Origin of the sequence: Streptomyces sp. NPDC048257, assembly GCF_043201855.1 — a bacterium.
GTDB lineage: Bacteria > Actinomycetota > Actinomycetes > Streptomycetales > Streptomycetaceae > Streptomyces.
On the sequence record NZ_JBICZI010000031.1, the window covers coordinates 1 to 55,712 of the forward strand.

A 55,712-nucleotide genomic window follows, 5' to 3' on the forward strand; every position below is an offset into this window, starting at 1 on the left:
GCGGGGGGGGGGTGGGGGTGGCGGGGGGGGGGGGGGCGCCCCTGGGGGGGGGGGGGGGGGGGGGGCGCGCCGGCGCCCCCCCCCCCCCCGGCGCGCCCCCCCCCCCGGCGGGGGCCCCCCGCCGCTCAGATCTGGCCGCGGGCCGCTCTAGGCCTTGGCCTCGGCCAGGAGCTTCTGGATGCGGGACACGCCCTCCACCAGGTCCTCGTCGCCCAGGGCGTAGGACAGGCGCAGGTAGCCGGGGGTGCCGAAGGCCTCGCCCGGGACGACCGCGACCTCGACCTCGTCCAGGATCAGGGCGGCGAGCTCGACCGAGCTCTGCGGCCGCTTGCCGCGGATCTCCTTGCCGAGGAGCCCCTTGACCGAGGGGTACACGTAGAACGCGCCCTCGGGGGTGGGGCAGACGACGCCGTCGATCTCGTTCAGCATCCGCACGATCGTCTGGCGGCGGCGGTCGAAGGCGACGCGCATCTCGTGGACGGCGTCCAGGTTGCCGGAGACGGCGGCGATCGCCGCGACCTGGGCCACGTTGGAGACGTTGGAGGTGGCGTGCGACTGCAGGTTGGTCGCGGCCTTGACCACGTCCTTCGGGCCGACGATCCAGCCCACGCGCCAGCCGGTCATCGCGTACGTCTTGGCGACACCGTTGACGACGATGCACTTGTCGGCCAGCTCGGGGACGATCGCCGGCAGGGAGACGAACTTCGCGTCGCCGTAGACCAGGTGCTCGTAGATCTCGTCGGTCAGGACCCACAGGCCCTTGTCGGCGGCCCAGCGGCCGATCGCCTCGGCGTCGGCCTCGCTGTAGACCGCGCCGGTCGGGTTGGACGGGGAGACGAACAGGACGACCTTGGTGCGCTCGGTGCGCGCGGCCTCCAGCTGCTCGACGGAGACCCGGTAGCCGGTGGTCTCGTCGGCGACGACCTCGACCGGGACGCCGCCGGCGAGACGGATGGACTCCGGGTAGGTGGTCCAGTAGGGAGCCGGGACGATGACCTCGTCACCCGGGTCCAGGATGGCCGCGAAGGCCTCGTAGATCGCCTGCTTGCCACCGTTGGTCACCAGGATCTGCGAGGCGTCGACCTCGTAGCCGGAGTCGCGCAGCGTCTTGGCGACGATCGCGGCCTTCAGCTCGGGCAGGCCGCCGGCCGGCGTGTAGCGGTGGTACTTGGGGTTGCGGCAGGCCTCGATCGCGGCCTCGACGATGTAGTCCGGGGTCGGAAAGTCGGGCTCGCCGGCGCCGAAGCCGATCACCGGGCGCCCGGCGGCCTTGAGGGCCTTGGCCTTGGCGTCGACGGCGAGGGTGGCGGACTCGGAAATGGCGCCGATACGGGCGGACACCCGGCGCTCGGAGGAAGGCGTTGCAGAGGTCATGCGAGCAATCGTCCCAGACGGCAAAGAAGCGCCGCACACCGTTTCAACCAACGGACCGACGCATGTCAGGTCGGGTGCTGTTCGACGTCACGGTCCGGTTCACGTACACTCACCTGTCGTTGGCCCTCGCCAGTCGCTGCAGAGCGTGAGCACTCCGTGCACTCGCCCGGATGCGGTAGGTTGGGGGACGCAAAGGGTCGTAGCTCAATTGGTAGAGCACTGGTCTCCAAAACCAGCGGTTGGGGGTTCGAGTCCCTCCGGCCCTGCTCCACACTCCATCTCGGACGTGTGTGCGCAGGTACGTACTTAGATGCAACGCCGTGCGGCGCAACCGGGCGCGGTACGGCCACGACCCGGATTCAGGTGAGAGACGTGACGGACGCCCTGGGCTCCATCGACATGCCTGACGCCGAGGACGAGACGCGCGAGAAGAAGGCCCGCAAGGGCGGCAAGCGCGGCAAGAAGGGTCCTCTGGGCCGGCTCGCGCTTTTCTACCGCCAGATCGTCGCGGAACTCCGCAAGGTTGTCTGGCCCACTCGCAACCAGCTCACGACGTACACCACCGTGGTGATTGTCTTCGTCGTCATCATGATCGGTCTGGTGACCGTGATTGACTTTGGGTTCGAAAAAGCCATCAAGTTCGTCTTCGGCTGATCCCCGCGGGGGGCGGCGCCTTGATGGTGTCGCCCGTTTTCGCATGTTCCACCACCTTTTGTATCCAGGAAGAAGCAGCCACCGTGTCTGACCCGAACCTGAACGCGAGCCACGACTCCGTCGAGTCCGTCGAGGACGAGCTCGACATCGTCGAGGCGGCAGACGCTGTGGACCCCGACGAAGCCGAGCTCGCCGACGCCGAGGCGGGTGTCGCCGCCGAAGAGGCCGCGCTGCACGTCGAGTCCGACGAGGCTGACGCCGAGGCCGAGGACGACGCCGAGGTCGAAGAGGCTGCCGACGACGCCGAGGCCGGCGTCGAGGCCGAGGCCGACGAGGAAGAGGCCGAAGAGGCCGCTCCGGTCGAGCCCGCCGAGCCCGTCGACCCCATCCAGGCCCTGCGCGAGGAGCTGCGCCTGCTCCCCGGCGAGTGGTACGTGATCCACACCTACGCCGGCTACGAGAAGCGCGTGAAGGCCAACCTGGAGCAGCGCGCCGTCTCGCTGAACGTCGAGGAGTTCATCTACCAGGCCGAGGTGCCCGAGGAAGAGATCGTCCAGATCAAGAACGGCGAGCGCAAGAACGTCCGGCAGAACAAGCTGCCCGGTTACGTTCTCGTCCGCATGGATCTGACGAACGAGTCCTGGGGTGTCGTCCGCAACACGCCTGGCGTCACCGGCTTCGTCGGCAACGCGTACGACCCGTACCCGCTGACGCTGGACGAGATCGTCAAGATGCTCGCCCCGGAGGCGCAGGAGAAGGCCGCCAAGGCCGCCGCGGAAGAGGCCGGTCTGCCCGCGCCCGCCGTCAAGCGCACCATCGAGGTCCTGGACTTCGAGGTCGGCGACTCGGTCACCGTCACCGACGGCCCGTTCGCCACGCTGCAGGCGACCATCAACGAGATCAACCCCGACTCGAAGAAGGTCAAGGGCCTCGTCGAGATCTTCGGCCGCGAGACCCCGGTCGAGCTCAGCTTCGACCAGATCCAGAAGAACTGATCTTCTGAGCGACAGCTTCCGGACAGGTCAGATCGCCCCGTGAAGGGCGGTCTGACCTGCTCGGTTTTTAGCCCCGCACCGATACCCGTTATCGTGGTGCGGTATGCCTCCATCCGGATGACCGGATGGGCGGCTGAAAACTCTCACTAGGACCCGGAGAGAGCAATGCCTCCCAAGAAGAAGAAGGTCACGGGGCTTATCAAGCTCCAGATCAAGGCCGGTGCGGCCAACCCGGCTCCGCCGGTCGGCCCCGCGCTCGGTCAGCACGGCGTCAACATCATGGAGTTCTGCAAGGCCTACAACGCCGCGACCGAGTCGCAGCGTGGCATGGTCGTGCCGGTGGAGATCACGGTCTACGACGACCGCTCCTTCACCTTCATCACCAAGACTCCGCCGGCCGCGCGCCTCATCCTGAAGCACGCGGGCATCGAGAAGGGCTCCGGCGAGCCCCACAAGACCAAGGTCGCCAAGCTCACGGCTGCCCAGGTCAAGGAGATCGCCGAGCTGAAGATGCCCGACCTGAACGCCAACGACATCGACGCCGCCGTCAAGATCATTGCCGGCACCGCGCGTTCGATGGGCGTCACCGTCGAAGGCTGATCCAGCCACCCCCAGCACCATCAGTGGTAGGACCAAGCGCTGGTCCGCACCACGACTCCATGCCTGAAGCCAAAACACAGGAGCAGAAGTGAAGCGCAGCAAGACTCTCCGCGCTGCGGACGCCAAGGTCGACCGGGAGAAGCTGTACGCCCCGCTCGAGGCCGTCCGTCTCGCCAAGGAGACCTCCACGACCAAGTTCGACAGCACCGTCGAGATCGCCTTCCGCCTGGGTGTCGACCCGCGCAAGGCCGACCAGATGGTCCGCGGCACCGTGAACCTCCCGCACGGCACCGGCAAGACCGCCCGGGTCCTGGTCTTCGCGACCGGTGACCGTGCAGCGGCCGCGGAAGCCGCCGGCGCCGACATCGTCGGCGATGACGAGCTGATCAACGAGATCGCCAAGGGCAACCGCCTCAACGAGTTCGACGCCGTTGTGGCCACCCCGGACCTCATGGGCAAGGTCGGCCGCCTCGGCCGCGTGCTCGGTCCCCGTGGCCTCATGCCGAACCCGAAGACCGGCACCGTCACGATGGACGTCGCGAAGGCTGTCACCGAGATCAAGGGTGGCAAGATCGAGTTCCGCGTCGACAAGCACTCGAACCTGCACTTCATCATCGGCAAGGTCTCCTTCTCCGATGAGCAGCTGGTCGAGAACTACGGCGCGGCCCTGGACGAGATCCTTCGTCTGAAGCCGTCCGCCGCCAAGGGCCGCTACATCAAGAAGGCCGCCCTCAGCACCACGATGGGCCCCGGCATCCAGCTGGACTCCAACCGCACCCGGAACCTCCTCGTCGAGGAAGACCCGGCTGCTGTCTGAGCCTGACGGCTCACCGAGTGGCTGACGGGCCCCTCGCCCCCTTCACAGGGCGGCGAGGGGCCCGTTCCCGTGTTGAGGGCCACATATCCCTGGATGCGGGGCCTAATAGGGAAGCGATCCGGCCACGGGGAACGTAAGGTCGGCTCGAACTAGTGATTGATCAAGGGGTGGGGGATGCGCGTGTCCGCGTACCGGAGGAAGACCGTCGGCGCCGCTCTGGCAGCCGTACTGCTCGTGGGTGGGGCCACGGCGTGTGAGAACGGCAAGAAGGAAGACGCCGGCAAGGCTTCCGCGACCTCCGGGGCGTCCGCGCAGCCGGGCAAGCCCGCGGCGGGAGGCTCCGCCACCGAGGCGCTCACGGCCGCGTACAAGAAGACCTCCGCCGCCAAGTCGGCCAAGGTCCGCATGACCATGTCGATGCCCGCGTCGCTGGGCGCTGGCGGCACCGTGGAGATGACCGGTACCCAGGGCTGGGACCCGCAGGTCATGGACATCACCATGAAGGGCGCGCTGACCCCGGGCTCGGGCACCGACTCCATGCGCATGATCATGTCGAACAACGTCATGTTCATGGAGGTGCCGAAGGACTCCCCGATGTCCGACGGCCTGGACGGCAAGCGCTGGATGAAGCTGGACATCAACGCGGCCGCGCAGGCTTCCGGCGACGCCGAGGCGATCAAGAAGCTCAGCGGCATGAGCAGCATGGACCAGAACCAGGACCCGGCCAAGCAGCTCGCCCTGCTGATCGGCTCGCCGAACGTGAAGCACCTCGGATCCGAGAAGGTCGAGGGCGCGGACGCGGAGCACTACAAGGGCACCCTGTCCTTCGAGGAGATGCTCGCGGCGAACGAGTCCGCCAAGGTGCTCTCGGAGGCCGAGCGCACGAAGCTCGTCGAGGCCACGAAGAAGGCCGGCATCAAGGGCTACGACATGGACGTCTGGGTCAACAAGGACGGCTACCCGGTCCACATGAAGGTCGGCATCGGGATGCCCCAGGGGACCATGAACATGGACGCCTACTACTCGGACTACGGCTCCGCGGCCACCGTGCAGACCCCGCCGGACAACGAGACCTTCGACCTCTTCGCGATGCTCGGCGAGCTGGGCCGGAGCGGCGCGGGGGCCTGACCGCCCCGCGCGCCTCACGCAGTACGCATTTCAGCACCAGAGATCCACACATGGGGGAGAACCAGATGAACAAGGCTGTCCGGACCCGAGCCGGTATCGCAATGGCGGGCACCGCACTGCTCGTGGGCGGCCTCACGGCCTGTGGCGGCGACAAGGCCGACGCGGGCACCGGCAAGGCCGACGGGGGCAAGGCGGCGGCCGAGAAGGCGGCGGCCGAGAAGGCGCATTCCCCCGTCGAGGCGGTGAAGGCGTCCTACCTGAAGACGGTGGCCGCCAAGTTCGCCAAGGCGGAGCTGTCGACCGTCGGGAGCGACGGCAAGACCAGCGGCCAGTCCGGCACCAAGGGCTGGTACCCGTCCAGCCACGACGTGGTCCTGAAGAGCGACAAGCCCGACACCCGCTCGATCATGATCGGCGACATGGTCTACACCCACCTGGGCGAGCCCCTCGAGGGCAAGTCCTGGATGAGCATGAACCTCGCCAAGGACGGCAAGCCGGGGGTCCGGCTCAACGACGACCCGGCCGAGTACCTCGCCATGCTGCTGGGCCAGGAGAAGCTCACGCACGTCGGCGCCGAGAAGACGGCCGAGGGCATCGACGCCGAGCACTACAAGGGCAGCTTCGCCAACGCGGACCTGCTCAAGGCGGACGAGTCCACCAAGGTGATGGAGGAGGCGAACCGCCAGTACCTCCACGAGTCCGTGAAGCACATCACCACCTTCGAGGTGGACCTGTGGATCGGCAAGGACGGTTACCCGGTCCGCGCAGACGTCGTGAGCTCGGACGGCAAGGGCACGACGAAGACCACGGCGAAGTTCTCCGACTTCGGCAAGGTCACCCCGATCCAGGCCCCGCCGGCCGACCAGGTCGTCGCCTTCGACGACGTGATGAAGGAGACCGACCGCAAGCTCAAGGAGGCCGACAAGACGCTGCGGGACGCGGGAATGGGTGGTCTGGACCTCGACTCCTGAGGCGATTTGCCTCGGCTGCACCCCTTCACGTAGTCTTCTCCAGAAGCCAAAGACCGCTGGTCGTTGCCGTGCCCGCAAGGGTTCGGTGGCCGAAGGATCCGTTGAATGCGGACGACCCGCGTAGGTGACTGTGGAAGGTTCCCGGAATTCGTTCCGGTTGAGCCACGCCCTGGCGCCTGCGCCGGGGCGTTTCTTATTTCAGCCCCTTCTGAGCGGTCCTCATCACCCGGAAGGAGGCGAACGCACCATGCCGACGCCCAACAAGGCTGCATCGGTAGCCGAGCTCAAGGACGCGTTCCAGAGCTCGAACGCCGCCGTGCTGACCGAGTACCGGGGTCTCACCGTCGCGCAGCTCAAGACGCTGCGTCGCTCCCTTGGTGAGAACGCCCAGTACGCCGTGGTGAAGAACACGCTGACCAAGATTGCGGCCAACCAGGCCGGGATCACCGCGCTGGACGAGCACTTTGCTGGTCCGACCGCGGTCGCCTTCATCACCGGTGACCCGGTGGAGTCGGCGAAGAGCCTGCGTGACTTCGCCAAGGACAACCCGAACCTCATCATCAAGGCGGGTGTCCTTGATGGTAAGGCGCTCACCGCCGATGAGATCAAGAAGCTTGCGGACCTCGAGTCCCGCGAGGTTCTGCTCAGCAAGCTGGCCGGCGCGTTCAAGGGCAAGCAGTCTCAGGCTGCCTCGCTCTTCCAGGCGCTGCCGTCGAAGTTCGTCCGCACCGCGGAAGCGCTTCGCGTCAAGCTCGCCGAGCAGGGCGGTGCCGAGTAATTCGGCTCGCGCACTGATCCACGCCGCCTAGTGCGTGGGTCGTAGCGGGCCGTTACGCCCGCCTCTATATACATCCGGCACCTGCCGATTTAGTGGAAGGATCGCCCATCATGGCGAAGCTCTCTCAGGACGACCTCCTCGCCCAGTTCGAGGAGATGACCCTCATCGAGCTCTCCGAGTTCGTGAAGGCCTTCGAGGAGAAGTTCGACGTCACCGCCGCCGCGGCCGTCGCCGTTGCCGGTCCCGCCGCTGGTGGCCCGGCCGCCGAGGCCGCTGAGGAGCAGGACGAGTTCGACGTCATCCTCACCGGTGCCGGCGACAAGAAGATCCAGGTCATCAAGGTCGTGCGTGAGCTGACCTCCCTGGGCCTCAAGGAGGCCAAGGACCTCGTGGACGGCGCTCCGAAGCCGGTCCTCGAGAAGGTCGCCAAGGAGGCCGCTGACAAGGCCGCCGAGTCCCTCAAGGCTGCCGGCGCGGCTGTCGAGGTCAAGTAACACCTCTGGGGCCTCCCCGAGGCCTCAACCAAGGGCGATCACCCGTAAGGGTGGTCGCCCTTTGGCGTACCCGCAGTGCCTGATTTGCCCTGCTCTCGTTGGGGAGTAGGGTGATCATCGTTGCTCCGACGCAGGGTCCGAAGATGATCCGCTCGGAGCAGGGGGCCTTGACGAACGGCACGCGGCGCAGCATTCTCAGACCCGTCGAGAGGTCGACCGCCTCGATCCGAGATCCGAGGCATGGATCGACTACGAAGAGGGCAGTACTGATACGCGCTCTGTGTGCGGGAGCCGCAGCGTTGGACGCAGTGTGAACGACATGGGGAAGGCCTGTTGCCGGTTTCCGGAGACCTGGTCTGGACATCAGTGAGCCGAGTGGCTACACTGACCCTTTGCGCTGCCTGTTAGCTGTCCCCTGCCCGTCGCCAGGGACATGCCCACGCTTGAGCACACTTGATTGATCCACCCTGACCTGGCCTTCCGGCTGGATTTGGGGGGCTTGTCTTCTGTGTCTGCTGGGACCGGTACGCGCGTAGTGAGTCCGAGCCCTCGGAAGGACCCCCTCTTGGCCGCCTCGCGCAACGCCTCGACCAATACGAACAACGGTGCCAGCACCGCCCCGCTGCGCATCTCCTTTGCAAAGATCAAGGAGCCCCTCGAGGTTCCGAACCTCCTGGCGCTGCAGACCGAGAGCTTTGACTGGCTTCTCGGCAATGCCGCCTGGAAGTCTCGCGTCGAGTCGGCGCTTGAGAGTGGACAGGACGTCCCCACCAAGTCCGGTCTGGAAGAGATCTTCGAGGAGATCTCGCCGATCGAGGACTTCTCCGGGTCGATGTCGCTGACCTTCCGCGACCACCGTTTCGAGCCGGCGAAGAACTCTGTCGACGAGTGCAAGGAGCGCGACTTCACGTACGCGGCTCCGCTGTTTGTCACGGCCGAGTTCACGAACAACGAGACCGGAGAGATCAAGTCTCAGACGGTCTTCATGGGCGATTTCCCGCTCATGACCAACAAGGGCACCTTCGTCATCAACGGCACCGAGCGTGTCGTCGTGTCGCAGCTTGTCCGTTCCCCTGGTGTCTACTTCGACTCCTCCATCGACAAGACGTCCGACAAGGACATCTTCTCCGCCAAGATCATCCCGTCCCGGGGTGCCTGGCTGGAGATGGAGATCGACAAGCGCGACATGGTCGGTGTCCGCATCGACCGCAAGCGCAAGCAGTCCGTCACCGTCCTCCTCAAGGCTCTCGGCTGGACCACCGAGCAGATCCTCGAGGAGTTCGGCGAGTACGAGTCCATGCGCGCCACCCTGGAGAAGGACCACACCCAGGGTCAGGACGACGCGCTGCTCGACATCTACCGCAAGCTGCGTCCGGGCGAGCCGCCGACCCGCGAGGCTGCTCAGACGCTGCTCGAGAACCTCTACTTCAACCCGAAGCGCTACGACCTCGCCAAGGTCGGCCGCTACAAGGTGAACAAGAAGCTCGGCGCCGACGAGCCGCTCGACGCCGGTGTGCTCACCACCGACGACGTCATCGCAACGATCAAGTACCTGGTCAAGCTGCACGCCGGCGAGACCGAGACGACCGGCGAGTCCGGCCGTTCGATCGTGGTCGAGACCGATGACATCGACCACTTCGGCAACCGTCGTCTGCGCAACGTCGGCGAGCTCATCCAGAACCAGGTCCGCACGGGTCTGGCTCGTATGGAGCGCGTCGTCCGCGAGCGCATGACGACTCAGGACGTCGAGGCCATCACGCCGCAGACCCTGATCAACATCCGGCCGGTCGTCGCCTCCATCAAGGAGTTCTTCGGCACCAGCCAGCTGTCCCAGTTCATGGACCAGAACAACCCGCTCTCGGGTCTGACCCACAAGCGCCGCCTGTCGGCGCTGGGCCCCGGCGGTCTGTCCCGTGAGCGGGCCGGCTTCGAGGTCCGTGACGTTCACCCGTCGCACTACGGCCGCATGTGCCCGATCGAGACCCCTGAAGGCCCGAACATCGGTCTGATCGGCTCGCTCGCGTCCTACGGTCGCGTCAACGCGTTCGGTTTCGTCGAGACCCCGTACCGCAAGGTCATCGACGGTGTCGTCACCGACGAGGTCGACTACCTCACGGCCGACGAGGAAGACCGCTTCGTCATCGCCCAGGCCAACGCCGGCCTGTCCGAGGACATGCGCTTCACCGAGAACCGCGTGCTGGTTCGCCGTCGTGGTGGCGAGATCGACTACATCGCCGGCGACGACGTCGACTACATGGACGTCTCCCCGCGCCAGATGGTGTCCGTCGCGACCGCGATGATCCCCTTCCTGGAGCACGACGACGCCAACCGTGCCCTCATGGGCGCGAACATGATGCGCCAGGCCGTTCCGCTGATCAAGGCGGAGGCGCCGCTCGTCGGCACCGGCATGGAGTACCGCTGTGCGGTCGACGCCGGTGACTCGATCCGTGCGGAGAAGGACGGTGTCGTCCAGGAGGTCTCGGCCGACTACATCACCGTCGCCAACGACGACGGCACGTACACCACGTACCGCGTCGCCAAGTTCTCCCGCTCGAACCAGGGCACCTCGGTCAACCAGAAGGTCATCGTCAACGAGGGTGACCGGATCATCGAGTCCCAGGTCCTCGCCGACGGTCCCGCGACCGAAGAGGGCGAAATGGCCCTCGGCAAGAACCTGCTCGTCGCGTTCATGCCCTGGGAAGGTCACAACTACGAGGACGCGATCATCCTGTCGCAGCGCCTCGTGCAGGACGACGTCCTCTCCTCGATCCACATCGAGGAGCACGAGGTCGACGCCCGTGACACCAAGCTGGGCCCCGAGGAGATCACCCGGGACATCCCGAACGTCTCCGAAGAGGTCCTCGCCGACCTCGACGAGCGCGGCATCATCCGCATCGGTGCGGACGTCGTCGCCGGCGACATCCTGGTCGGCAAGGTCACGCCCAAGGGTGAGACCGAGCTGACCCCGGAGGAGCGCCTGCTCCGCGCGATCTTCGGTGAGAAGGCCCGCGAGGTGCGTGACACCTCGCTCAAGGTCCCTCACGGTGAGATCGGCAAGGTCATCGGTGTCCGCGTCTTCGACCGCGAGGAGGGCGACGAGCTTCCTCCGGGCGTGAACCAGCTGGTCCGCGTCTACGTCGCCCAGAAGCGCAAGATCACCGACGGTGACAAGCTCGCCGGCCGCCACGGCAACAAGGGTGTCATCTCCAAGATCCTTCCGATCGAGGACATGCCCTTCCTGGAAGACGGCACGCCGGTCGACATCATCCTCAACCCGCTGGGTGTCCCGTCCCGAATGAACCCGGGACAGGTCCTGGAGATCCACCTCGGCTGGCTCGCCAGCCGCGGCTGGGACGTCTCCGGCCTGGCCGAGGACTGGGCCGAGCGTCTGAAGGTCATCGGTGCCGACAAGGTCGAGCCCGGTACCAACGTCGCCACCCCCGTGTTCGACGGTGCCCGCGAGGACGAGCTCGCCGGCCTCTTCGAGCACACCATCCCGAACCGCGACGGGGACCGCCTGGTCCTCCCGTCCGGCAAGGCGCGTCTGTTCGACGGCCGCTCCGGCGAGCCGTTCCCGGACCCGATCTCGATCGGGTACATGTACATCCTCAAGCTCCACCACCTGGTCGACGACAAGCTCCACGCTCGGTCGACCGGTCCGTACTCGATGATCACGCAGCAGCCGCTGGGTGGTAAGGCGCAGTTCGGTGGCCAGCGCTTCGGTGAGATGGAGGTGTGGGCGCTCGAGGCTTATGGCGCCGCTTACGCCCTCCAGGAGCTGCTGACCATCAAGTCCGACGACGTCACCGGCCGCGTGAAGGTCTACGAGGCCATCGTCAAGGGCGAGAACATCCCCGAGCCGGGCATTCCCGAGTCCTTCAAGGTGCTCATCAAGGAAATGCAGTCGCTCTGCCTCAACGTGGAGGTGCTGTCCTCGGACGGCATGTCCATCGAGATGCGCGACACCGACGAGGACGTCTTCCGCGCGGCGGAGGAGCTCGGTATCGACCTGTCCCGGCGCGAGCCGAGCAGCGTCGAAGAGGTCTGACGGGCCTGACGGGGGGCTCGCTCAAGAGCCCCCCGTCATCCCCGGGACCGTTCAGACCATGATTGAGACTCGACCCCGAAAGAGGGATTGACGCACAGTGCTCGACGTCAACTTCTTCGACGAGCTGCGGATCGGCCTTGCCACCGCGGACGACATCCGAACCTGGTCGCACGGCGAGGTCAAGAAGCCGGAGACCATCAACTACCGCACCCTCAAGCCCGAGAAGGACGGACTCTTCTGCGAGAAGATCTTCGGTCCTACCCGGGACTGGGAGTGCTACTGCGGCAAGTACAAGCGTGTCCGCTTCAAGGGCATCATCTGTGAGCGTTGTGGCGTCGAGGTCACGCGCGCCAAGGTGCGCCGTGAGCGGATGGGCCACATCGAGCTTGCCGCTCCCGTCACCCACATCTGGTACTTCAAGGGCGTCCCGTCGCGCCTCGGATACCTGCTGGACCTCGCGCCGAAGGACCTCGAGAAGGTCATCTACTTCGCCGCGTACATGATCACGTTCGTCGACGACGAGCGTCGCACCCGCGACCTCCCGTCGCTGGAGGCGCACGTCTCCGTCGAGCGCCAGCAGATCGAGAACCGCCGTGACGCGGACCTCGAAGGCCGTGCCAAGAAGCTCGAGACCGACCTGGGCGAGCTCGAGGCCGAGGGCGCGAAGGCCGACGTACGCCGCAAGGTGCGCGAAGGTGCCGAGCGCGAGATGAAGCAGCTCCGTGACCGCGCCCAGCGCGAGATCGACCGCCTTGACGAGGTGTGGGCCCGCTTCAAGAACCTCAAGGTCCAGGACCTCGAGGGCGACGAGCTGCTCTACCGCGAGCTGCGCGACCGCTTCGGTACGTACTTCGACGGTTGCATGGGCGCCGCCGCGCTGCAGAAGCGCCTGGAGTCCTTCGACCTCGAGGAGGAGGCCGAGCGCCTCCGCGAGATCATCCGTACCGGCAAGGGCCAGAAGAAGACCCGTGCGCTCAAGCGCCTCAAGGTCGTCTCCGCGTTCCTGCAGACCAGCAACAAGCCCAAGGGCATGGTGCTCGACTGCGTGCCGGTCATCCCGCCGGACCTGCGTCCGATGGTGCAGCTGGACGGTGGCCGCTTCGCGACCTCCGACCTGAACGACCTGTACCGCCGCGTGATCAACCGCAACAACCGTCTGAAGCGTCTTCTCGACCTCGGTGCCCCCGAGATCATCGTGAACAACGAGAAGCGCATGCTTCAGGAGGCCGTGGACGCCCTCTTCGACAACGGTCGTCGTGGTCGTCCGGTCACCGGTCCCGGTAACCGTCCCCTGAAGTCCCTCAGCGACATGCTGAAGGGCAAGCAGGGTCGATTCCGTCAGAACCTTCTCGGCAAGCGTGTGGACTACTCCGCGCGTTCCGTGATCGTCGTCGGTCCGCAGCTGAAGCTGCACCAGTGTGGTCTGCCCAAGGCCATGGCGCTGGAGCTCTTCAAGCCGTTCGTGATGAAGCGCCTGGTCGACCTGAACCACGCGCAGAACATCAAGAGCGCCAAGCGGATGGTCGAGCGCGGCCGCACGGTCGTCTACGACGTCCTCGAAGAGGTCATCGCCGAGCACCCGGTTCTGCTGAACCGTGCGCCCACGCTGCACCGCCTCGGCATCCAGGCCTTCGAGCCCCAGCTGGTCGAAGGCAAGGCCATCCAGATCCACCCGCTCGTCTGCACCGCGTTCAACGCGGACTTCGACGGTGACCAGATGGCCGTGCACCTGCCGCTCTCCGCGGAGGCGCAGGCCGAGGCCCGCATCCTGATGCTGTCCTCGAACAACATCCTGAAGCCGGCCGACGGCCGTCCGGTCACGATGCCGACCCAGGACATGGTCCTCGGTCTGTTCTTCCTGACCACCGACGGTGAGCTCCGTGACACCAAGGGCGAGGGCCGCGCGTTCGGCTCCACGGCCGAGGCGACCATGGCGTTCGACAACGGCGAGCTCGCGCTCCAGTCGTCCGTCGACATCCGCTTCCCGGTGGGCACCATCCCGCCGCGTGGCTGGGTGCCGCCGGTCGCCGAAGAGGGCGAGCAGGAGTTCCAGCCGGGCGACAGCTTCCGTCTGAAGACGACCCTGGGTCGCGCGCTCTTCAACGAGCTGCTTCCCGAGGACTACCCGTTCGTCGACTACTCGGTGGGCAAGAAGCAGCTCTCCGAGATCGTCAACGACCTGGCGGAGCGCTACCCCAAGGTCATCGTGGCGGCGACGCTCGACAACCTGAAGGCGGCCGGCTTCCACTGGGCGACCCGTTCGGGCGTCACCGTGGCCATCTCCGACGTCGTCGTGCCCGAGGCCAAGAAGGCCATCGTCGCGGGCTACGAGGCGATGGACGAGAAGGTCCAGAAGCAGTACGAGCGCGGTCTGATCACCAAGGACGAGCGCACGCAGGAGCTCATCGCGATCTGGACCAAGGCGACCAACGAGGTTGCCGAGGCGATGAACGCGAACTTCCCCAAGACGAACCCCATCTTCATGATGGTTGACTCGGGTGCCCGAGGAAACATGATGCAGATGCGACAGATCGCCGGTATGCGTGGTCTGGTGTCGAACGCGAAGAACGAGACCATCCCGCGTCCGATCAAGGCGTCCTTCCGTGAGGGCCTCACCGTTCTGGAGTACTTCATCTCCACGCACGGTGCCCGTAAGGGTCTGGCGGACACCGCCCTGCGTACCGCCGACTCGGGTTACCTGACCCGTCGTCTGGTGGACGTCTCGCAGGACGTGATCATCCGCGAGGAGGACTGTGGCACCGAGCGCGGTCTGAAGCTGAAGATCGCCGTTCGCGGCGAGGACGGCGTGCTGCGCAAGGCCGACGACGTCGAGACCTCGATCTACGCCCGCATGCTGGCCGAGGACGTCGTCATCGACGGCAAGGTCATCGCGCCGGCCAACGTCGACCTCGGTGACGTGCTCATCGACGCCCTGGTCGCCAACGGCGTCGAGGAGGTCAAGACCCGCTCGGTCCTGACCTGTGAGTCCGCGGTCGGCACCTGTGCCTTCTGCTACGGACGCTCGCTCGCCACCGGCAAGCTGGTCGACATCGGTGAGGCGGTCGGCATCATCGCCGCCCAGTCCATCGGTGAGCCCGGTACCCAGCTGACGATGCGTACCTTCCACACCGGTGGTGTGGCCGGTGACGACATCACGCAGGGTCTGCCGCGTGTCGTCGAGCTCTTCGAGGCCCGTACCCCGAAGGGTGTCGCCCCGATCTCCGAGGCCGCCGGCCGCGTGCGGATCGAGGAGACCGAGAAGACGAAGAAGATCGTCATCACGCCCGACGACGGCAGCGACGAGACGGCGTTCCCGATCTCGAAGCGCGCCAAGGTCATCGTGCACGAGGGCGACCACGTCGAGGTGGGCCAGAAGCTCACCATGGGTGCCACCAACCCGCACGACGTGCTGCGCATCCTCGGTCAGCGTGCCGTCCAGGTCCACCTGGTCGGCGAAGTCCAGAAGGTCTACAACTCGCAGGGCGTGTCGATCCACGACAAGCACATCGAGATCATCATCCGGCAGATGCTGCGCCGCGTGACGATCATCGAGTCCGGCGACGCGGAGCTCCTGCCGGGCGAGCTGGTCGAGCGGTCGAAGTTCGAGACCGAGAACCGTCGTGTGGTCACCGAGGGCGGTCACCCCGCCTCCGGCCGTCCGCAGCTGATGGGTATCACCAAGGCCTCGCTGGCGACGGAATCCTGGCTGTCGGCCGCCTCCTTCCAGGAGACGACCCGAGTCCTGACGGATGCGGCGATCAACGCCAAGTCCGACAGCCTCATCGGCCTCAAGGAGAACGTCATCATCGGTAAGCTCATCCCGGCCGGTACGGGCCTCGCCCGCTACCGCAACATCCGGGTGGAGCCCACCGAGGAAGCCAAGGCAGCGATGTACTCGGCCGTCGGTTACGACGACATCGACTACTCGCCCTTCGGCTCCGGCTCCGGCCAGGCCGTCCCGCTGGAGGACTACGACTACGGCCCGTACAACGGCTGAGTCGGACACAAGCAGTAACCGCAGGGCGGTCACCCGAGAGGGTGGCCGCCCTGCGGCCGTTCCGGGACCCTCACAGATGCTTCTGCAGATGATGCAACCGGGTCCGGTGATCGGGGTGGTGGGACAGCAGCCGGGCCGCGCGCCCGGGCCGCTCCCAGGCTCTGGGTGCGGAGGACTCCGCGAGCCGTTCCTGCAAGGTCAGTGCAAGGGTCTCCCCGAATCCGAGGCGGGCTGCGTGAGCGTCGGCCCGTAGCTCCGCCCGCCTGCCGACGGCCGCCACCAGATAGGGCAGGGAGAGCAACAGCAGGGGAAGGCCGTAGGTCGCCTTCAGCGTGAGCAGTGTGACGTGGCCGGCGAGGACGACCAAGACGGCGAGGGCCGTGCCCGACGCCCTTCCTGCGATTCGGACCAGTCGTGGTTTCACACGGGCCAGCCCCCGCCAGACCAAGCGCCCGGGTATCGCGTACCACCAACCGAGCATTCCCGACCAGGAGTGACCGCTCGTGTGGTGTCCCAGCTCATGGGCGAGCACGGCAGCGAGCCTGGAAGTGGGCAGGTCCCGCAGAGCTCGGCTGGTGACGGCGACGATGTGGCCGGCGGCAGCCAGGGCGTTCACGTCGTCGCTGTCCTCGACCCACAGCTCGTACAGCCTCCCGTCCACGCCCGCCCGAGCCGTGACCTCGTGCCACACCGGGGCGAGCGTGGTCAGCTCGGCGGGGAGGGGCCGGTGCAAGTGCAGCACGTAGCGGGCGAGGAGCCCTTCGGTCGGTCGGTGGAAGGCGAGGATCCCGGAAGCGGCCCACAGAGAGGTGGGCAGCCATACCGGGACGCCCAACCAGGCGTCGAACCCCAGGGCCGCCGCCAGGACCAGCGCGGAGCTGAAGAGGAAAGCGGGCAGGTGCAGGGCGAGCGAGAGCCAGACTGTGTGGTCGGTCCGGCGCTGCCGTGCCCGAAAGGTGAGACGGGTACCGGGGACATTGCGGTACTCCAGATCGTCAGGCGGGGCGGGTGTGTCGTCCATAGGTGGCCTCCAGGTGCGGGATGGGATCAGCCGAGGAACAGGGCCGTGGGCAGCAGCAGTGCGCCGAAGCCGTAGGCCGCGAGGCCCACGCGGATCCACTGGTGTTTGCGGACCGCGATCCGGCCGGTCGCGGCCAGCGCAGCGCGCACCGCGGTGCCCGGGTCGTGACCGGTGTCGTCGAGAGCCTCGGCCAGCCGGCCCTGGCGGTCCGCGCGGTGGATGTCGCCGAAGTAGGCGAGCGGATGTCCCGCCTGCCAGTCGGAGTGCAGGGACCGCGGCAGTACGGCGAGCAGCAGGGCGAGCAGAGCCAGAGCGAGTGAGGCCGCTGCTGCCCACCAGAGCGCCAGAGGGAAGACGGACGGGGAATCGGGGTACCGGATCGGTCCGGACAGCGGACCGCCGGCCACCCCGGCGGTCACCCCGAGCGCACCGACAAGCAGGGCCGCTTTGCTGTCGGCGCGGGCGATTTCGACACGCAGGTCGGCAAGGAGCCTGGCTGCTGCCTCGTCGGAGGCGCTCACCGGAGCTCACCGGGCGCGGTGGGCGGGTCCGGCGGCACCACCGGTTGCCAGGCGGGCAGGTCCACGACGGTCGGCTGTGCGGGTACGGACGGGCGGTCGTGCTCTACGGTGGCCGCTTCCGTCACCTCGGCGCCGGCCTCCGGGTCCCCGGAGCCCTGCTCCCCTGGCACGTGCTGGCCGAACACGGCGTTGAACGCGTCGATCGCGAGCCGGCGTGGCCCTTCCAGTTCGAAGGGCTCGGTGCCCGACTTGGTCAGCATCTCCTTGATGAGATTCATCTGCGCCTGGAGGCGCTCCCGCTGATCCTGGCGAAGGCTGCTCATGGCCTTTGCAGAGTCCTGCGGGTGCTGGGCCAGGTGCATGGCCCAGGCATCGATCCCGCCCCGGGTCAGGTACTCGCGGTAGAAGTCGATCCGCTGCGCCTCGTACGCCTGGAGCTCCAGCCGGTGCTGGTGCTGGGCATGGGTGCGTCGGGCCTTCTCCAGGTCTGCCCGGATCCCTCCCTGCTGGGTCATGACCTCCTCGGCCGTGGTGTGCTCGATCGCCTGGAGGCGACGAGCGTGGGCGATGTTGTCCCCGTCCCGGCGCAGTCGGACGGTCCACAGGACCCGCAGCCCTGCCTCCTCGCCCAGCGGCTTGCCCTCGCGGACCACGGCCAGCACCTCCGCCTCGGCGCCCGCGCTGTCGCCGATGGGGAACCGGCGGGTGACCGGACGGGCGCTCTCTTCGATGGCGCCCAACAGGAGGCGGGGGACGTCGCGGTGTCCGCTGCGGACGAACCGGGCCGGGTCCGTGACCTGCCATTCGAGTTCGACACTCGCGTCGAATTCGTGCGCGTCATCGGTGCTGGGCAGGAGAACACCGGCTCGTACGGGATGTACGCCCATGTCCACCTCGTAGACCGCGGTGTAGCGCCGGGGGATCCGACGGGGCCGGTGCGGGGGGAGGAAGACTTCGAAGTCGCCCCGCCTGGTCGTGTAGACGAGGGCGTGATCGATACGGGTCGGTGGGCCGCCGGGCAGGCCCAGGCGACCCATCTGGCGGACGGTGACGATCGGATCCTTCAGCAGGGTGTGCCGGTCGGCGCGCTGGTCCCAGTCGGTGGAGCGGTAGAGGGAACTGCTCATGTCAGGCCTCCTGCAGTACCTGGGCGCGGGGGACAGAACGGTTGAGTGCGGCGCGTAGGCGCTTCGCGACGGCAGGCCGTGACTGACCGTCCAGGCCCTGCACGGTGTCGAGCAGATGGTCGAGCCGTGCTGCGTCGCGGGGGCCAGCGATGACCGTGGGAAGCAGATCGGCGAGGGCCAGTGCCGTGCGCAGGTCCCCGTCCGCGGCCCGCACCCAGCTCCGCAGCACGTTCTCGGCCCGGTCGTTGGTCGTACGGTCGTTGAGCGCGGCCCGGAGCAGCCGGGCGGTGGCGGCCGAGGCGGAGGGGGATCCGACGGTCCGGTTCAGCATCGGCGGACAAGCGGCCCCGTCAGACCGTTCGCAGGCGGTGAGGACGCCTTCCAGCGCGAGTGCACGGGCGGAGGGATGGCTGTCCAGGGCCGGAAGCAGGGCGGCGAGGGCCGGCTCGGCTGCCGGGGAGAGCAGCAGTAGGGCGACGGACTGTGGGAGTTCTGCGGTGACCTGTTGGTCGCCTGCCCCGATACGTGACTGCTCGGCCTGCTTGCCGTACTGGTGCCGGGCTTGCGCCTGGAGGGCTGTGAGGGCCTCCACGGGGCGTTCGGGCCCGATCAGCCCCAGGGCGCGGACTGCCACCCAGCAGCGCTTCGGGTCCTGGTGGTCGGTACTCCAGACGTCGACGATCCGCGGGATGTTCGGGGCGCCGATCCGGTGGGCCAGGGTGAGGGCACTGACCGCCGTCAGCTGGCGCCGGGATTCCCTGGCCCCCGCCCAGCGCTCCACGATGAGTGCCATGGCGGACGGCAGGTCGGTGTAGGCCAGAACGGCGACAGCGGCCGCGGCCCGTGTCCGGACGAAGGGGCGCCCGTCGACGGAGAGGGCGTCGAGCCATTTGATCAGTGCCGGGCGGGCTGCGGGATGGCCGGTCCAGACTTCCCGCAGGACGACCGGTGCCACCCGCGCGTCGTGAAAGGCCGCTTTGACCTGGGTGACCGAACCCCACTCGGTCATCTCGTCGGCGGTGTAGCTCCGAGCGCGTGCGTTCTGCAGGCGTTTGCCGATGTGGGTGCCGAAGACCGGAATCGGCTCCTGGTACTGGTCGTCCCCCGTGCTGCGCAGGGCGGCGTAGAGGGTGTCGCTCAGTTCCGCGGTCAGTGCGTACGGCCCGTGGTCGAAGGCGGCCAGGGCGATGAGGAAGGCCTTCTCCCGTAACTGCACGGGTGTCTCGGCCTCCTCGAACCACTCCTGTACCTGCTGTTCCAGCGTGATCAGCGAGTACTGCCGGATCCGCTCCTCGTCTGCCTCGGCGAGGACCGCCACGTACCGCACCACCTCACGGATCTGGCGCTCGTGAGAGAGGAACTCGGAGACGGCCGGCAGGGCCAGCAGCCGCTGGGCGTGCGCGGCGTCCGTCCTCTTGGGCAGCAGGGTTTGGAGGACGGCGGCCGGCTGGGGCGGGCGCCAGGCGGCGAGCCCGACGGTGTCCTCGACGTACGGACTGCGGCCCGTCGTGATCACGAGGTATGCGTTCCGTTCCCGCATCAGGTCCCGCAGCGCCAGCAGATGGGCCTCGCGCAGCGGCTGTTCGCGGGAGATGTCCAGATCGCACAGCACCTGCCCGAGTGCCCCGTCGCCCGATGTCAGCCGCACGCTCAGCTCGCCCGGGGTCACGTTCCGGTCGAGGGCGCGGACAGGGGTGGCGCCCAGATGATGCAGCAGCATGAGGGCCGCGGTGCGGCGACCGGTGAAGGGGGCACCTGTCAGGACGATCACTCGTTCCTCGCGCAGCCTCTCCAGCAGCTGCGGGAACACGGTGCCTTCCGAGACGAAGTCCTCTGCGAGCCGTTCCAAGGACTGCGCCGGGATCTCGCCGGATACTTGGCCACTGCCGAATCCGCCGAAGTTGTAGTGGTGCTCGGTTTTTCCGCCCGTGATGATGTCGCCGATAATCCGCTGCGCCGCGACGCCCTGGTTGGTCCCCCGGAAGCCGAACCCCATTGAGCTGGGGGCGTGTTCGTCCAGGTCCCGACGGGCCGCCCAGGGCTCCTGGGCAGGCTGCTCGGCTACGGCAGCCGCTTCGTCCTGCGCGGGTGCGGCGGTGGCTGCCTCTGGATCCGCGGACGACGCCTGTTCGCTCACCGGCGCTCACCCGGGCCGCCGAAGGTGATGGCGCCCTCGACGTGCTGCGCGACCACTCCGTGGTTCGTACCCCGGAAGTCGAGGCCGGCTGTGCTCGATGCAGAGCGGGCGACCGGGGCCCGGTGCGGTGTCGGGGCCGAGCCGGGGAGCGGGCCGTGCAGCCAGGCGCCCATGGGGCCGTTCTTGGTGGGGACGGTGATCGCGTGGAACTCCTCCTTCGGGATGCCGCGGTGGTCGTGGGCGACGATGCCCGCGTGCACGGCCTCGGACACGCACAGGGCGTAGTCGTCCGGGCGCTCCCGCAGTGCGGCCCGCAACGGACCGCCGTCGAGGAGACGGCAGGCGTTGTTCAGGTCCGTGCCCACCCAGCCGCCGAACTCGTCGATGTCAACGAAGCCCGTAGCCAGGACGGCGCGCAGCCGGATCTGCGCCGAGCTGGCCGCCAGCCGGTTCACGGCGTGCAGTTCGCCGGGCGCGTCCTTCAGCAGGCTCCGCAGCAGGTCGGTCAGTGGCACCGAGGGATCGATCAGCTCCATCACTGCATCACCGCGGTCGGCGCGTCGGCGCAGGCTCTGGTCGGCACCGGCGGCCAGCAGGACGCGGTCGACGATTCCGAAGAGCATGCGCCGGAGGTAGCCCTGCTGGACGTCGTCGCGGTCGCTGTACCGCTCCGTGTCGATGAGGAGGAGGGTCCGGAAGAGGGGCTGTGGCTGTGTCATGCATGCAGCGTCGGGCAGTGGGCCCGGGCGCCGTGAGGGAGGATGACGCATCCGAATGTGACGGTGTGCACTGAGGGAGCGGAGGGTCTTTGCTCAGGTGGTCGGCGGCTGGGCGCAGGCGATGCGACGCAGCACGTCCGGCCGTACGATCACCAGCGTGCGCCGACCGGTGCTGATGACGCCCCGGTCGCGCAGGCTCTTCAGCTCACGCTGGACCATCTCGCGGGAGGCGCTGACGGCGCCCGCCAGTTCCTGTTTGGTGAGCGGGACGGCCACTTCCACCCCCTCCGCGGTGCGCCTGCCGTGAATGTGTGCGAGGTCCAGGAGGAGCACTGCGAGCCGCTCGCGGACGGGCATGGAGGCGAACTGAAGATTGCGTCGGTCCGCGGCCCGGGTCCGGTCGGAGGTCAGGGCCAGCAGCTGGAGTGCGACGCCGGGGAAGCGGCTGAGGAAGACACGGAAGCGTTCGTGCTCGACGACGACCGCGCGGACCCGTTCCAGCGCCGTCACGGTCGCGGAGCGGGGGCGCTGGGTGAGAGCCGCGGACTCTCCGATGATGTCGCCCGGCCCCCGCAGGGCGAGGAGGGCCTGGTAGCCGTTGGGGTGCGCGACGGTGACCTTGGTCCATCCGTCCAGGATCAGGAGGACGTGCGTGGTGGGCTCGTCCTGGTGGAGCAGGGTGCTCCGGGGCTGGTAGACCACCTCGCGCCCGAGCGCCCGTAATGCCGCGCCGTCGCACTCCTCCAGGCGGGCGAGGAAGGGCACCCGGTCGTCCAGCCCGCCTTCGCCGCCGCCCACGATCAGGTCCGCATCTTCGATCATCTGCCGTCGCCCCCGCCCGGTGATCAGGCCGGTCAATTTACTCAACGTTGGCTTCGGCGCGCTCCGGAACTGCGGGATTACCCTGCCTTGCGCCGGCGGCGGCGGAGGGTGGTGACCTGGACGGCGATGAGGGTCAGGAGGGCGAGGGTGGCGCCCGCGAGGCCCGGGGTGAGGCCCTTCGGGGTGAAGGTGCAGGAGAGCCGGTCCGTGCCCGCGGGGAGGTCCACCGCCAGGAGGCCGTGGAAGGGCTTCACGGGGGCCGAGCACTGCCAGCCCGGGACCGCGGTCGTGGCGATGACCGCCGTGCCGCCCGCGCGGGTGGGAAGGGTCGCCTCCAGGGTGTGGCCGCCCGGGCGGACCGCGGTGGCCCCCGTCGTCGTGAGGTGGCGGACGACCGTGTCGAGGGCCGCGCGGTCCAGGCAGCCGAGCGGGTGCCCGCCCGCGTGCGCGCCCTGCGTACGGGTCTGCACGGCGACGTCGACCGTGCCGGAGGCGGGGACGGTGCCCAGCGGGGTCACGCCGGTCATCAGGTCCTCCAGGGGCTTCTGGGTGCCGCCGGCCCGGACCGTGCCGTAGAGGGCGGGGGAGGACCAGTAGGCCTCGGAGCCGGGGGTGCACTGGGCGGTGTACGTCTGCTCGGTGTCGGTGCCGCCGCGGGTGACCTGGGGGACCTGGTAAACGGTGGCGCCCAGGACGTTCTCCTGGCGGGCGTAGACGCTGTCCGCCGGGTTGGGGGAGGTGTACGGGCCGGTGCGGACGGTGACCAGCGGGGGCGCCGGGAAGGTCGAGGCCGTCCAGGTGCCCGGGGCGGTCCCCGGGCGCACCCGCGCGCCGATCGAGAAGATCGCGTCGAGGACCGGGTTGTCGGCGCCGAAGAAGGTCCGGCCGTCGTTCTTGAAGCCGTACCCGAGGGGCTCCAGCGCCCGGTAGGTGGCCTCGGGGAGGTAGCTGCTGTAGTACTGCGGGCCTTCCGCCCGCAGGGCCAGGGCGTCGTTGTACGCGCTCTGGGGCGCGCCCGAGTCGGTCCGGTACGCGGGCCAGCCCGTCACGCCGCGGACGGCGTCGAAGTGGTTGCCGATCGACCGGCTCGAGGTGGTGACGGGCTTGGCCCAGCGCTCGCGGGACCGGCGGGCGTCCGCGTTCGCGGCGGCGACCGTGGACTCGGCGAAGACGACGCCGATCATCAGGGCCGCGGCCACGGGGATCAGGAACCGGCGCTTCTCGCCGAGCCGCAGCAGGACCAGGGCCAGCAGGGAGACCGCCCCGCCGCCGAGCACGGCCGGCCAGGTCCAGCCGCCGAAGTCGTCGGTGCGCCGCAGGACGTAGGTGGCGACGACGAGGAGGGCCGTCACCAGGGCCAGGTGCAGCGGGCGCGGCCGGTTGGCCAGCGCCAGCCAGGCCAGGATCACGACCATCGCGCTGAAGACGAAGGCCTCGCGGTACGGATTGCCGTTCGGCACCGCCAGCCCGTGCCACACGAACTGCGTGGGCGGGAACTGGAAGGAGGCGGCCACCAGTACGGTCGCGGCCGCCCACACCAGGCGGGTCCGCTTCGCGACGCCGGTGTTGAGGACGAAGGAGCCGGCCAGGATCAGCCCGAGCGAGGCGACGTAGAGCCGCGGGCGGCCGCCCCACAGGTGGGTGGCCGGGAGCATGCCCGAGAGGAAGAGCTCGATGCGTACGGGGTCGAAGGCGGCGGCCTTGGTGGGCTGCGCCGCCCCGCTGGACAGGAAGGACGGCAGGAGCAGGGGGAGCGTGAGCAGGATCCCGGTCCCGGCGGCCGTCGCGGCCCGCCACAGGGCGCGCAGCCGCTCCCGGGCCGTCATGTCGCGGGTGGCCATGCGGATGGCCAGCAGGATGCAGGCGGCCATCGTGGCCATCATCGCGGTGTAGAAGTTCCCGAACCAGGCGAGCGCCACCAGCAGGGCCACACCCGGCCAGCGCCGCCCCTCCAGGCACCACTCGACGGCGATGCCGAGCATCGGGAGCGCGACCAGGCCCCACAACCACATCGGGATGTACGAGGCGTCGCTGAGCGCCCAGCCGCACAGGCCGTACGTCGCTCCGAGCACGCCCCGCTGCCACCACGGGCCGGGGTGCAGCTTGCCGAGGTACACCGTCATAACGGCGGCGGCGGTGCCCATGGTGAGCGGGGTGACCGCGAAGACGGCGAGGTCCACGTGGGCGCGCGGGACGAGGACGGCCAGCCAGGAGAAGGGGTTGCCGAGGTAGGTGTGGTAGTCGGACAGGAACTGCTGTCCGAAGCCGCCGCGCCAGGTGAACAGCACGTCGCCGGCGGCCTGTCCGTGGACCAGGTCCCACAGCGCCCGGTGGAAGGGCACGTACTGGTTGGCCTGGTCGTTCAGGGCGCGGCCGGTGTTCCCGAAGGGGAAGGTGCCGCGTGCCACCCAGGCGGCGCAGAAGGCGCCCGCGGTGATCAGGAAGGCCAGCAGCGGACCGCGCAGGCGCCTGGTCCGGCGGGTGGCCGGCCGGCGCGGGGCCGGTGGGCCCGCGGCCGGGGGACGGGCGTCGACTGTGGTCGGCTCGGGTGCCACGGTCCCCAATGTCCTGCTCCCTGCTGATCGACTCACGGGCGTCCCGCGCCCGGGCGAGGTGTCAGTTTAGGGCGCCGGGGCGGGGCGCAGGGCCGATCGGGCCGCCCACCACTTGCGCGCGGCGGGTTTTCGTGCTGGGCATTTGTTTTGACCTACCTCTGTGAGGTAGGTACGCTCTGACCTTGTGCCTGGGGTGTGCCCTGGGCTCCCGCGTGTGCTTAAGACCCCGCGGAGAGCCGAGAAGACCACACCGCAATCTGCGCCCGACTCACTTCGGTGAAAGCGTGCAGTGTTCGACACACCCGACCGCGTGGGTCGGGGATGTTCCAGGTTAGTTTCACTACACGGCACACAGAAACCGGAGAAGTAGTGCCTACGATCCAGCAGCTGGTCCGTAAGGGCCGGCAGGACAAGGTCGAGAAGACAAAGACCCCCGCGCTCGAGGCCTCGCCCCAGCGTCGCGGCGTCTGCACGCGTGTGTTCACGACCACCCCGAAGAAGCCGAACTCGGCGCTCCGTAAGGTCGCGCGTGTGCGTCTGACCTCCGGCATCGAGGTCACCGCTTACATTCCGGGTGAGGGACACAACCTGCAGGAGCACTCGATCGTGCTCGTGCGTGGTGGCCGTGTGAAGGACCTGCCGGGTGTTCGTTACAAGATCATCCGCGGTGCGCTTGACACCCAGGCTGTCAAGAACCGCAAGCAGGCCCGCAGCCGCTACGGCGCCAAGAAGGAGAAGTAAGAATGCCTCGTAAGGGCCCCGCCCCGAAGCGCCCGGTCATCATCGACCCGGTCTACGCATCTCCTCTGGTGACGTCGCTCATCAACAAGATCCTCCTGAACGGCAAGCGCTCCACCGCCGAGCGCATCGTTTACGGCGCCATGGAAGGCCTCCGCGAGAAGACCGGCAACGACCCGGTCATCACGCTGAAGCGCGCGCTGGAGAACGTCAAGCCGTCCCTCGAGGTCAAGTCCCGCCGTGTCGGTGGCGCGACCTACCAGGTCCCCGTCGAGGTCAAGCCGGGTCGCCAGTCGACCCTGGCCCTCCGCTGGCTCGTGGGTTACTCCCGCGCCCGTCGTGAGAAGACCATGACCGAGCGCCTCATGAACGAGCTGCTCGACGCCTCCAACGGTCTTGGCGCTGCCGTCAAGAAGCGCGAGGACACGCACAAGATGGCCGAGTCCAACAAGGCCTTCGCGCACTACCGCTGGTAGTCCCACCCCACATCGAGACCGAGAGAAGACCGAAGCCTTATGGCTACCACTTCGCTTGACCTGGCCAAGGTCCGCAACATCGGGATCATGGCCCACATCGACGCGGGCAAGACGACCACCACCGAGCGCATCCTGTTCTACACCGGTGTGTCGTACAAGATCGGTGAGGTCCACGACGGCGCCGCCACGATGGACTGGATGGAGCAGGAGCAGGAGCGTGGTATCACCATCACGTCTGCCGCGACGACCTGCCACTGGCCCCTCGAAGACGTTGACCACACCATCAACATCATCGACACCCCGGGCCACGTCGACTTCACCGTCGAGGTGGAGCGTTCGCTCCGCGTCCTCGACGGCGCCGTCACCGTCTTCGACGGTGTCGCCGGTGTGGAGCCGCAGTCCGAGACGGTCTGGCGTCAGGCCGACCGTTACGGCGTGCCCCGCATCTGCTTCGTCAACAAGCTGGACCGCACCGGCGCCGAGTTCCACCGCTGCGTCGAGATGATCAAGGACCGCCTCGGTGCGGTTCCGATCGTCATGCAGCTCCCCATCGGTGCCGAGATGGACTTCCAGGGCGTTGTCGACCTGGTCACCATGAAGGCGTTCGTCTGGTCCGCCGAGGCGACCAAGGGCGAGATGTACGACATCGTCGACATCCCGGCCACGCACACCGAGGCTGCTGAAGAGTGGCGCGGCAAGCTGGTCGAGACCGTCGCCGAGAACGACGACGAGATCATGGAGCTGTTCCTCGAGGGCACCGAGCCCTCCGTCGAGCAGCTGCACGCCGCCGTCCGCCGGATCATCCTGAACTCCGGCAAGGGCAAGGGCGAGCCCACGATCACCGCGGTGTTCTGTGGCACGGCGTTCAAGAACAAGGGCGTTCAGCCCCTGCTCGACGCCGTCGTCCGCTACCTGCCGTCGCCGCTGGACATCGAGGCCATCGAGGGCCACGACGTCCGCGACGCCGAGGTCGTCGTGAAGCGCAAGCCTTCCGACGAGGAGCCGCTCGCGGCGCTGGCGTTCAAGATCATGAGCGACCCGCACCTCGGCAAGCTCACCTTCGTCCGGGTTTACTCGGGCCGCCTGGAGGCCGGCACTGCGGTGCTGAACTCCGTCAAGGGCAAGAAGGAGCGCATCGGCAAGATCTACCGCATGCACGCCAACAAGCGTGAAGAGATCGCCGCGGTGGGCGCCGGTGACATCGTCGCCGTCATGGGCCTGAAGCAGACCACCACCGGTGAGACGCTGTGTGACGACAAGCAGCCCGTGATCCTGGAGTCCATGGACTTCCCGGCTCCGGTCATCCAGGTCGCCATCGAGCCCAAGTCCAAGGGTGACCAGGAGAAGCTGGGTGTCGCCATCCAGCGTCTCGCGGAGGAGGACCCCTCCTTCCACGTTCACTCGGACGAGGAGACGGGCCAGACCATCCTCGGCGGTATGGGCGAGCTGCACCTCGAGGTGCTGGTCGACCGTATGAAGCGCGAGTTCAAGGTCGAGGCCAACGTCGGCAAGCCGCAGGTCGCGTACCGCGAGACGATCCGCAAGGCCGTCGAGCGTCACGACTACACGCACAAGAAGCAGACCGGTGGTACCGGTCAGTTCGCCAAGGTGCAGATCGCGATCGAGCCCATCACCGAGACCGACGGTCCGGCGTACGAGTTCGTGAACAAGGTCACCGGCGGACGCGTCCCGAAGGAGTACATCCCTTCGGTCGACGCCGGTGCGCAGGAAGCCATGCAGTTCGGCATCCTGGCCGGGTACGAGATGACGGGCGTTCGCGTCACGCTTCTCGACGGTGGCTACCACGAGGTCGACTCTTCCGAGCTCGCCTTCAAGATCGCCGGATCGCAGGCCTTCAAGGAGGCCGCGCGCAAGGCTTCTCCCGTGCTCCTTGAGCCGATGATGGCCGTAGAGGTCACCACGCCCGAGGACTACATGGGCGATGTCATCGGTGACATCAACTCCCGCCGTGGCCAGATCCAGGCCATGGAGGAGCGTCACGGTGCTCGCGTCGTGAAGGGCCTCGTGCCCCTTTCGGAGATGTTCGGCTACGTCGGAGACCTCCGCAGCAAGACCTCGGGTCGCGCCAGCTACTCGATGCAGTTCGACTCCTACGCCGAGGTTCCCCGGAACGTCGCTGAGGAGATCATCGCGAAGGCCAAGGGCGAGTAACTCTTCCGAGTACACGCTTTAGGCTTGTCACCGGAGCCTCTGGGGCAACAGGAGTAACCCTCCGTTGCCCCGGGGGAACCGGCTTTCCAGCAAAGATCACCTGGCGCCGATGAGCAAGGCGTACAGAACCACTCTCCAGGAGGACCCCGTGGCGAAGGCGAAGTTCGAGCGGACTAAGCCGCACGTCAACATCGGCACCATCGGTCACATTGACCACGGTAAGACGACCCTCACGGCCGCCATTACCAAGGTGCTGCACGACGCGTACCCGGACCTGAACGAGGCCTCGGCCTTCGACCAGATCGACAAGGCTCCTGAGGAGCGCCAGCGCGGTATCACCATCTCGATCGCGCACGTCGAGTACCAGACCGAGGCGCGTCACTACGCCCACGTCGACTGCCCGGGTCACGCGGACTACATCAAGAACATGATCACCGGTGCCGCGCAGATGGACGGCGCGATCCTCGTGGTCGCCGCCACCGACGGCCCGATGCCGCAGACCAAGGAGCACGTGCTCCTGGCCCGCCAGGTCGGCGTCCCCTACATCGTCGTCGCCCTGAACAAGGCCGACATGGTGGACGACGAGGAGATCCTGGAGCTCGTCGAGCTCGAGGTCCGTGAGCTCCTCTCCGAGTACGAGTTCCCGGGCGACGACCTGCCGGTCGTCCGCGTCTCCGCGCTGAAGGCGCTCGAGGGCGACAAGGAGTGGGGCGAGAAGCTTCTCGGCCTCATGGCCGCCGTCGACGAGGCCATCCCGACCCCGCCGCGTGACACCGAGAAGCCGTTCCTCATGCCCGTCGAGGACGTCTTCACGATCACCGGTCGCGGTACCGTCGTCACCGGCCGTATCGAGCGTGGTGTCCTGAAGGTCAACGAGACCGTCGACATCATCGGTATCAAGGAGACCAAGACCACCACCACGGTCACCGGTATCGAGATGTTCCGCAAGCTCCTCGACGAGGGCCAGGCGGGCGAGAACGTCGGTCTGCTCCTCCGTGGCATCAAGCGCGAGGACGTCGAGCGCGGCCAGGTCATCATCAAGCCCGGTTCGGTCACCCCGCACACCGAGTTCGAGGCCCAGGCCTACATCCTGTCGAAGGACGAGGGTGGCCGTCACACCCCCTTCTTCAACAACTACCGTCCGCAGTTCTACTTCCGTACCACGGACGTCACGGGTGTCGTCACCCTGCCGGCCGGCACGGAGATGGTCATGCCGGGCGACAACACCGAGATGACGGTCGCGCTGATCCAGCCGGTCGCCATGGAGGAGGGCCTGAAGTTCGCCATCCGTGAGGGTGGTCGTACCGTGGGCGCCGGCCAGGTCACCAAGATCACGAAGTAATTCGTGCTCTGACCTGGTAGCCCGTTCATCGGGCACCAAGTTGCACTGAAGGGCCCCGGCCCATCGCCTCGGCGGTGGGACGGGGCCCTTCGGCATGTCCGGGACGTGGCGGGCGCGGATGCCCAGCGGGTGCCGGGAGGGTGGTGCCGGGAGGGGGCCGGCCGGGTGCCGGCGTGTGCCTCCCCCGCAGTCCGGGGGGCGGGTACGCGCGAGGGCCGCACCCCGGACGGGGTGCGGCCCTCACCTGCGTACGGGGGTGGGTCAGTTCACGCGCAGGGACTCGGTGAACTCCACGCAGGCGGCGTGGTCCGGCAGCAGACCGGTCGCGAGGGCGTCGGCCAGCGAGGGGGCGGCCTCGTCGCGGGCGGACAGCAGCGGGACGTCGGCCGGCCACTCGATGCCCAGGTCGGGGTCGAGCGGGTGCACCGAGTGCTCGCCGGTCGGGTTGTACGTCTCCGAGCAGAGGTACGACAGCGTCGCGTCGTCGCTCAGGGCGCAGAAGCCGTGGCCGAGGCCCTCGGGGATGTAGACCGCGCGGCGGTCCACGTCGTCGAGGCGGACACCCTCCCACTGGCCGAAGGTGGGGGAGCCGACCCGGAGGTCGACGATGACGTCGAGCACGGCGCCGCGTACGCAGGTCACGTACTTGGCCTGGCCGCGCGGTACGTCGGCGAAGTGGATGCCGCGGACCACGCCCGCGGAGGAGACGGAGAGGTTCGCCTGGGCCAGGTTCAGCGGGTGGCCGACGACCTCGGCGAGCCGGTCGAAGCGGTACCACTCGGTGAACAGGCCGCGCGGGTCGCCGTGCAGTTGCGGGGTGACCTCGAAGGCGCCGGCTATGGAGAGTTCGCGGAACTTCATCGGGCGTCCTCCTCGGCGAGCAGCATCAGCAGGTAGTCGCCGTAGCCGCTCTTGGTCAGCGGCTCGGCGAGCGCGCGCAGCTGCGCGGAGTCGATCAGACCGGCCCGCCAGGCCGCTTCCTCGATGCAGCCGATCTTGAAGCCCTGGCGCTCCTCGATCACGCGGACGAACTCGGAGGCCTGGACCATCGAGACGAAGGTGCCGGTGTCCAGCCAGGCGGTACCGCGGTCGAGGATGGTGACATTGAGCTCACCGGCCTGCAGGTACGCGTCGTTGACGGCGGTGATCTCCAGCTCGCCGCGGGCGCTGGGCTTCAGGCCGCGGGCGATCTCGACGACCTGGTTGTCGTAGAAGTACAGACCCGGCACCGCGTAGCGGGACTTGGGCTTCTCGGGCTTCTCCTCGATGGAGATGGCCTGCCCGTTCTCGTCGAACTCGACGACGCCGTACGCCGTGGGGTCCGCCACCGGGTACGCGAACACGCGGCCGCCCTTGGCGTCCGTGTGCTGGGCGAGGCGGGTGCCGAGGCCACTGCCATGGAAGATGTTGTCGCCGAGGATCAGTGCGACGGATTCGTCGCCGATGAAGTCGGCGCCGAGGACGAACGCCTGGGCGATGCCCTCCGGGCGCTCCTGGACGGCGTACTCCAGCCGCAGGCCGAACTGCGAGCCGTCGCCGAGCAGTCGCTCGAACTGTTCGCGGTCGTCCGGGGTGGTGATGATCAGGATCTCGCTGATACCCGCCATCACGAGGGTGGAGAGGGGGTAGTAGATCATCGGCTTGTCGAAGACGGGCAGCAGCTGCTTCGAGACTGCCCGGGTCAGCGGCCAGAGTCGAGATCCGGTGCCACCGGCCAAGAGGATTCCACGCATGGGGAGAACCCTATGCGAGAGGGCGTGGGGGAGCCGAGCTCAGGGCATGTGACGTTCGGCGGGCGGCTAGACTCTTCGTATTATGCGCATCCTCGTGACCGGCGGCGCCGGCTTCATCGGTTCAGAATTCGTCCGCCAGCAGCTCGGTGCAGATGCCACGGCGCAGATCACTGTCTTCGACAAGCTGACCTACTCGGGCGTCGAGGCCAACCTCGCCCCGGTCGCGGACCACCCCGGCTACACCTTCGTCAAGGGCGACATCTGCGACGCCGAGGCCGTCGACCAGGTCATGCCCGGTCACGACGTCGTCGTGCACTTCGCGGCCGAGTCCCACGTGGACCGCTCGATCGCCGGCGCGGGCCCGTTCGTGGTGACCAACGTCGTGGGCACCCAGGTGCTGCTCGACTCCGCCCGCAAGCACGGCGTCGGCCGCTTCGTCCACATCTCCACCGACGAGGTCTACGGCTCGATCAGCGAGGGCTCCTGGACGGAGGAGTGGCCGCTGGTGCCGAACTCCCCGTACTCCGCCTCGAAGGCGTCGTCCGACCTGCTGGCGCTGGCCTACCACCGCACGCACGGCATGGACGTGGTGGTCACCCGCTGCTCCAACAACTACGGGCACTACCAGTTCCCGGAGAAGGTCATCCCGCTGTTCGTCTCGAACCTGATGGACGGCAGGAAGGTCCCGCTGTACGGCAACGGCGGCAACGTCCGCGACTGGCTGCACGTCTCCGACCACTGCCGCGGCATCGACCTGGCCATGCGCAAGGGCCGGGCCGGCGAGGTCTACAACATCGGCGGCGGCACCGAGCTCACCAACAAGGAGCTCACCGGCGTCCTGCTGGAGGCCGCCGGCCTCGGCTGGGACATGGTCGAGCAGGTCGAGGACCGCAAGGGCCACGACCTCCGCTACTCCATCGACATCAGCAAGATCGGCGCCGAGCTGGGCTACGCCCCGCAGGTCACCTTCGAGGACGGCATCAAGGCCACCATCGACTGGTACCGCGAGAACCGCGCCTGGTGGGAGCCGCTGAAGGCGAAGGCGGCCCTGCAGAAGTGAGCGCGAACCCGCGAGCCGGACGCTGGCTCGTCACCGGCGCCGCCGGAATGCTCGGCCAGGACGTCCTGGCCGTCCTGAAGGACGCCGGCATCGAGGCCGCGGGCCTGCGCCGCGCCGACCTCGACATCACCGACCCGGCAGCCGTCCGGGCCGCCGTCGAGGGCGTCGCCGTCGTCGTCAACTGCGCGGCCTGGACCGACGTGGACGGCGCCGAGACCGCCGAGGAGGCCGCCACCGCCGTCAACGGCACCGGCGTCCGCGTCCTCGCCGGGGCCTGCGCCGACGCCGGTGCGCGCCTGCTGCACGTCTCCACCGACTACGTACTGCCCGGCAATGCCACGCAGCCGTACGGCGAGGACGCCCAGACCGGCCCGGTCAACGCCTACGGGCGCTCCAAGCTGGCCGGCGAGCAGGCCGTCGCCGAACTGCTGCCGCAGGACGGATACATCGTGCGGACCGCATGGCTGTACGGCGAGCACGGCGCGAACTTCGTCGCCACCATGCTGAAGCTGGCCGCCCAGCGGGACACCCTCGACGTGGTCGACGACCAGCACGGCCAGCCGACTTGGTCCTACGCCCTGGCCCGCCGCCTGGTCGAGCTCGGTCTCGCCGCGCTCGAGGGCGCGGCCCCGGGCGGGGTCTACCACGGCACCGCGAGCGGCCGGACCACCTGGATGGGGCTGGCCCGCGAGGCCTACCGGCTGAGCGGACTCGACCCCGAGCGGATCCGGCCGACCACCTCGGAGGCCTTCGTCCGCCCGGCCGTGCGCCCCGCCTTCAGTGTCCTTGGTCACGAACGCTGGTCGGCCGCCGGGCTGGAACCGCTGCCGGACTGGCGGGCCCAGCTCGCCGAGGCGATCACCCGGCCCGCCTTCGCTGAACTGCTGAGACTCCCCTCGACGCGTTGAGCGGTCGAGCCTGATCGCTCTCCTGCACCCACCGTCGGCAGGGCCCGGGACGAAACCTTCCGGGCCCCGTTGGCGTCTTCAGGCGTGCCATATGCTTCTCCTATAAAAAAGATGTTGGCCCCTTCGCGCGAAAGGCGCCGTCCGCTGTGCAACTCTCCGTTCTGACTTCCATCACCGGTCTTCTGGTGCTGGGGTACATCCTCGAGCTGCTGCGCCGCCAGCAACTGCGGGAGAAGTACGCGGCGATATGGCTCGCGATCGGGCTGCTGGTCGCCCCTCTCGGGTTCGTGCCCAGCCTGCTGGACCCGGTCGCCAGAAGCCTCGGCGTGGCATCCGGCGTGAGCCTGGTGCTGTTCGTCGGCTTCGTGCTGGTCCTGCTGGTGAGCCTGCACCTCAGCTGGGAGACCAGCCGGCTGGAGGCGGAGACCCGCACCCTCGCGGAGGACGTCGCGCTGATCCGCGCGCATCTCGTCCAGCAGGGCGGTTACCCCAGCACGTCGCCGCGCACGGAGGATTCCGGCGCCATCGAGGCACAGGTGAACTCGTGAACGACGGTCGTCGCGTTCTGATCATTCTTCCCGCCTGGAACGAGGAGGACGGCCTGCCCTCCGTCCTGCGTGAGATCCAGCAGCAACTGCCCTACGTCGACACCCTCGTGGTCGACGACGGCTCGGCGGACAACACCGCCGAGGTGGCCCGGGCCGCCGGCTCGGCCGTCGCCCAGCTGCCGTTCAACCTCGGTGTCGGCGGCGCCATGCGCCTCGGCTACCGCTACGCACAGCAGCACGGCTACGACGTGGCGATCCAGGTGGACGCCGACGGTCAGCACGACCCGGCGTACGTGCCGGCGCTGCTGGAGCGCCTCGCCGTCGGCGACGCCGACCTCGTCATAGGCGCCCGGTTCGCCGGCGACGGCGACTACCAGGTCCGCGGCCCGCGCAAGTGGGCGATGTCCCTGCTGTCCGTGGTCCTTTCGCGGATCACCCGGACCAAGCTCACCGACACCACTTCGGGCTTCCGTGCCTGCAACCGGCCGCTCATAGAGTTCTTCGCCCGCTGGTACCCGGTGGAGTACCTCGGCGACACCATCGAGTCCATGGTGGGCGCCGCCCGCTCCGGCTTCACCGTGCGCCAGATCCCCGTGGCCATGCGGGAACGCACCACCGGCCGCCCGAGCGCCTCGCCGCTCAAGGCGATGGTCTACCTGACCCGGGCCGGCCTCGTGCTGCTGCTCGCGATGATCCGTCGGATGCCCAAGGAGCTCAAGACCTTCACGCCCGGCACGCCGGCGTACGCCGCGTTCCAGCAGCGCACCGCCGAGCTGGTCCGCCGTGAGCTGACCAAGGCCTAGGCGGAGAACATGTCGCGTTTCGAGATCCTGTTGCCGTACTACGGCGACGTCGCGCTGATGCAGGACGCCGTCCGCAGCATCCTGGCCCAGGACGGCGACGACTGGCGGCTCACCGTCGTCGACGACGGCAGCGAGCCGGGCGTCCCCGAGTGGTTCGAGCAGCTGGCGGACTCCCGGGTCCGCTACCTGCGCAACGAGCGCAACCTCGGCGTGACCGGCAACTTCAACCGCTGCGTCGAGCTCGCCGAGTACGAGTACCTCGTACTCATGGGCTGCGACGACCTCATGCACCCGAACTACCTCCAAGTGGTGCGGGCGACGGCCGACCGCGAGCCGACCGCGGCGATGATCCAGCCCGGCGTCCAGGTGATCGGCACCGACGGCCTGCCCTTCGACACCCTCGGCGACCGGACCAAGCGCAAGCTCTACGCACCCAAGGGCCCGGGCCGCGCCCTGCTCGGCGGCGAGGAGCTCGCCACCAGCCTGCTGCGCGGCAACTGGCTGTACTTCCCCTCGATCTGCTGGCGCACCGAGGCGGTCAAGCGCTTCGGCTTCCGCGCCGACCTGGGCGTGATCCAGGACCTCGCCCTGGTCGTGGACCTGCTGGTGGCGGGGGAGTCCCTGGCCACCACGCCGGAGGTCTGCTTCAGCTACCGCCGGCACGCCGAGAGCGAGTCCTCGGCCAAGGCCTACACCGGCCACCGCTTCGAGGAGGCCAAGCGCTTCTTCGTGGAGACCGCCGACCGCCTGGACCGGCACGGCTGGCCGCGCGCCGCCAAGGTCTCCCGGCTGCACCTCTCCTCCCGGCTGCACGCGATCACCCTGCTGCCCGGCGCCGCCAGGAAGGCCGGCCGGCCCGGTGTCAGCGCCATGCTCCGCCACGCCACGCGCTGAGCGTGCGGCCGATGAAAGCTCCTGGATGAACCCGATAGCGAAACTGCTCAAGGCCCTGCCCCCCGGGACCGCCATGGTCGCGGGGGGCACCGCTGTGCTCGGCGCCGCCTCCTACATCCACCTCGCGGTGGCAGGACACAGCCTCTCCAAGGTCGACATGGCCGGGGTCTCGGTGCTGTGGACCCTGGTGATGTCCGTCGGGATCGGCCTGTTCTTCCCGATCGAGCAGGAGCTCACCCGGATCGTCGCCGCCCGCGCGGTGCGCGGTGAGGGAGCGGCCCCCGTGCTGCGCAAGGCCGGGCTGCTCACCGCGGGCATCCTCGCCGCGGTACTCGGCGCGCTCGCCCTCTTCGCCGCGCCGATCGCCGACCGGCTGTTCCAGGGGGACCGTCAGCTGGTCGCCGTGCTCGGCGCGGCCTTCGCCGGGATGGCCCTGTGCTATCTCACCCGGGGCATCCTGGCCGGCACCGGCCGCTTCACCGCCTACGGCTCCCAGCTCGCGGTCGACGGCGGCCTGCGGATCGTGCTGGCCTTCGGCTGCGCCGCGGCCGGACTGCACTCGGCGCTCGCCTTCAGCCTGATCCTCGTCGTCGCACCGTTCATCGCCCTGCTGCTCACGCTGTCCCCGACGCTGCGCGCGGCCCGGCCCGGCGGGCCGATCGGCACCCGCGAGCTGGTCCGGGGCCTCGGGCCGCTGACCGCCTCGACCCTGCTGGCCCAGGTGGTCGTCAACGCGGCCGTGATGAGCACCCAGCTCCTCGAACCGACCCGCACCGAACTGATCGCGGGCCTGCTCAGCGCCCTGGTGCTGGCCCGTGTGCCGCTGTTCGTCTTCGGCTCGCTGCAGGCCTCGCTGCTCTCCGGACTGTCCACCGTGGTGGCCGGCGGCGACGACCAGGGCTTCGCCCGGATGCTCCGCAAGGCCTGCCTGGTCGTGCTCGGCCTCGGCGTGGTCGGCGGAGTGCCCGCCGTACTGATCGGGCCCTGGCTGATCGAGGTCCTGTTCGGTGCGACGCCCGGCCAGCTCGGCCACGTCGACTTCCTGTGGTTCGCCGTCGGAACGACCTGCTACATGCTGGCCATGGTGCTCGGCCAGGCCCAGATGGTGCTGCACAAGCACCGCGCCCAGCTCGCCTGCTGGGCGTTCGGCACCGCCGTGCTCCTCGGCATCACGCTGGTCCCCGGCGACATCGCGCTGCGCGTGGGACTCGCCTACGCGGTCGGCTCGCTGGCCACCGCCGCCGCGATGCTGCTCACCCTCCGCGGCGCCGTGCCCCGCCGCAGCACCAGCCCGGTACTCAACGGACATCTCACGGAAGTCTGACCTGTCATGACGCGAGTGGCCCCCCTCTCTCCCGCCGAGCCGGAGAGCGACCGGACCGCCGGGGATTCCCCGGCGGACAGCCGTACCCCGGCAGGTTGGTGGCACGCCCGGTGGGTGGTGCCGTCGGCGCTGGCCCTCGGCTACGTGCTCAACGTGCTCTTCCGGCTGTCGCTGGTCACCAAGCAGGACTACCCGGTGGTCAGCCCGGACGAGTCGATGTACCTGGTGATGGCCAGGATCCTGGCGGGCCGGCCGACCACCGAGATCCCCGGTGACCAGGTCATCCCCGCCGGGTACTCCCTGCTCATCTCGCCGGCCCTGCGCATCACCGAGGACCCGGTGTACGGCTACCACCTGATCATGGGCATCAACGCCCTGATCAGCTGCCTGGTGCTGCCGATGGCGTACTGGGCGCTGCGGCGGCTGAACGTCTCCAAGCTGGTGTCCTACATCGCCGCCACCGCCACGGCGCTGGTGCCGCCGGTGGTCTTCTACTCGCAGTTCGCGATGGCGGACACCCCGCTGCCCGTCCTGGTGCTGGCCTGGCTGATCGGCCTGCACGGCCTGTTCTCCGAGGGCAGCAAGAAGCGCCGGATCCGGTTCGGCCTGCTGGGCGCATTTGCCGCCGGGTACTGCCTGCTCACCCATGACCGCGGCGGCGTGATCATCGCGCTGACCGGTGTGGTGCTGCTCGCGGCGCTGGTCTTCAAGTGGGCCCCCCGGATCGCCACCGCGTCGGCGCTGGGCGTGCTGGCCGTGATGTTCGTCGGCAAGCAGCTGATGACCACCTGGATGATCTCCCGGATCGACGGCGCCCACCCGAGCGAGGTCGGCAACGCCGTCTTCCAGACGCTCGAGAACACCCGCCTGCTGCGCCGCACCATCATGCGGATGATCGGCCACCTCTGGTACTTCATGACCAGCACCTGGGGTCTGGGCGCGCTGACCGTGGTGGTCTGCGTCTACGCGGTCTTCAGCGCGCGCTTCACCCTGGCCAACCGTGTGGTGTCCTTCGTGATGGTCGCGCTGCTGGGCGGCATCGCACTGGCGGCGGCCGCCGGCCTGCCCAACGACCACCGGATCGACACGATCGTCTACGCCCGGTACCTGTCCCTGCTGGTCCCGGTGTACCTGCTCGTCGCGGTGGCCGTGCTGTACCACGTGCGCGGCTGGAAGAAGATCGTCGCGCTCGGCGCGGCGGCGAGCCTCCTGACACTGGCGCTCACGGCGGCGCTGCTGCACATGGCCAGCCAGCAGTGGAGCAAGTCCTGGTTCATCCTGTGGGGCCTGCCCGACGTCACCTTCCTGTCCAGCCTCTCGGGTGAGGACTGGGGCAGCTTCCACGCGGCCCGCACCACCACGGTCGCCCTGGCCGCGCTCGCCCTCGTGCTGGTGCTGCGCCTGCTCGGCGGCAGCCGCCGCGCCGCGCTCGCCACCGGCGCCATCGGGGTGGCGCTGGCGGTGTTCGCCGGCACTGCGACCGTCGTGATCACCGACCACGTCACCAAGCCCAACTCGGCGTGGCGCTACGGCGACGGCACCGGATTCATCGAGAAGGCCGGCATCCGGCCCGGTGACCGGCTGGTGATGGACAAGGGCTTCCGCTGGGAGATCCGGATGACGATGGCCTACCAGGTGCTCGACGGCCGGATCTGGACCCGCTCCCTGATCAAGACGGACACCCCGCCGGCCGAGGCCAACGTCGCCGTACTGGCCCTCTTCGAGGAGAAGGCGGAGGCCAAGGACAGCTGGCGCAATGCCCCGGCCGGCTGGCACGTCGACCGGCACGTCCGCGAGGACCACTACGTGATCTGGCGCCGCGGCTGATCCGGCCACCGGCCCCGCCGGACACGAAAGAACGGGTGGACCCCGGCCTGAGGGCCGGGGTCCACCCGTTTTCCGTGTGTGCGCCCCGCGGGCTGCTCGCTACTTGGTGAAGTAGCCGGTGATGTCGGCGATGAGGTCGACGGTGCCGGCGTGGTTGTAGAAGCTGACCTTGCCGTCGACGACGGGGACGATCACCAGGTTGGGGATGGTCTGGCCGGCGGTGAAGTTCAGGTTCGAGGCGCTGGAGCGGGTGGTGCCGCTCGGGTAGACGGACACGAAGCTGGACTGCGTCGGGTTGGTCGCGGTCACGTTGAGGACGACCGCCTTGACGCCGGTGGCCGGGATTCCCTCGATGCCGGCGACCTGCAGGCTGACCGAGGTACCGCCCGCGACCTTGGCCTTCGCGGTGCCGAGGCCCTCACGGGTGTCCATGAGCCGGGTCGGGCCGACGTTCGTGTGGGTGGCGCCCGCGGCACTGTCCGAGAAGTAGCCGGTGATGTCGGCGATGAGGTCGACGGTGCCGGCGTGGTTGTAGAAGCTGACCTTGCCGTCGACGACGGGGACGACCACCAGGTTGGGGATCGTCTGGCCGGCGGTGAAGTTCAGGTTCGAGGCGCTGGAGCGGGTGGTGCCGCTCGGGTAGACGGACACGAAGCTGGACTGCGTCGGGTTGGTCGCGGTCACGTTGAGGACGACCGCCTTGACGCCGGTGGCCGGGATTCCCTCGATGCCGGCGACCTGCAGGCTGACCGAGGTACCGCCCGCGACCTTGGCCTTCGCGGTGCCGAGGCCCTCACGGGTGTCCATGAGCCGGGTCGGGCCGACGTTCGTGTGCGCGGCGCCCTCACCGCTGGAGGTGAAGTAGCCGGTGACGTCCGCGATGAGGTGGACGGCCCCGGCGTGGTTGTAGAAGCTGACCTTGCCGTCGACGACGGGGACGACCACCAGGTTGGGGATCGTCTGGCCGGCGGTGAAGTTCAGGTTCGACGCGCTGGAACGGGTCGCACCGGCCGGGTACACCGACACGAAGCTGGACTGCGTCGGCTCCGTCGCCGTCACGTTCAGGACGGCCGCGGTCACACCGCTCGCCGGTATGCCGGTGGCGCCGCCCGCGACCTGGAGGGTGATGGAGGAGCCGCCGGCGACCTTCCCCGCCGGAGCGCCCAGGCCCTCGCGGGTGTCCATCAGGCGCTTGGGCGAGACCGGGACGAACTTGATGTCCTTGACCTCGGCGACCACGGTGACCGGAAGGCTGGTGGACACCTTGCCGTTCGTCGAGGTCGCCCGGATCTGGAGCTGGTGGCTGCCGGAGGTCAGCGACGTCGACACCGTACGGGCGGTGCCCGCGGCGGTGGCGACCGACTTGTCGTCGACCAGCAGCTCGAACTTGCTCACCTGGGTGCTCGCCGTGCTGGTGGCGAAGCCGACGGAGACGGGACCGGGGGTCTGGAAGGAGGAGCCCGGCTGCGCCGCCTCCCCGTTCACGCTGGTGACCTTCAGCGCGGCTGCGGGACCGGACGTGCGGAGCCCGTCCAGCTGCGGGTAGAGCGAGTTGCCCGGGCACTGGGTGTTGAAGCCGTCCCGGTGGCCCGAGAGGGTCTTGAACTCGTAGGTCTGCTTCTCGGTGAAGGTCTTGCCGTAGAAGTTCGTCTGGGTGGCGCCCGCGGTCAGCGTCGTCGTGCCGTTCATGTCGCCGTCGTACTGGCCGAGCTTGTAGGCCGCGACCCTGGAGATGGCGTCGAGCGCGGCCGGCGAGGCCCCGGCGCTCGTGTAGTCACCGAGGACCGAGACGCTGGTGGACTCGGAGTTCCAGCCGTAGGAGTGCGCGCCCATCACGGGCTGGTCGACACCGCCCTGGCGGCCCTCGAAGATCGTGCCGCACTTGTCGACGAGGAAGTTGTAGCCGAGGTCACGCCACAGGTTCTCCTTCACGTGGTACACGTGCAGGCCGCGGACGATGGCCGCGGACTCGGAGCACTCGTACGGTGCGGCGGCTGCGGTGTGGTGGACGAACGTCGCCTTGATCCTGCCCCCGGGGAGGTAGATCGGGCCCTCGTTGTTCAGGCTCTCGTCCGCACCCCACTGCACGCGCGAGACGATCTCGGGCTTCGGCGCCGTGGACGCCGGTCCCGGGATCGTCGGAGGCTGTTCGGGAGTCGGCGGAACGGGGTCCGCCGCCGGGGCGGCGAATGCCGCCGGCTCGGCCTTCAGATCACCGGCCTTCAGATCACCGGCCTTCAGATCACCGGACTTCTTCGGGGTGCCGGTGGAACCCGGATCCACGAGCGCCAGCTCCAGGCCCGCGGGGAGCGCGGCGGCCGCGTCTGCACCCACACGGACCTCGGCGCCGTCCGACAGACCGACCCAGACGGGCTCCGTGGCACCGCGCATGCCCGGCCGCTTGCCGTCGAGGTTCGCCTTGGCCTGCTCCAGGGTGATCCACTGCGACCACTTGCCGGTCTTGGCGTTACGGGTGCGGGCCTCGATGGGGCCCTTCACCTGGGCCTCGGGGTCCGTCCACGTGACACCCAGGAGGCCGAAGGGCTTCGTGCCCTGCTGTGCGAGGACGGCCTTGCCGGTCCCCTTGGGCTTCAGAGCGAGCTTGTGGACCTTGCCCTCGACGGGCCCCCGCGCCTTGCCCGGAGCGTTGTAGCGCGGCAGTCCCCCGTCGTCCGGGGAGTCCGTGCCGAAACCGTTGGCCGCCCCCTGAAAACCCAGCACTGCCACGACACCGAGCGCGGCCGCCAGAGCGGTCCCGCGCGCACGACCTAGTCTCAAGTTGTTTCCCCAACCCCTTTGTGAACCCACCAGGTGACAGGCCTGGTTGGCCGGATGCTACTGGTACGTACCTCTCAGGCACCCGGCGGGGTCAAGCCGGTCGGCGACACCGTCAGGGTGCGCGGCAGAAGGCGCGGGGGAGCGGGGGAGGGGGAAGCCCGCGAAAGCGGGGGAGCCCGGGGAGGTGCCCGTGAGGCCCGCCGGGGGATGTGCGTGGTTGCGGTTTGACCACTCAGCGTGGCGGGGTATTCTCTTCGGCCCGATTAGCCAGGTACGTGCCTCGTATGGCAGACTACTCAAGTTGCTCGGCTGAGTGCCGATGCTGCGCGCCTCCCGCCGGGAGGACCGGAAGCGAGTCCCACAGTACTCGTCGTCCTTAATCTGCCTCTCGGGGCAGCAATGGGGACGGACGTACGGGAATCTTCTGGGAAGTGTCAGCACGGTGCACACCAGGCACTCGGTGGGTGTTTCTCCCCCGAATCGCGGTCACAGGGACCGCACCCCCTTGGACGAGGGAATTTCCGTATGGGAATTTTCTGTAGAGGGAGTGCGACACGCCCGACCGCGGGGGTCGGAGGAGAGGCCGCGGGATCCGTCCCGCAGCCAACCGGGAGCCAGAGCGTTTCCACATACAGACAGGACTACGGAGTAGCCATGGCGGGACAGAAGATCCGCATCCGGCTCAAGGCCTACGACCACGAGGTCATCGATTCCTCGGCGAAGAAGATCGTCGAGACGGTGACGCGCACTGGTGCGTCGGTCGCGGGCCCGGTGCCGCTGCCCACTGAGAAGAACGTGTACTGCGTCATCAAGTCGCCGCACAAGTACAAGGACTCGCGCGAGCACTTCGAGATGCGCACGCACAAGCGCCTGATCGACATCCTCGACCCGACCCCCAAGACCGTTGACTCGCTGATGCGCCTGGACCTTCCGGCCGGCGTTGACATCGAGATCAAGCTCTGAGAGGCGTCGAGAAGATGGCAAAGCAGATCAAGGGCGTCCTGGGCGAGAAGCTCGGCATGACCCAGGTCTGGGACGAGAACAACCGTGTCGTCCCGGTGACCGTGGTCAAGGCCGGACCCTGCGTCGTTACCCAGGTCCGTACGAACGACATCGACGGCTACGAGTCGGTCCAGATCGCCTTCGGCGAGATCGACCCGCGCAAGGTGAACAAGCCCCTCAAGGGCCACTTCGCCAAGGCCGACGTGACCCCCCGCCGCCACCTGGTGGAGCTCCGCACCTCCGACGCCAGCGAGTACACGCTCGGCCAGGAGATCACTGCTGAGGTGTTCGAGTCCGGCGTCAAGGTTGACGTCACGGGCAACAGCAAGGGCAAGGGCTTCGCCGGTGTCATGAAGCGGCACAACTTCCGGGGCCTCGGCGCCGGTCACGGTGTGCAGCGCAAGCACCGCTCCCCCGGTTCGATCGGTGGCTGCGCCACCCCTGGGCGTGTCTTCAAGGGCATGCGCATGGCCGGTCGTATGGGTAACGAGCGCGTCACCACCCAGAACCTGACCATCCACGCGGTTGACGCGGAGAAGGGTCTGCTCCTCATCAAGGGCGCAGTCCCCGGTCCGAACGGCGGCCTCGTCCTGGTCCGTACCGCGGCCAAGGGGGCTTGAGGTAATGAGCACCATTGACATCCTTTCGCCGGCAGGCGACAAGGCCGGTACCGTCGAGCTCCCCGCGGAGATCTTCGACGCGAAGACCAGCGTTCCGCTGATCCACCAGGTCGTTGTCGCCCAGCTGGCTGCTGCCCGTCAGGGCACGCACAAGACCAAGCGTCGTGGCGAAGTCCGTGGTGGTGGCCGCAAGCCGTACCGCCAGAAGGGCACCGGCCGCGCTCGCCAGGGTTCCACCCGCGCTCCGCAGTTCGTCGGAGGTGGCGTCGTTCACGGCCCGCAGCCGCGTGACTACTCGCAGCGGACCCCGAAGAAGATGAAGGCCGCCGCTCTCCGCGGTGCCCTCTCGGACCGTGCGCGCCACTCCCGCATCCACGTCGTCACCGGTGTGGTCGAGGGTGCCGCCTCCACGAAGGCCGCCAAGACGCTGTTCGGCAAGATCTCGGAGCGCAAGAACCTGCTCCTGGTCGTCGACCGTGCCGACGAGGCCGCGTGGCTGTCCGCCCGCAACCTGCCCCAGGTGCACATCCTGGAGCCGGGCCAGCTGAACACGTACGACGTGATCGTCTCTGACGACGTGGTCTTCACTCAGGCCGCTTTCGAGTCCTTCGTGTCTGGCCCCAAGGCCGATGAGACCGAAGGGAGCGACGCCTGATGTCTGAGGCGACCGTTACCAGCAAGACCTTCACCGACCCGCGCGACCTGCTGATCAAGCCGGTTGTCTCGGAGAAGAGCTACGCGCTGCTGGACGAGAACAAGTACACGTTCATCGTCGCGCCCGGCGCCAACAAGACCCAGATCAAGCAGGCCGTGGAAGCGGTCTTCTCGGTCAAGGTCACCGGGGTCAACACGATCAACCGTCAGGGTAAGCGCAAGCGCACCAAGACCGGTTTCGGCAAGCGCGCCAACACCAAGCGCGCCATCGTGACCCTTGCCGAGGGCAACCGTATCGACATCTTCGGCGGCCAGGCCTCCTAACGGAGGTCTAGTCGTCCGGAATCGGACGAGGACTGAGAAATGGGTATCCGCAAGTACAAGCCGACGACCCCGGGCCGTCGTGGCTCCAGCGTCGCCGACTTTGTCGAGATCACGCGGTCCACGCCGGAGAAGTCGCTGGTTCGCCCCCTGCACAGCAAGGGCGGCCGTAACAACACCGGTCGGATCACCGTTCGCCACCAGGGTGGTGGACACAAGCGCGCCTACCGCGTGATCGACTTCCGTCGTCACGACAAGGACGGCGTGCCGGCCAAGGTCGCGCACATCGAGTACGACCCCAACCGCACTGCGCGCATCGCGCTCCTGCACTACGCGGACGGCGAGAAGCGCTACATCATCGCGCCGAAGGCTCTGAAGCAGGGCGACCGGATTGAGAACGGCCCCACGGCCGACATCAAGCCCGGCAACAACCTGGCCCTCCGTAACATCCCGGTCGGTACCACGATCCACGCGATCGAGCTCCGTCCCGGTGGTGGCGCCAAGTTCGCCCGCTCCGCGGGTGCCTCCGTGCAGCTGCTGGCGAAGGAGGGCACGATGGCCCACCTTCGTATGCCTTCCGGTGAGATCCGCCTGGTCGACGCGCGCTGCCGCGCCACCGTCGGCGAGGTCGGCAACGCCGAGCAGTCGAACATCAACTGGGGCAAGGCCGGCCGCATGCGCTGGAAGGGCGTTCGCCCGTCCGTCCGCGGTGTCGCGATGAACCCGGTTGACCACCCGCACGGTGGTGGTGAGGGCAAGACCAGTGGTGGTCGCCACCCGGTCTCCCCGTGGGGTCAGAAGGAGGGTCGTACTCGCTCGCCGAAGAAGGCTTCGAGCAAGTACATCGTCCGCCGCCGCAAGACGAACAAGAAGCGCTAGGAGCGGGTTTAGATGCCGCGCAGTCTCAAGAAGGGGCCCTTCGTCGACGACCACCTCGTAAAGAAGGTGGACGTCCAGAACGAAGCCGGCACCAAGAACGTCATCAAGACCTGGTCCCGTCGCTCGATGATCATCCCCAGCATGCTGGGTCACACCATCGCGGTGCACAACGGCAAGACCCACGTCCCGGTGTTCGTCACCGAGTCGATGGTCGGCCACAAGCTCGGCGAGTTCTCGCCGACTCGCACCTTCCGCGGCCACGTCAAGGACGACCGGAAGTCGAAGCGCCGCTAAAGGCGGGGTGGTTACGACTATGACTTACACCGAAGGGACAACCATGGAAGCCAGGGCCCAGGCGCGGTACATCCGCGTCACGCCCATGAAGGCCCGCCGAGTGGTGGACCTTATCCGTGGCATGGATGCCACGGAGGCTCAGGCGGTCCTGCGTTTCGCCCCGCAGGCCGCGAGCGTGCCGGTTGGCAAGGTGCTTGACAGCGCCATTGCCAATGCCGCACACAACTACAACCACCCGGACGCCTCCACGCTGGTCATCAGCGAGGCGTTCGTGGACGAGGGCCCGACCCTGAAGCGGTTCCGTCCGCGTGCGCAGGGCCGTGCCTACCGGATCCGCAAGCGGACCAGCCACATCACCGTGGTCGTCAGCAGCAAGGAAGGTTCCCGGTAATGGGCCAGAAGGTAAACCCGCACGGGTTCCGGCTCGGCATCACCACCGACTTCAAGTCGCGTTGGTACGCCGACAAGCTGTACAAGGACTACGTCAAGGAAGACGTCGCCATCCGTCGGATGATGACGTCCGGCATGGAGCGCGCCGGCATCTCGAAGGTTGAGATCGAGCGCACCCGTGACCGCGTGCGTGTGGACATCCACACCGCTCGTCCGGGCATCGTCATCGGCCGCCGTGGCGCCGAGGCCGACCGCATCCGCGGTGACCTCGAGAAGCTCACGGGCAAGCAGGTCCAGCTGAACATCCTCGAGGTCAAGAACCCCGAGCTCGATGCCCAGCTGGTTGCCCAGGCCGTTGCCGAGCAGCTCTCCTCCCGCGTCTCCTTCCGTCGCGCCATGCGTAAGAGCATGCAGGGCACGATGAAGGCCGGCGCCAAGGGCATCAAGATCCAGTGTGGCGGCCGTCTCGGCGGCGCCGAGATGTCCCGCTCCGAGTTCTACCGCGAGGGTCGTGTGCCGCTGCACACGCTGCGCGCGAACGTGGACTACGGCTTCTTCGAGGCCAAGACCACCTTCGGCCGTATCGGTGTGAAGGTCTGGATCTACAAGGGCGATGTCAAGAACATCGCCGAGGTTCGCGCCGAGAACGCTGCGGCCCGTGCGGGTAACCGCCCGGCCCGTGGCGCGCAGGGCGCTGGCGACCGTCCCGCCGGCCGTGGTGGCCGTGGTGGCGAGCGCGGCGGCCGTGGTGGCCGCAAGCCGCAGCAGGCTGCTGGTGCCGAGGCCCCCAAGGCCGACGCTCCCGCCGCCGCTCCGGCCGAGAGCACCGGAACGGAGGCCTGACCGACATGCTGATCCCTCGTAGGGTCAAGCACCGCAAGCAGCACCACCCGAAGCGCAGCGGTATGGCCAAGGGCGGTACTGAGGTCTCGTTCGGCGAGTACGGCATCCAGGCGCTGACCCCGGCGTACGTGACGAACCGCCAGATCGAAGCGGCTCGTATTGCGATGACCCGCCACATCAAGCGTGGCGGCAAGGTCTGGATCAACATCTACCCGGACCGCCCGCTGACGAAGAAGCCGGCCGAAACCCGCATGGGTTCCGGTAAGGGTTCTCCCGAGTGGTGGATCGCCAACGTGCACCCGGGCCGGGTCATGTTCGAGCTGTCCTACCCGAACGAGAAGATTGCTCGTGAGGCGCTCACCCGCGCTGCTCACAAGCTTCCGATGAAGTGCCGGATTGTTCGGCGCGAGGCAGGTGAGTCGTGATGGCGACGGGAACCAAGGCGTCCGAGCTGCGTGAGCTCGGCAACGAGGAGCTCGTTGGCAAGCTGCGCGAGGCCAAGGAGGAGCTGTTCAAGCTCCGCTTCCAGGCGGCCACGGGTCAGCTGGAAAACAACGGCCGGCTCAAGTCCGTCCGTAAGGACATCGCTCGCATCTACACCCTGATGCACGAGCGTGAGCTCGGTATCGAGACGGTGGAGAGCGCCTGATGAGCGAGAACAACGTGACTGAGAAGACCGAGCGCGGTTTCCGCAAGACCCGTGAGGGTCTGGTCGTCAGCGACAAGATGGACAAGACCGTCGTCGTCGCCGTCGAGGACCGCGTGAAGCACGCCCTGTACGGCAAGGTCATCCGCCGTACGAACAAGCTCAAGGCGCACGACGAGCAGAACGCTGCCGGCGTCGGCGACCGCGTCCTCATCATGGAGACGCGTCCGCTGTCGGCGAGCAAGCGCTGGCGCATCGTCGAGATCCTCGAGAAGGCCAAGTAAGCACCTGAGGGGTTTCCCTTAGGTTCGTTCCGCCAGGCTCGGTGGGGGCGACGCTCTCCGGAGTGAAGCCCCCGCCGGGAACCGGCAGACAAACAGGAGATACACGTGATCCAGCAGGAGTCGCGACTGCGTATCGCCGACAACACTGGTGCCAAGGAAATCCTTTGCATCCGTGTTCTCGGTGGTTCCGGTCGCCGCTACGCGGGCATCGGTGACGTCATCGTCGCCACCGTCAAGGACGCGATCCCCGGTGGCAACGTGAAGAAGGGTGACGTCGTCAAGGCAGTCATCGTTCGCACCGTCAAGGAGCGTCGCCGCCAGGACGGCTCGTACATCCGCTTTGACGAGAACGCCGCCGTCATTCTGAAGAACGACGGCGACCCTCGCGGCACCCGTATCTTCGGCCCGGTGGGCCGTGAGCTGCGCGAGAAGAAGTTCATGAAGATCATCTCGCTCGCGCCGGAGGTGCTGTAAGCATGAAGATCAAGAAGGGCGACCTGGTCCAGGTCATCACCGGTAAGGACAAGGGCAAGCAGGGCAAGGTCATCGTTGCCTTCCCCGCCGACAACCGTGTCCTCGTCGAGGGTGTCAACCGGGTCAAGAAGCACACCAAGGCTGCGCAGAACCAGGCCGGTGGCATTGTGATCACCGAGGCCCCGGTCCACGTCAGCAACGTTCAGCTGGTTGTGGAGAAGGACGGCAAGAAGGTCGTCACCCGCGTCGGCTACCGCTTCGACGACGAGGGCAACAAGATCCGCGTTGCCAAGCGGACGGGTGAGGACATCTGATGGCTACCACTCCGCGTCTCAAGACGAAGTACCGCGAGGACATCGCGGGCAAGCTGCGTGAGGAGTTCTCCTACGAGAACGTCATGCAGATCCCCGGCCTCGTGAAGATCGTGGTCAACATGGGTGTGGGCGACGCCGCCCGCGACTCCAAGCTGATCGACGGCGCCATCAAGGACCTGACGACGATCACCGGTCAGAAGCCGGCCGTCACGAAGGCCCGGAAGTCCATCGCGCAGTTCAAGCTGCGTGAGGGTCAGCCGATCGGCTGCCACGTCACCCTCCGTGGTGACCGCATGTGGGAGTTCCTGGACCGTACGCTGTCGCTCGCGCTGCCGCGTATCCGTGACTTCCGTGGTCTGTCGCCGAAGCAGTTCGACGGCCGTGGCAACTACACCTTCGGTCTCACGGAGCAGGTCATGTTCCACGAGATCGACCAGGACAAGATCGACCGTACCCGGGGTATGGACATCACCGTGGTCACCACGGCGACCAACGACGCTGAGGGCCGCGCGCTCCTTCGTCACCTCGGCTTCCCCTTCAAGGAGGCGTAAGCGAGATGGCGAAGAAGGCTCTCATCGCGAAGGCTGCCCGTAAGCCCAAGTTCGGTGTGCGTGCGTACACCCGCTGCCAGCGCTGCGGTCGCCCCCACTCCGTGTACCGCAAGTTCGGCCTGTGCCGCGTGTGCCTTCGTGAGATGGCTCACCGTGGCGAGCTGCCGGGCGTGACCAAGAGCTCCTGGTAAATCTCCCTCGTCCGCAAGGACTTGGGGAGTACCAGGCACTCTCGGTAAGCATCTGGACGGTGGGTGCCCGGCCGCGCATGCCTTAGGCTTGTGTGGTTGGGCGTCCGCCGCCCATAACGACTTACTACGCCGTAGGTCCCCGCACCGCACCCGTCCCGCCACTGAGTGGGGAGAGGGATGGCGCATACAGGAAACCCCGGCGAGAGAGGCCGAAGGCCACTTCATGACCATGACTGACCCGATCGCAGACATGCTCACTCGTCTGCGTAACGCTAACTCGGCGTACCACGACTCCGTCGTGATGCCGCACAGCAAGATCAAGTCGCACATCGCAGAAATCCTCAAGCAGGAGGGTTTCATCACCGGCTGGAAGGTCGAGGACGCCGAGGTCGGCAAGAACCTCGTCCTCGAGCTGAAGTTCGGGCCGAACCGTGAGCGCTCCATTGCGGGCATCAAGCGGATCTCGAAGCCCGGTCTGCGCGTGTACGCGAAGTCCACCAACCTGCCGAAGGTCCTCGGCGGCCTGGGCGTGGCGATCATCTCCACGTCCCACGGTCTCCTGACCGGTCAGCAGGCAGGCAAGAAGGGCGTAGGTGGGGAAGTCCTCGCCTACGTCTGGTAGTCGGGAACGGAGGAAAAGCAATGTCGCGAATCGGCAAGCTCCCCATCCAGGTTCCCGCCGGTGTGGACGTCACCATCGATGGCCAGACGGTCGCCGTGAAGGGCCCCAAGGGTTCCCTCGCGCACACCGTCAAGGCGCCCATCGCAATCGTCAAGGGTGAGGACGGCGTTCTGAACGTCACCCGCCCGAACGACGAGCGTCAGAACAAGGCCCTGCACGGCCTGTCCCGCACGCTGGTGGCGAACATGATCACCGGTGTGACCACGGGATACGTCAAGGCTCTCGAGATCAGCGGTGTCGGTTACCGTGTCCTGGCGAAGGGCTCCAACCTGGAGTTCCAGCTGGGCTACAGCCACCCGATCCTGGTGGAGGCGCCCGAGGGCATCTCCTTCAAGGTCGAGTCGCCGACCAAGTTCTCGGTCGAGGGCATCGACAAGCAGAAGGTCGGCGAGGTCGCCGCCAACATCCGCAAGCTGCGGAAGCCCGACCCGTACAAGGCCAAGGGTGTCAAGTACGCCGGCGAAGTCATCCGCCGCAAGGTCGGAAAGGCTGGTAAGTAGCCATGGCATACGGTGTGAAGATCGCCAAGGGCGACGCGTACAAGCGCGCTGCCAAGGCACGCCGCCACATCCGCATCCGCAAGAACGTCTCGGGTACGGCGGAGCGTCCGCGCCTCGTCGTGACGCGTTCCAACCGCAACATCGTTGCTCAGGTCATCGACGACCTCCAGGGTCACACCCTGGCGTCCGCGTCGACCCTGGACACCTCGATCCGCGGTGGCGAAGGCGACAAGAGCGCCCAGGCCCAGGCCGTCGGCGCGCTCGTCGCCGAGCGTGCCAAGGCTGCGGGTGTCGAGACCGTCGTGTTCGACCGCGGTGGCAACCGATACGCCGGGCGCATTGCCGCTCTGGCTGACGCCGCCCGCGAAGCCGGGCTGAAGTTCTAAGCCCCGGTTCCGGGACTCACGGACGTAACAGAGAGAGGTAATCCAATGGCTGGACCCCAGCGCCGCGGAAGCGGTGCCGGTGGCGGCGAGCGGCGGGACCGGAAGGGTCGCGACGGTGGCCCTGCCGCCGAGAAGACCGCTTACGTTGAGCGCGTTGTCGCGATCAACCGCGTCGCCAAGGTTGTCAAGGGTGGTCGCCGCTTCAGCTTCACCGCGCTGGTCGTGGTGGGCGACGGTGACGGCACTGTAGGTGTCGGTTACGGCAAGGCCAAGGAAGTTCCCGCGGCCATCGCCAAGGGTGTCGAGGAAGCCAAGAAGTCCTTCTTCAAGGTTCCGCGCATCCAGGGCACGATCCCTCACCCGATCACGGGTGAGCGTGCCGCGGGCGTCGTGCTCCTGAAGCCGGCTTCCCCCGGTACCGGTGTTATCGCCGGTGGCCCGGTGCGCGCCGTTCTGGAGTGCGCCGGCGTTCACGACATCCTGTCGAAGTCGCTCGGTTCGTCGAACGCGATCAACATCGTGCACGCGACCGTCGCAGCGCTCAAGGGCCTGCAGCGTCCCGAGGAGATCGCGGCTCGCCGTGGTCTGCCCCTCGAGGACGTCGCCCCCGCGGCTCTGCTTCGTGCGCGTGCTGGGGCGGGTGCGTAATGGCTCGCCTCAAGATCACGCAGACGAAGTCGTACATCGGCAGCAAGCAGAACCACCGCGACACTCTGCGTTCGCTCGGGCTCAAGCGCCTGAACGACGTGGTCGTCAAGGAGGACCGCCCCGAGTTCCGCGGAATGGTGCAGACCGTCCGCCACCTCGTGACGGTTGAGGAGGTTGACTAACATGGCTGAGAACAGCCCGCTGAAGGCCCACAACCTCCGTCCCGCCCCCGGCGCCAAGACCGCGAAGACCCGTGTCGGTCGTGGTGAGGCGTCGAAGGGTAAGACGGCCGGTCGTGGTACGAAGGGCCAGAAGGCCCGTTACCAGATCCCGCAGCGCTTCGAGGGTGGGCAGATGCCCCTCCACATGCGTCTGCCGAAGCTCAAGGGCTTCAAGAACCCGTTCCGCACCGAGTTCCAGGTCGTGAACCTGGACAAGCTCGGCGCTCTCTACCCCGAGGGTGGAGAGGTCACGGTGGCCGACCTGGTCGCCAAGGGCGCGGTTCGCAAGAACAGCCTCGTCAAGGTCCTGGGCCAGGGCGAGATCTCCGTGGCGCTGCAGGTTTCGGTTGACGCCGTCTCCGCTTCCGCCAAGGAGAAGATCGCCGCTGCCGGCGGCACCGTCACCGAGCTCGTCTAAGACGATTTCAGTGGCTGAATAGCTCGAAACCCGACCGGGGATGCCTCACATATGGGGCATCCCCGGTCGGTCGTTCCACGGAAGGCACACTCGCCGGTAAGGTGGCGTGCACCTTTGCTTTGTCGTATTCGTCGATCCCTCAGACCGTCACCTCTGACGCAGTAGCGCGGGGGTCGCAGGAGGCACCGTGCTCACCGCGTTCGCCCGGGCGTTCAAGACGCCCGACCTGCGCAAGAAGCTGCTCTTCACGCTCGCCATCATCGTGCTGTTCCGGCTCGGGTCCCACATCCCGGTACCCGGCGTGAGCTACAAGAACGTTCAGATCTGTGTCGACCAGGCAGGCAGCAGCAATGGGCTGTTCGGTCTGGTCAACATGTTCAGCGGCGGTGCGCTGCTGCAGATCACGATCTTCGCGCTCGGCATCATGCCCTACATCACGGCGAGCATCATCCTGCAGCTGCTGACCGTGGTCATCCCGAAGCTGGAGACCCTCAAAAAAGAGGGCCAGTCCGGTACGGCGAAGATCACTCAGTACACGCGCTATCTGACGGTCGCGCTGGCGATCCTGCAGGGCACGGGCCTCGTCGCCACGGCCCGCACGGGCGCCCTGTTCCAGGGCTGCTCGGCCGCCCGCGATATCGTCCCCGACCGGTCGATCTTCACCACGGTCGTCATGGTCGTCACCATGACCGCCGGTACCTGTGTCGTCATGTGGCTCGGTGAGCTCATCACCGACCGCGGCATCGGCAACGGTATGTCGATCCTCATGTTCATCTCGATCGCCGCCGGCTTCATCGGCGCCCTCTGGCAGATCAAGCTCCAGGGCAAGATCGCCGACGGCTGGGTCGAGTTCGGCGTCGTCATGCTCGTCGGCCTCGCGATGGTCGGCCTGGTGGTCTTCGTCGAGCAGGCGCAGCGCCGGATCCCGGTCCAGTACGCGAAGCGCATGATCGGCCGCCGTGCCTACGGCGGTACGTCGACCTACATCCCGCTCAAGGTGAACCAGGCGGGCATCATCCCCGTCATCTTCGCCTCGTCGCTGCTCTACATTCCGGCGCTGGTCGTGCAGTTCAGCGGGTCCACCGCGGGCTGGGCCACCTGGATCCAGAAGCACTTCGTCAAGGGCGACCACCCGTACTACATCGCGGTCTACTTCCTCCTGATCGTTTTCTTCGCGTTCTTCTACGTGGCGATCTCGTTCAACCCCGAGGAAGTTGCAGACAACATGAAGAAGTATGGTGGGTTCATCCCGGGCATCCGCGCCGGTCGACCCACCGCCGAGTACCTCAGCTACGTACTCAACCGGATCACCTGGCCGGGGTCGCTGTACCTGGGTCTCATCGCTCTTGTGCCGACGATGGCGTTGGCCGGCTTCGGAGCGAACCAGAACTTCCCGTTCGGCGGGACGAGCATCCTGATCATCGTGGGTGTGGGTCTGGAAACCGTGAAGCAGATCGAGAGCCAGCTCCAGCAGCGTAATTACGAAGGGTTCCTCCGCTGATGCGAATCGTCCTCGTTGGACCGCCCGGTGCGGGCAAGGGAACGCAGGCCGCGTTCCTTGCCAAGAACCTGTCGATCCCGCACATCTCCACGGGCGACCTGTTCCGGGCCAACATCAGCCAGGGAACCGAGCTCGGCAAGAGCGCCAAGTCGTACATGGACGCCGGTGAGCTCGTCCCCGACTCGGTGACCATCGGCATGGCCAAGGACCGGATGGAGCAGCCGGACGCCGCGAACGGCTTCCTGCTCGACGGCTTCCCGCGCAACCTCTCGCAGGCCGAGGCCCTCGACGAGATCCTCAAGGCGGCCGGCCTGAGCCTGGACGCCGTCCTCGACCTGGAGGTCGAGGAGGACGAGGTCGTCAAGCGCATCGCCGGGCGCCGGACCTGCCGCAAGGACTCCGCGCACGTGTTCCACGTGACGTACGCGCCGCCGAAGGCCGACGGTGTCTGCGACCACTGCAACGGTGAGCTCTACCAGCGTGGTGACGACTCCGAGGCCACGGTCCGCAACCGGCTGTCGGTCTACCACGCGGAGACCGAGCCGATCATCGACTACTACAAGGCCCAGGGCCTCGTGTCGACCATCCCCGCCCTCGGTGAGGTAGCGGAGATCACGCGGCGCGCGATGGACGCCCTGAAGAAGTAGTAGCCCCTTGCTGTGCAGGTACGGCCGCGGTGTCCCCAGGGCATCGCGGCCGTACTGTTTGAGAAGACCCGTTTCGAAGCTGGAAGGCACGCCGTCATGGTGCAGATCAAGACCCCCGAGCAGATCGCGAGAATGCGCGAGGCAGGGCTGGTCGTCGCCGCGATCCACGCGGCGACCCGTGAGGCGGCCGTGCCGGGCGCCACGACGCGGGATCTGGACATGGTGGCCCGCAAGGTCATCGCGGACGCCGGCGCCAAGTCGAACTTCCTCGGCTACGGCGGCTTCCCCGCGACCATCTGCACCTCGGTCAACGAGGTCGTCGTCCACGGCATCCCGGACGACAAGACCGTCCTCAAGGACGGCGACATCATCTCGATCGACGCCGGTGCGATCGTGGACGGCTGGCACGGCGACGCCGCGTACACCGCCTTCGTGGGCACCGGGCACGCCCCTGAGCTCCTGGAGCTGTCCCGGGTGACCGAGGAGTCCATGTGGGCCGGTATCGCCGCCATGAAGCTCGGCAACCGCCTCGTCGACATCTCGAAGGCGATCGAGACGTACATCAAGCGCCAGCCCCGCCCCGGTACCGGTGACCACAGCCTCGGCAAGTTCGGGATCATCGAGGACTACGGCGGCCACGGCATCGGGTCCGAGATGCACATGGACCCCCACCTGCTGAACTACGTCTCGCGCAAGCGGGGCAAGGGGATCAAGCTCGTCCCGGGCGTCTGCCTGGCGATCGAGCCGATGGTCTCCCTGGGCACCGCCCAGACGGAGGTCCTTTCGGACGACTGGACGGTCATCACGACCGACGGCACCTGGTCCTCGCACTGGGAGCACTCCATCGCACTGACGGAGGCCGGGCCCATCGTCCTGACCAGCCCGGACTGCGGCAAGGCGAAGCTGGCGGAGTACGGAGTCACCACCGCTCCGGACCCCCTCGGTTAATGATCTAGACTCTGGGGCAAACTTTCCGGATTCGTCTTTCTGGGTGCCCTGACGTAGACTGACTCGTCGGCTCTCGTGCACTTCCATGCCTGCATGGCGCACCGAGCCGATCAAGGTAGCCGATTCGAAAGGCGAAGCGTGGCCAAGAAGCAAGGTGCCATCGAAATCGAGGGCACCGTGATCGAGTCCCTCCCGAACGCGATGTTCAAGGTGGAACTCCAGAACGGTCACAAAGTCCTCGCGCACATCAGCGGCAAGATGCGTATGCACTACATCCGCATCCTCCCGGATGACCGGGTCGTTGTGGAGCTCTCTCCGTACGACCTGACGCGTGGCCGGATCGTCTACCGATACAAGTAGATCTTGCTCTCACTCCTGCCTGGGCATCCGTCCCGGTGCGGGTGGTGGCACTGACCCGGAGAACCTCACCAACATGAAGGTCAAGCCGAGCGTCAAGAAGATCTGCGACAAGTGCAAGGTGATCCGCCGTCACGGTCGGGTCATGGTCATCTGCGACAACCTGCGCCACAAGCAGCGCCAGGGCTGACGCACGCCGACCGACCTGCCTTCCGCAGTTCTTCGCGCGACGTAAGAAAACGTACATACGCAGAACCCGCCCAGCCCTTCACGGGGCCGGCGGTACCTCCGGCGGGGGCCGGGGACCCGGGCGTACCATCACCCACTTCGGGGTGGTCGGCGGTCGGGGTCGGTTCTGCTGAAGACCCCCGAACACACAGGAGCCATTGAATGGCACGCGTTTCCGGTGTTGACATCCCGCGCGAAAAGCGCGTGGAGATCGCACTCACCTACGTCTTCGGTATCGGGCGCACCCGGTCCAAGGAGATCCTCGCCTCGACCGGCGTGAACCCGAACACCCGCGTTCGTGACCTGGCCGAAGAGGACCTCGTCAAGATCCGCGAGTACGTGGACGCCAACC

The 55,712-nt window shown here is 67.7% G+C and carries 59 protein-coding genes and 1 tRNA gene (1 of these 60 running past the window's edge); 49 read left to right on the forward strand and 11 right to left on the reverse strand.

What is annotated here, in order from left to right:
• Positions 1-147 precede the first annotated feature (147 nt).
• Positions 148-1,374 carry a pyridoxal phosphate-dependent aminotransferase gene (locus tag ACGFZK_RS34010; RefSeq protein WP_393852718.1) on the reverse strand — a complete coding sequence of 409 codons (1,227 nt, stop codon included), beginning with the start codon at positions 1,372-1,374 and terminating at the stop codon, positions 148-150.
• A gap of 193 nt (positions 1,375-1,567) precedes the next feature.
• On the opposite strand from ACGFZK_RS34010, the gene ACGFZK_RS34015 reads away from it, so the two are divergent.
• The 11 genes from ACGFZK_RS34015 (at position 1,568) to ACGFZK_RS34065 (ending at position 15,856) form a co-directional block, all read left to right on the forward strand.
• A tRNA-Trp gene (locus ACGFZK_RS34015) sits at positions 1,568-1,640 on the forward strand.
• Between the two features lie 106 nt (positions 1,641-1,746).
• The gene (gene secE / locus ACGFZK_RS34020; RefSeq protein ID WP_030388883.1) at positions 1,747-2,028 is read left to right on the forward strand and encodes a preprotein translocase subunit SecE; all 282 of its coding nucleotides are present in this window, start codon (positions 1,747-1,749) and stop codon (positions 2,026-2,028) included.
• A gap of 83 nt (positions 2,029-2,111) precedes the next feature.
• Positions 2,112-3,023 carry a transcription termination/antitermination protein NusG gene (gene nusG / locus ACGFZK_RS34025; protein ID WP_393852719.1) on the forward strand — a complete coding sequence of 304 codons (912 nt, stop codon included), beginning with the start codon at positions 2,112-2,114 and terminating at the stop codon, positions 3,021-3,023.
• Positions 3,024-3,188: 165 nt separating this feature from the next.
• Positions 3,189-3,623, forward strand: coding sequence for a 50S ribosomal protein L11 (rplK, locus tag ACGFZK_RS34030; RefSeq protein WP_030008445.1), 435 nt, complete (start codon positions 3,189-3,191; stop codon positions 3,621-3,623).
• Between the two features lie 88 nt (positions 3,624-3,711).
• A complete protein-coding gene (gene rplA / locus ACGFZK_RS34035; protein ID WP_031147455.1) occupies positions 3,712-4,440 on the forward strand; it encodes a 50S ribosomal protein L1 in 729 nt (242 codons plus the stop codon).
• 174 nt (positions 4,441-4,614) lie between these two features.
• Positions 4,615-5,568: a hypothetical protein gene (locus ACGFZK_RS34040; RefSeq protein ID WP_393852720.1), complete on the forward strand. Its 954-nt coding sequence runs from the start codon at positions 4,615-4,617 to the stop codon at positions 5,566-5,568.
• A gap of 65 nt (positions 5,569-5,633) precedes the next feature.
• The gene (locus ACGFZK_RS34045) at positions 5,634-6,539 is read left to right on the forward strand and encodes a hypothetical protein (RefSeq protein ID WP_393852721.1); all 906 of its coding nucleotides are present in this window, start codon (positions 5,634-5,636) and stop codon (positions 6,537-6,539) included.
• A gap of 247 nt (positions 6,540-6,786) precedes the next feature.
• Positions 6,787-7,317, forward strand: a complete 531-nt coding sequence (gene rplJ, locus ACGFZK_RS34050; protein WP_030008449.1) for a 50S ribosomal protein L10 — start codon at positions 6,787-6,789, stop codon at positions 7,315-7,317.
• A gap of 110 nt (positions 7,318-7,427) precedes the next feature.
• Positions 7,428-7,811: a 50S ribosomal protein L7/L12 gene (rplL, locus tag ACGFZK_RS34055; protein ID WP_393852722.1), complete on the forward strand. Its 384-nt coding sequence runs from the start codon at positions 7,428-7,430 to the stop codon at positions 7,809-7,811.
• A 565-nt stretch (positions 7,812-8,376) separates the two neighbouring features.
• Positions 8,377-11,859, forward strand: a complete 3,483-nt coding sequence (gene rpoB, locus ACGFZK_RS34060) for a DNA-directed RNA polymerase subunit beta (protein ID WP_393852723.1) — start codon at positions 8,377-8,379, stop codon at positions 11,857-11,859.
• Positions 11,860-11,956: 97 nt separating this feature from the next.
• Complete coding sequence (locus tag ACGFZK_RS34065) at positions 11,957-15,856, forward strand: DNA-directed RNA polymerase subunit beta' (RefSeq protein WP_030388876.1); 3,900 nt, start codon at positions 11,957-11,959, stop codon at positions 15,854-15,856.
• A gap of 70 nt (positions 15,857-15,926) precedes the next feature.
• Here ACGFZK_RS34065 and ACGFZK_RS34070 read toward each other — a convergent pair whose 3' ends face one another.
• The 7 genes from ACGFZK_RS34070 to ACGFZK_RS34100 all read right to left on the reverse strand — a co-directional run bounded on the left by ACGFZK_RS34070 (position 15,927) and on the right by ACGFZK_RS34100 (position 24,758).
• The gene (locus ACGFZK_RS34070) at positions 15,927-16,877 is read right to left on the reverse strand and encodes a M48 family metalloprotease (protein WP_393852724.1); all 951 of its coding nucleotides are present in this window, start codon (positions 16,875-16,877) and stop codon (positions 15,927-15,929) included.
• 26 nt (positions 16,878-16,903) lie between these two features.
• The gene (locus tag ACGFZK_RS34075) at positions 16,904-17,398 is read right to left on the reverse strand and encodes a Pycsar system effector family protein (RefSeq protein ID WP_393852725.1); all 495 of its coding nucleotides are present in this window, start codon (positions 17,396-17,398) and stop codon (positions 16,904-16,906) included.
• Positions 17,395-18,525, reverse strand: a complete 1,131-nt coding sequence (locus ACGFZK_RS34080) for a hypothetical protein (protein WP_393852726.1) — start codon at positions 18,523-18,525, stop codon at positions 17,395-17,397. The genes ACGFZK_RS34075 and ACGFZK_RS34080 overlap by 4 nt, the downstream gene beginning before the upstream one ends.
• A gap of 1 nt (position 18,526) precedes the next feature.
• Entirely contained in the window at positions 18,527-20,662 is a 2,136-nt protein-coding gene (locus ACGFZK_RS34085) for a hypothetical protein (RefSeq protein WP_393852727.1), read from the reverse strand.
• A complete protein-coding gene (locus tag ACGFZK_RS34090) occupies positions 20,659-21,381 on the reverse strand; it encodes a hypothetical protein (protein ID WP_393852728.1) in 723 nt (240 codons plus the stop codon). Before ACGFZK_RS34090 ends, ACGFZK_RS34085 begins: the two co-directional genes overlap by 4 nt.
• A 93-nt stretch (positions 21,382-21,474) precedes the next feature.
• A complete protein-coding gene (locus ACGFZK_RS34095; RefSeq protein WP_393852729.1) occupies positions 21,475-22,203 on the reverse strand; it encodes a Crp/Fnr family transcriptional regulator in 729 nt (242 codons plus the stop codon).
• 77 nt (positions 22,204-22,280) lie between these two features.
• The gene (locus tag ACGFZK_RS34100; protein ID WP_393852730.1) at positions 22,281-24,758 is read right to left on the reverse strand and encodes a YfhO family protein; all 2,478 of its coding nucleotides are present in this window, start codon (positions 24,756-24,758) and stop codon (positions 22,281-22,283) included.
• A 369-nt stretch (positions 24,759-25,127) separates the two neighbouring features.
• On the opposite strand from ACGFZK_RS34100, the gene rpsL reads away from it, so the two are divergent.
• The 4 genes from rpsL (at position 25,128) to tuf (ending at position 29,486) form a co-directional block, all read left to right on the forward strand.
• A complete protein-coding gene (gene rpsL, locus ACGFZK_RS34105; protein ID WP_007265893.1) occupies positions 25,128-25,499 on the forward strand; it encodes a 30S ribosomal protein S12 in 372 nt (123 codons plus the stop codon).
• Between the two features lie 2 nt (positions 25,500-25,501).
• Positions 25,502-25,972: a 30S ribosomal protein S7 gene (gene rpsG / locus ACGFZK_RS34110; protein ID WP_007265894.1), complete on the forward strand. Its 471-nt coding sequence runs from the start codon at positions 25,502-25,504 to the stop codon at positions 25,970-25,972.
• Positions 25,973-26,011: 39 nt separating this feature from the next.
• The gene (gene fusA / locus ACGFZK_RS34115; RefSeq protein ID WP_393852731.1) at positions 26,012-28,144 is read left to right on the forward strand and encodes an elongation factor G; all 2,133 of its coding nucleotides are present in this window, start codon (positions 26,012-26,014) and stop codon (positions 28,142-28,144) included.
• Positions 28,145-28,292: 148 nt separating this feature from the next.
• The gene (gene tuf / locus ACGFZK_RS34120; protein ID WP_150518320.1) at positions 28,293-29,486 is read left to right on the forward strand and encodes an elongation factor Tu; all 1,194 of its coding nucleotides are present in this window, start codon (positions 28,293-28,295) and stop codon (positions 29,484-29,486) included.
• Between the two features lie 261 nt (positions 29,487-29,747).
• On the opposite strand, the gene rfbC is transcribed toward tuf, so the two are convergent.
• Both rfbC and rfbA read right to left on the reverse strand, forming a co-directional pair.
• Positions 29,748-30,347 carry a dTDP-4-dehydrorhamnose 3,5-epimerase gene (gene rfbC, locus ACGFZK_RS34125; protein WP_030008456.1) on the reverse strand — a complete coding sequence of 200 codons (600 nt, stop codon included), beginning with the start codon at positions 30,345-30,347 and terminating at the stop codon, positions 29,748-29,750.
• A complete protein-coding gene (gene rfbA / locus ACGFZK_RS34130) occupies positions 30,344-31,219 on the reverse strand; it encodes a glucose-1-phosphate thymidylyltransferase RfbA (RefSeq protein ID WP_052876416.1) in 876 nt (291 codons plus the stop codon). Before rfbA ends, rfbC begins: the two co-directional genes overlap by 4 nt.
• 82 nt (positions 31,220-31,301) lie before the next feature.
• Here rfbA and rfbB point away from each other — a divergent pair, with 82 nt between their 5' ends.
• The 7 genes from rfbB (at position 31,302) to ACGFZK_RS34165 (ending at position 38,583) form a co-directional block, all read left to right on the forward strand.
• Positions 31,302-32,279: a dTDP-glucose 4,6-dehydratase gene (rfbB, locus tag ACGFZK_RS34135; RefSeq protein ID WP_393852732.1), complete on the forward strand. Its 978-nt coding sequence runs from the start codon at positions 31,302-31,304 to the stop codon at positions 32,277-32,279.
• Positions 32,276-33,187 carry a dTDP-4-dehydrorhamnose reductase gene (rfbD, locus tag ACGFZK_RS34140; RefSeq protein ID WP_393852733.1) on the forward strand — a complete coding sequence of 304 codons (912 nt, stop codon included), beginning with the start codon at positions 32,276-32,278 and terminating at the stop codon, positions 33,185-33,187. The genes rfbB and rfbD overlap by 4 nt, the downstream gene beginning before the upstream one ends.
• A gap of 146 nt (positions 33,188-33,333) precedes the next feature.
• Positions 33,334-33,735, forward strand: a complete 402-nt coding sequence (locus tag ACGFZK_RS34145) for a DUF2304 family protein (protein ID WP_393852734.1) — start codon at positions 33,334-33,336, stop codon at positions 33,733-33,735.
• A complete protein-coding gene (locus tag ACGFZK_RS34150; RefSeq protein ID WP_393852735.1) occupies positions 33,732-34,538 on the forward strand; it encodes a glycosyltransferase family 2 protein in 807 nt (268 codons plus the stop codon). Before ACGFZK_RS34145 ends, ACGFZK_RS34150 begins: the two co-directional genes overlap by 4 nt.
• Before the next feature lie 9 nt (positions 34,539-34,547).
• Complete coding sequence (locus tag ACGFZK_RS34155; protein ID WP_393852736.1) at positions 34,548-35,432, forward strand: glycosyltransferase family 2 protein; 885 nt, start codon at positions 34,548-34,550, stop codon at positions 35,430-35,432.
• Positions 35,433-35,457: 25 nt separating this feature from the next.
• A complete protein-coding gene (locus tag ACGFZK_RS34160; RefSeq protein ID WP_393852737.1) occupies positions 35,458-36,756 on the forward strand; it encodes a lipopolysaccharide biosynthesis protein in 1,299 nt (432 codons plus the stop codon).
• Between the two features lie 6 nt (positions 36,757-36,762).
• A complete protein-coding gene (locus ACGFZK_RS34165; RefSeq protein ID WP_393852738.1) occupies positions 36,763-38,583 on the forward strand; it encodes an ArnT family glycosyltransferase in 1,821 nt (606 codons plus the stop codon).
• A 99-nt stretch (positions 38,584-38,682) separates the two neighbouring features.
• On the opposite strand, the gene ACGFZK_RS34170 is transcribed toward ACGFZK_RS34165, so the two are convergent.
• A complete protein-coding gene (locus ACGFZK_RS34170) occupies positions 38,683-41,361 on the reverse strand; it encodes a peptidoglycan recognition protein (protein ID WP_393852739.1) in 2,679 nt (892 codons plus the stop codon).
• 654 nt (positions 41,362-42,015) lie between these two features.
• On the opposite strand from ACGFZK_RS34170, the gene rpsJ reads away from it, so the two are divergent.
• The 27 genes from rpsJ to rpsM all read left to right on the forward strand — a co-directional run.
• On the forward strand, positions 42,016-42,324 hold the full coding sequence (gene rpsJ / locus ACGFZK_RS34175; RefSeq protein WP_003948644.1) for a 30S ribosomal protein S10: 309 nt from the start codon (positions 42,016-42,018) through the stop codon (positions 42,322-42,324).
• A gap of 14 nt (positions 42,325-42,338) precedes the next feature.
• A complete protein-coding gene (rplC, locus tag ACGFZK_RS34180; protein ID WP_007265899.1) occupies positions 42,339-42,983 on the forward strand; it encodes a 50S ribosomal protein L3 in 645 nt (214 codons plus the stop codon).
• A 4-nt stretch (positions 42,984-42,987) separates the two neighbouring features.
• Entirely contained in the window at positions 42,988-43,638 is a 651-nt protein-coding gene (gene rplD, locus ACGFZK_RS34185; protein WP_031146574.1) for a 50S ribosomal protein L4, read from the forward strand.
• Positions 43,638-43,961, forward strand: coding sequence for a 50S ribosomal protein L23 (gene rplW, locus ACGFZK_RS34190; RefSeq protein WP_007265901.1), 324 nt, complete (start codon positions 43,638-43,640; stop codon positions 43,959-43,961). The genes rplD and rplW overlap by 1 nt, the downstream gene beginning before the upstream one ends.
• A 39-nt stretch (positions 43,962-44,000) precedes the next feature.
• The gene (gene rplB, locus ACGFZK_RS34195) at positions 44,001-44,837 is read left to right on the forward strand and encodes a 50S ribosomal protein L2 (RefSeq protein ID WP_008739715.1); all 837 of its coding nucleotides are present in this window, start codon (positions 44,001-44,003) and stop codon (positions 44,835-44,837) included.
• Positions 44,838-44,849: 12 nt separating this feature from the next.
• Positions 44,850-45,131 carry a 30S ribosomal protein S19 gene (gene rpsS, locus ACGFZK_RS34200; RefSeq protein WP_008739713.1) on the forward strand — a complete coding sequence of 94 codons (282 nt, stop codon included), beginning with the start codon at positions 44,850-44,852 and terminating at the stop codon, positions 45,129-45,131.
• Positions 45,132-45,174: 43 nt separating this feature from the next.
• Positions 45,175-45,522 (forward strand): 50S ribosomal protein L22, encoded by a 348-nt coding sequence (gene rplV / locus ACGFZK_RS34205; RefSeq protein ID WP_037792011.1) that lies wholly within the window; start codon positions 45,175-45,177, stop codon positions 45,520-45,522.
• On the forward strand, positions 45,522-46,364 hold the full coding sequence (gene rpsC, locus ACGFZK_RS34210; protein WP_008739710.1) for a 30S ribosomal protein S3: 843 nt from the start codon (positions 45,522-45,524) through the stop codon (positions 46,362-46,364). The genes rplV and rpsC overlap by 1 nt, the downstream gene beginning before the upstream one ends.
• A gap of 5 nt (positions 46,365-46,369) precedes the next feature.
• On the forward strand, positions 46,370-46,789 hold the full coding sequence (gene rplP, locus ACGFZK_RS34215; protein WP_112447745.1) for a 50S ribosomal protein L16: 420 nt from the start codon (positions 46,370-46,372) through the stop codon (positions 46,787-46,789).
• Complete coding sequence (gene rpmC / locus ACGFZK_RS34220) at positions 46,789-47,013, forward strand: 50S ribosomal protein L29 (protein WP_008739703.1); 225 nt, start codon at positions 46,789-46,791, stop codon at positions 47,011-47,013. Before rplP ends, rpmC begins: the two co-directional genes overlap by 1 nt.
• Complete coding sequence (rpsQ, locus tag ACGFZK_RS34225; protein ID WP_030008467.1) at positions 47,013-47,294, forward strand: 30S ribosomal protein S17; 282 nt, start codon at positions 47,013-47,015, stop codon at positions 47,292-47,294. The genes rpmC and rpsQ overlap by 1 nt, the downstream gene beginning before the upstream one ends.
• A gap of 105 nt (positions 47,295-47,399) precedes the next feature.
• Positions 47,400-47,768: a 50S ribosomal protein L14 gene (gene rplN, locus ACGFZK_RS34230; RefSeq protein WP_008739701.1), complete on the forward strand. Its 369-nt coding sequence runs from the start codon at positions 47,400-47,402 to the stop codon at positions 47,766-47,768.
• Positions 47,769-47,770: 2 nt separating this feature from the next.
• A complete protein-coding gene (rplX, locus tag ACGFZK_RS34235; RefSeq protein ID WP_030008468.1) occupies positions 47,771-48,082 on the forward strand; it encodes a 50S ribosomal protein L24 in 312 nt (103 codons plus the stop codon).
• Positions 48,082-48,633: a 50S ribosomal protein L5 gene (rplE, locus tag ACGFZK_RS34240; RefSeq protein WP_030008469.1), complete on the forward strand. Its 552-nt coding sequence runs from the start codon at positions 48,082-48,084 to the stop codon at positions 48,631-48,633. Before rplX ends, rplE begins: the two co-directional genes overlap by 1 nt.
• A gap of 5 nt (positions 48,634-48,638) precedes the next feature.
• Positions 48,639-48,824, forward strand: a complete 186-nt coding sequence (locus tag ACGFZK_RS34245) for a type Z 30S ribosomal protein S14 (RefSeq protein WP_003956452.1) — start codon at positions 48,639-48,641, stop codon at positions 48,822-48,824.
• A gap of 223 nt (positions 48,825-49,047) precedes the next feature.
• Entirely contained in the window at positions 49,048-49,446 is a 399-nt protein-coding gene (gene rpsH / locus ACGFZK_RS34250) for a 30S ribosomal protein S8 (protein WP_008739698.1), read from the forward strand.
• 20 nt (positions 49,447-49,466) lie between these two features.
• Positions 49,467-50,006 carry a 50S ribosomal protein L6 gene (gene rplF / locus ACGFZK_RS34255; RefSeq protein ID WP_109778528.1) on the forward strand — a complete coding sequence of 180 codons (540 nt, stop codon included), beginning with the start codon at positions 49,467-49,469 and terminating at the stop codon, positions 50,004-50,006.
• Positions 50,007-50,008: 2 nt separating this feature from the next.
• Complete coding sequence (gene rplR / locus ACGFZK_RS34260) at positions 50,009-50,392, forward strand: 50S ribosomal protein L18 (protein WP_008739696.1); 384 nt, start codon at positions 50,009-50,011, stop codon at positions 50,390-50,392.
• A gap of 45 nt (positions 50,393-50,437) precedes the next feature.
• Positions 50,438-51,040 (forward strand): 30S ribosomal protein S5, encoded by a 603-nt coding sequence (rpsE, locus tag ACGFZK_RS34265; RefSeq protein ID WP_073912880.1) that lies wholly within the window; start codon positions 50,438-50,440, stop codon positions 51,038-51,040.
• On the forward strand, positions 51,040-51,222 hold the full coding sequence (rpmD, locus tag ACGFZK_RS34270) for a 50S ribosomal protein L30 (protein WP_053682614.1): 183 nt from the start codon (positions 51,040-51,042) through the stop codon (positions 51,220-51,222). Before rpsE ends, rpmD begins: the two co-directional genes overlap by 1 nt.
• Position 51,223: 1 nt before the next feature.
• Positions 51,224-51,679: a 50S ribosomal protein L15 gene (rplO, locus tag ACGFZK_RS34275; RefSeq protein ID WP_030008473.1), complete on the forward strand. Its 456-nt coding sequence runs from the start codon at positions 51,224-51,226 to the stop codon at positions 51,677-51,679.
• Positions 51,680-51,866: 187 nt separating this feature from the next.
• The gene (gene secY, locus ACGFZK_RS34280) at positions 51,867-53,180 is read left to right on the forward strand and encodes a preprotein translocase subunit SecY (protein ID WP_393852740.1); all 1,314 of its coding nucleotides are present in this window, start codon (positions 51,867-51,869) and stop codon (positions 53,178-53,180) included.
• Positions 53,180-53,827, forward strand: coding sequence for an adenylate kinase (locus ACGFZK_RS34285; RefSeq protein ID WP_393852741.1), 648 nt, complete (start codon positions 53,180-53,182; stop codon positions 53,825-53,827). Before secY ends, ACGFZK_RS34285 begins: the two co-directional genes overlap by 1 nt.
• Positions 53,828-53,923: 96 nt before the next feature.
• Positions 53,924-54,775, forward strand: coding sequence for a type I methionyl aminopeptidase (gene map / locus ACGFZK_RS34290; protein ID WP_393852742.1), 852 nt, complete (start codon positions 53,924-53,926; stop codon positions 54,773-54,775).
• Between the two features lie 138 nt (positions 54,776-54,913).
• On the forward strand, positions 54,914-55,135 hold the full coding sequence (infA, locus tag ACGFZK_RS34295; RefSeq protein ID WP_003956442.1) for a translation initiation factor IF-1: 222 nt from the start codon (positions 54,914-54,916) through the stop codon (positions 55,133-55,135).
• 73 nt (positions 55,136-55,208) lie between these two features.
• A complete protein-coding gene (gene rpmJ / locus ACGFZK_RS34300; protein WP_003956441.1) occupies positions 55,209-55,322 on the forward strand; it encodes a 50S ribosomal protein L36 in 114 nt (37 codons plus the stop codon).
• A gap of 200 nt (positions 55,323-55,522) precedes the next feature.
• Positions 55,523-55,712 carry the 5' end (the start) of a 30S ribosomal protein S13 gene (rpsM, locus tag ACGFZK_RS34305; RefSeq protein WP_007265919.1) on the forward strand. The gene runs 191 nt beyond the window's last position, so 190 of the gene's 381 nt are visible here — the first part of the coding sequence; the start codon lies at positions 55,523-55,525; its stop codon lies off the right edge, out of view.

Bases quoted from the DNA above. Each gene is read 5' to 3' on its own strand.
- ACGFZK_RS34010 (WP_393852718.1), bottom strand. From the start codon at position 1,374: ATGACCTCTGCAACGCCTTCCTCCGAGCGCCGGGTGTCCGCCCGTATC.
- rplK (WP_030008445.1), top strand. From the start codon at position 3,189: ATGCCTCCCAAGAAGAAGAAGGTCACGGGGCTTATCAAGCTCCAGATC.
- ACGFZK_RS34040 (WP_393852720.1), top strand. From the start codon at position 4,615: ATGCGCGTGTCCGCGTACCGGAGGAAGACCGTCGGCGCCGCTCTGGCA.
- ACGFZK_RS34045 (WP_393852721.1), top strand. From the start codon at position 5,634: ATGAACAAGGCTGTCCGGACCCGAGCCGGTATCGCAATGGCGGGCACC.
- rplJ (WP_030008449.1), top strand. From the start codon at position 6,787: ATGCCGACGCCCAACAAGGCTGCATCGGTAGCCGAGCTCAAGGACGCG.
- rplL (WP_393852722.1), top strand. From the start codon at position 7,428: ATGGCGAAGCTCTCTCAGGACGACCTCCTCGCCCAGTTCGAGGAGATG.
- ACGFZK_RS34070 (WP_393852724.1), bottom strand. From the start codon at position 16,877: ATGGACGACACACCCGCCCCGCCTGACGATCTGGAGTACCGCAATGTC.
- ACGFZK_RS34080 (WP_393852726.1), bottom strand. From the start codon at position 18,525: ATGAGCAGTTCCCTCTACCGCTCCACCGACTGGGACCAGCGCGCCGAC.
- ACGFZK_RS34090 (WP_393852728.1), bottom strand. From the start codon at position 21,381: ATGACACAGCCACAGCCCCTCTTCCGGACCCTCCTCCTCATCGACACG.
- ACGFZK_RS34095 (WP_393852729.1), bottom strand. From the start codon at position 22,203: ATGATCGAAGATGCGGACCTGATCGTGGGCGGCGGCGAAGGCGGGCTG.
- rpsG (WP_007265894.1), top strand. From the start codon at position 25,502: ATGCCTCGTAAGGGCCCCGCCCCGAAGCGCCCGGTCATCATCGACCCG.
- fusA (WP_393852731.1), top strand. From the start codon at position 26,012: ATGGCTACCACTTCGCTTGACCTGGCCAAGGTCCGCAACATCGGGATC.
- rfbC (WP_030008456.1), bottom strand. From the start codon at position 30,347: ATGAAGTTCCGCGAACTCTCCATAGCCGGCGCCTTCGAGGTCACCCCG.
- rfbA (WP_052876416.1), bottom strand. From the start codon at position 31,219: ATGCGTGGAATCCTCTTGGCCGGTGGCACCGGATCTCGACTCTGGCCG.
- rfbB (WP_393852732.1), top strand. From the start codon at position 31,302: ATGCGCATCCTCGTGACCGGCGGCGCCGGCTTCATCGGTTCAGAATTC.
- ACGFZK_RS34155 (WP_393852736.1), top strand. From the start codon at position 34,548: ATGTCGCGTTTCGAGATCCTGTTGCCGTACTACGGCGACGTCGCGCTG.
- ACGFZK_RS34160 (WP_393852737.1), top strand. From the start codon at position 35,458: ATGAACCCGATAGCGAAACTGCTCAAGGCCCTGCCCCCCGGGACCGCC.
- ACGFZK_RS34165 (WP_393852738.1), top strand. From the start codon at position 36,763: ATGACGCGAGTGGCCCCCCTCTCTCCCGCCGAGCCGGAGAGCGACCGG.
- rpsJ (WP_003948644.1), top strand. From the start codon at position 42,016: ATGGCGGGACAGAAGATCCGCATCCGGCTCAAGGCCTACGACCACGAG.
- rplC (WP_007265899.1), top strand. From the start codon at position 42,339: ATGGCAAAGCAGATCAAGGGCGTCCTGGGCGAGAAGCTCGGCATGACC.
- rplD (WP_031146574.1), top strand. From the start codon at position 42,988: ATGAGCACCATTGACATCCTTTCGCCGGCAGGCGACAAGGCCGGTACC.
- rplW (WP_007265901.1), top strand. From the start codon at position 43,638: ATGTCTGAGGCGACCGTTACCAGCAAGACCTTCACCGACCCGCGCGAC.
- rplB (WP_008739715.1), top strand. From the start codon at position 44,001: ATGGGTATCCGCAAGTACAAGCCGACGACCCCGGGCCGTCGTGGCTCC.
- rpsS (WP_008739713.1), top strand. From the start codon at position 44,850: ATGCCGCGCAGTCTCAAGAAGGGGCCCTTCGTCGACGACCACCTCGTA.
- rplV (WP_037792011.1), top strand. From the start codon at position 45,175: ATGGAAGCCAGGGCCCAGGCGCGGTACATCCGCGTCACGCCCATGAAG.
- rpsC (WP_008739710.1), top strand. From the start codon at position 45,522: ATGGGCCAGAAGGTAAACCCGCACGGGTTCCGGCTCGGCATCACCACC.
- rplP (WP_112447745.1), top strand. From the start codon at position 46,370: ATGCTGATCCCTCGTAGGGTCAAGCACCGCAAGCAGCACCACCCGAAG.
- rpmC (WP_008739703.1), top strand. From the start codon at position 46,789: ATGGCGACGGGAACCAAGGCGTCCGAGCTGCGTGAGCTCGGCAACGAG.
- rpsQ (WP_030008467.1), top strand. From the start codon at position 47,013: ATGAGCGAGAACAACGTGACTGAGAAGACCGAGCGCGGTTTCCGCAAG.
- rplX (WP_030008468.1), top strand. From the start codon at position 47,771: ATGAAGATCAAGAAGGGCGACCTGGTCCAGGTCATCACCGGTAAGGAC.
- rplE (WP_030008469.1), top strand. From the start codon at position 48,082: ATGGCTACCACTCCGCGTCTCAAGACGAAGTACCGCGAGGACATCGCG.
- ACGFZK_RS34245 (WP_003956452.1), top strand. From the start codon at position 48,639: ATGGCGAAGAAGGCTCTCATCGCGAAGGCTGCCCGTAAGCCCAAGTTC.
- rpsH (WP_008739698.1), top strand. From the start codon at position 49,048: ATGACCATGACTGACCCGATCGCAGACATGCTCACTCGTCTGCGTAAC.
- rplF (WP_109778528.1), top strand. From the start codon at position 49,467: ATGTCGCGAATCGGCAAGCTCCCCATCCAGGTTCCCGCCGGTGTGGAC.
- rplR (WP_008739696.1), top strand. From the start codon at position 50,009: ATGGCATACGGTGTGAAGATCGCCAAGGGCGACGCGTACAAGCGCGCT.
- rpsE (WP_073912880.1), top strand. From the start codon at position 50,438: ATGGCTGGACCCCAGCGCCGCGGAAGCGGTGCCGGTGGCGGCGAGCGG.
- rpmD (WP_053682614.1), top strand. From the start codon at position 51,040: ATGGCTCGCCTCAAGATCACGCAGACGAAGTCGTACATCGGCAGCAAG.
- rplO (WP_030008473.1), top strand. From the start codon at position 51,224: ATGGCTGAGAACAGCCCGCTGAAGGCCCACAACCTCCGTCCCGCCCCC.
- ACGFZK_RS34285 (WP_393852741.1), top strand. From the start codon at position 53,180: ATGCGAATCGTCCTCGTTGGACCGCCCGGTGCGGGCAAGGGAACGCAG.
- map (WP_393852742.1), top strand. From the start codon at position 53,924: ATGGTGCAGATCAAGACCCCCGAGCAGATCGCGAGAATGCGCGAGGCA.
- rpmJ (WP_003956441.1), top strand. From the start codon at position 55,209: ATGAAGGTCAAGCCGAGCGTCAAGAAGATCTGCGACAAGTGCAAGGTG.